Genomic DNA, 56,024 nt, shown 5'->3' with positions numbered 1-56,024 from the left:
CGTGCGACTCACCCCGGGCTCCTGCTTCTCGGTGGCCGCCGGGGCGCCGCTGCCGGTCGCCGCAGACGTGGTGGTCCCGGTGGAGTGGACCGACCAGGGCATGGCCGCGGTGGAGATCTTCCGCACCCCCAAACGGGGGTACGGGGTCCGCCGCGCCGGTACGGAGCTGCCCGCCGGCACCCTGCTCGCCCGCGCCGGCACGTACGTCTCCCCGGCCCTGGTCGCGGTGTTCGCCGCCACCGGAATCGGGCACGTGGTGGTCCGGCCCAGCCCACGGGTCGTCATCGTGGCCACCGGCGACGAACTTGTCGACGTGGGTCGGGGTAGCCAGCCGGGGCAGGTGGTGGACGCGAACTCGCACGCGCTGACCGCCGCCGCGGCCGAGGTGGGCGCACTCGCGTACCGGGTGGGGATCTGCGACGACGACCCGGAGGGGCTGCGCGGGCTGCTGGAGGACCAGACCCTGCGCGCCGACCTGATCATCACCACCGGGGGGACCGGCACCGGCCCCGGGGACATGGTGCGCCGGATCCTGTCCCGCCGCGAGGGCGGCCGGGCCGGGCCCGTCACCTTCACCGACGTGGCGCTCTATCCCGGCACCGCGCTGGGGTTCGGCACCGTCGGCGCCGAGGAGGTGCCGGTGGTCTGCCTGCCCGGCGACCCGGGCGCCGCGCTCATCGGGTTCGAGGTGCTGGCCCGTCCCGCCATCCAACTGCTCGCCGGCGCCGAGCCGGTGTTCCGCCCCAGCGTGCGGGCGCACCTGCTGGAGACCGTGTCGTCCCCGGCGGGGTTGCGCGAGTTTCGGCCGGCGCACGTCGCCGAGCGGCGCGGGGGCGGGTACACGGTGCAGCCACTCAGGGGTGGGCCGTTCACCCTCTCCGGGCTGGCCGAGGCGAACGGGCTGCTGGTGCTCGGTGAGCGGGTCACCACCGCCGCGGCGGGTTCCACCGTGGACGTCCTGCTGCTGGACCGCCGCCGGTGACGGTTCTCCGGCCGAGCCGCCGATTGGCTGCCCGGACCCCGTCCGATCGTCGGGTCAACGTTGTGGTTCCACTTGCGCACGTCACGGTCCCGCGCGGGAGACTGTACGGGTGAGTCTCTTCGGACCCCCGCGGGCACCGGGCTGGCCGGTGGAGTTGGCGGACGGCCCGGTGTTGCTGCGACCCTACCGACGCTCCGACGCGGTGCCGTGGTCGGAGATCCGGCGGGCCAACAGGGCCTGGTTGGCGCCCTGGGAATCGTCGCTGCCCGGCGGTTGGGACGAGCTGAACTCACCTGCCGCATTCCGCTGGGTGCTCCGTGACCAGCGGCGCTCGGCCCGTGAGGGTGACGGCATGCCGTTCGCGGTCTGCCTGCGCGAGGGCGACCGCGACCGGCTGGTCGGGCACATCAACGTGGGCAGCATCGTGCGACGGGCGCTCTGCTCCGGCTATGTCGGTTACTGGGTGGACGCCCGGGTCGCCGGCCAGGGCGTGATCCCGACGGCGCTCGCCCTCGCCGTGGACCACGCGTTCGGCCCCGGCGGGCTGCACCGGGTCGAGGTCAACATCCGTCCGGAGAATCGGCCGTCGCGGCGGGTGGTGGAGAAGTTGGGCTTCCGCGAGGAGTCGTACCACGTGCGCTACATGCACATCGACGGCGCGTGGCGCGACCACATCGGATACGCCATGACGAGTGAGGAGATCGCTGCCGAGGGCGGCCTGCTGGCCCGCTGGCATCGGGTGCGCGCCTCCGCCCGCTGACCGGCTGTCCCACGGACGGGATCGGCGCGGCGCGACGGCTTCCTGGTCGGTGCGCCGTAACCTCAAGTAACTGCAAGTTGCGGCGAGCGCTCTCCGGCCGGACGATCCACGCACCCAGGCGCGATCGGTGGAAGATCCTGCGGTTGGGTGGCGGTTGCTCCGAATTCGGTGACGGGAGGGGTGAGGGTGCCGACCTCGGTGCTCCTCGCCGTCCTCGCCGCCGCCGGCCTGCTCGCCCTGGCCCCGGCGTTGGTTCGCCGGTACGACGCCACCGAGCGGTTGGTGGCGGAGCGGGCGCAGTCGACGGCGCGGGTGCTCCAGCGCCGCCGGCGGCGCCGTACTGTCCCGGGGCGGCGTCCGGTCCACCCGCCGCGCTCACTTGTCGTCACGCTCACCGAGGATGCGACCACCGGGGCGCTGACCGCACCGGTCTCCGCGCCTCCGGGGGGCCGCCGCTCCGGCCGCCTGCGCGCCGTGCCACCCGCACCGAAACGGTCCCGCCGTCGTCCGCCGCCGCGCCGTCAGCACACCCCGGCCGTGTACCGGCGTCGCCGGGTGCTCGCCGCCCTGCTGCTGCTCAACGTCGTCGAGCTGATCGGCGTGCTGTTCGCCAGCCCCGGCTTCTGGATCGGCTTCGCGGTCACCTTCCTGCTCCTGGCCGTGTACGTCGTCCACCTGCGCGGTCGCGCCCTCGCCGGGCGTCGCCGCCGCCGCGCCCGGGCCAGGGAGGCCGCCTGGCTGGCCGCCCGGCAGGCCGAGGTGCGCCGGGAACAGGCCCGCCGTGCGGCGGCCCGCCGGGAAGCGCAGCGCCGCCTGGCCGCCCAGCGCGAGGGGGTACGCCGAGCCGCGATGGGCCTGGACCGACCGGGTGACCTGCCGGCGGCGGTCAACGGCGGGTCGGTCTCGTACCGCCGGTCCGGTGGGTTGCGCGGGCGTCCCTACGAGGCCGGCCGAGGCGCCTGACCACCAGCGGACGTCCCTCGTGCCGGCCTGGCGCTCGCCGGGCCGGGCCTCGCCGGGCCTGGCCTCGCCGGGCGGGGTCGCGTCGCGCCTGGCGCTCGCCGGGCCTGGCCTCGCCGGGCCTCGCCGGGTCGGGCCTGGCCTCGCCGGGTCGGGCCTGGCCTCGCCGACGGCTTGATCGACTCGGTTTCCTGGAAAGCGGGGTGTCGCGGCGTCCCGAATGCCCCGGTTTCCCGGAGCCCGAGTGGATCTCGGGGTTGGGTCGAGCGCCGCACCGGGGGCGGATTCGCGGTGGAGGCCGGCGACCTGTTAGCCTTGCTGCCGGCCCGCCCGGTGTAAGCCGGGTGGGACCGAAGCCGGTTCGCCGGTGGGGGGCTGTGGCGCAGACTGGTAGCGCACCTCGTTCGCATCGAGGGGGTCAGGGGTTCAAATCCCCTCAGCTCCACCAAGAAACAGCAGGCCAGGGCGGGTTCTCGGATGATCGAGGGCTCGCCCTTCGCTGTTTGTCGGTCACTCGTCCGCCGGACTGAGTCAGGAGCCGCTGTCGACGTGGTTGGCGGCGCAAGCGGCCCGCCAAGCGCATTTCGGCCCGGCATTGTCGGATCAACGATTCGTCGCACCCCGGTGGCACGGAGCCCTATCGCGCGACGGGCGAGGCGGCCCATCCTGATGACGTGATTGCGTGCGCAGCCAGACCCGCCGCGCGGTCGGGCCGCTCGCCTATTCGTTGCCAGGTCCTTTGGTCACCAAGGGAGTACTCACGTCATGAGTAAATCCGATCAAGTCCCGCGATGGACCCGCCGAGCGGTGCTCACCAAGACCGCTGGTCTGGGCGTGGCAGCCACCGTCCTCGCCACCATGGGCACCGGATCCCCGGCTTCCGCCTGGACGAACACCACACACGCCCCGTACCGGTTCTGCGGCGACTGCTTCGTGATGTTCTACTGGGGCTTTGCTCCCAGCGGGCGCTGTCCGGCAACGGGAAGTACGCACCGTCAGATCGGCTGGATCTTCAAAATCCCGTTCGGGGGCGGCTGGACGCCCAACGACCAGCCCGACTGGCGGTGGTGCCGCAACTGTTTCGGGCTGTTCTTCAGTGGCTTCTTCCCGAACTACGGTCGATGCATCGGCAACAACGTCGAGAACATTCAACACCGGCCGGGTTCCAGCATCCCGTTCAACTACGTACTGCCGCACGACATCGGCGAGCCGCCGGGTACCCAGGCGAACTGGGAGTTCTGCATCAACTGCTTCCAGCTCTTCTTCAACGGCTGGGCGCCCCAGCGTGGAGTGTGTTTCGCCTACGGCGGGCCGCACGTTCCGGATCCGAACGCGTTCCACTTCGCCATCCCAGTCTCCAGCTACTAGTGCTGCCTGCGGAGGTTCGCGGGGCCGGGGAAGGCGAGTAGAGGGGGCCTCAACTCGCCTTCCACGTAGGCGAATCCAGTCATGTCCGGCGCGGTACGGCTCCGTCCTGCCAGCGGTAGAGGTCGCGCAGCAGGGCGATCTCGGCGCCGTGATGGATCAGCTCCCTGTTGACGTGCAGGACAATGCCCTCCATGGGAAACCGCTCGGGACCCACAGTGGGCGGACTGTCCAGGTCGGCGTCCGAGAGCTCGCGGACCCCCGCGTTCCACAACCCATACATCTCGTCGAGCTGTTTCAGCGCCTCGTCAGCGGTCCCCGCGTAGGCGAACGTCTGGGAGTCGACGTCCTGGCCGCCGAAGTGCCATCCGACCCGATAGCCAAGGCAGGAGACGATGATGTGCGCCAGCCGCCAGGCAATCGTGGTCACCGGCGCCGGCACCGGATCCTGGGAGGCGGAGTCCAGCGTCCATTCCCCCGAACCTGCCGACATCGGTGCCGCCGACGTGCCCCGTGGGCGGATGCTCCAGCAGCCGGGCACCGGCTCCCAGAAGTACTCCTCATCGGCAAGACCGTGCAACCGCGGCCGTAGGTTCCTGTGCCAGTGCCGGTCCAGCTGGTCCGCGATTCGCTCGCTTCTTGTCACTTCCCGCACATTACCTACAGCGGGCAGCCCTTTTGTCGTGCCCGCAGCTCTGACGGTACGACGCGGGCGGCTAGCAGAACCGCTCGGTCGTCACGGGTATCAGACCGTGCTGTCGGAGGACTGCCGTCAGGTCGGACAGGGTCGGACCCACCGCGTCGTCGGCGGCGGCGCCCATCAGGACTGTCACGTCGAGAGCCCAGGCGCGTAGGTGGCCGACCTGTCGTAGCTCCCAACCGAACTGGTCGCCGCCCTTCGCCAGGTGGCCGCTCGCGGCCGACGCGCTCGTGCCGTCGACCGGCGTACCCCAGCTCGCCCGGAGGCTCGTCACCTGGGCCGCACTCAGATCCTTGGCGAACAGGATGCGGTAGACGCGCCGTTCGTGGCAGCCGGCCGGCGGCTGGGCGGGGCCGAGCCGCAGCGGCGCGGCGGTCGCGATCGGCTGGTGGTCGAGGAAGTACGTGCGCAGCACCGTGTCGTCGGGCAGGTGCCCGCCACCGAGTGCGCGGTAGTGGCTCTCGGCCTCGGCGCGAGAGGTGGGAACCACCCGCGTCAGCGTGTCCGGGTCGGTGCGGATGCCCCGACTGAGCGAGGCGGAACTCCACCAGCCGGCGGCGGGCGTCCAGCCCGCGCTGTCCAGGCCGGTGCTGACGTGGTCGTGCTGGCGGGTGAACTCCTCGACGACGAGCCCTCCGACCGCTGTGGTCGGGTCAGGGTCGTCGGGTCGGGGCAGGACCAGGTAGTAGTCCAGTGAGGACGGGGACCGGTGTGCCGTTGTGACCGCCGGGCGAGGCGCGGTGCGCGCGGGGTTGGCAGCCATTCGTGACATCTTTCGTCGTGCTTCCGTCGCGGACACCCGGCAAACCGTAGCGCCTGGCGGCCAGGCCGTGCCCGGCCGCCAGGCGTCGACGGGTCAGGACCGGGTGAGCTTCACGACCGAGGTGTCGCTCACGTTCACGTACTCGTCGTACTCGGTGTCGTAGCCGCTGGCCCGGGTGATGGCCTCGGCCAGACCCTTGGCGAACGGGGTGGTGCCGGTCGGGACTGCCGCGGCCGTCCACTGGGTCGGGCTGCCCGGGGTGCAGGTCACCTGGCTGGAGAAGTTGCCGCGGACCAGCACCTTCCGGACGACCTGGGTGACCGTGCCTTCCAGCGACACCGAGGTGGGCTGGTTGCAGGTCACCGTGCCGTGCAGGACCGCGTTGCCGTTCACCCGGTTGGCGATGCCGTCGGTCGCCACGGCAAGGTCGAGCGCCAGCCGCTCGGGCGGCGCCGGGTTGGCGATGTGCACCTCGCCGCGAGCAGCCGCCGTTCCGCCCTCGCAGTGCTGCTCGAACGTGGCGTCGAAGGTCTGCACGTAGCCGTTGGGGCCGAACACCGCGTTGATGACCGTGAAGGTGCCGGTCAGTTCGTTGCAGCCCCGCCCGTTGCCGGACAGGTCGAGGCCGGGACCGGCCCCGTTGAACGGGTATCGGGTCGCCGCCTTGTAGGTGCCCGGGGCCAGCGCCGCGGTGCCGGGCGCGTCGAAGGTGAGCGACCACCAGTCGCCGTTGTAACCGTTGATGCTCACCGACACGCGGCTGTTGTCGACCGCGCCGTTCGTCGTGAGTTCGTCGCCGTCGTCGGTGGAGTACGCGTAGGAGTCGCCACCGGTGATGTAGTCGCCGGGGTCGCCGCTGAAGGAGACCGAACCGGACTCCACGGTCTGCGCCTGTGCGGGCGCCGCCAGGGCCAACCCACCCGACACACCTACGATCGACAGGGCGGCCGCGAGTGCCGCCTTACGCCAGGATCCCTGCATCCCCGTTCCTCTCTGAGGCCAGACAGCCGCGCGGGCGGGTGCCCGATGGTTGCTGTCAGCCAATTACCGCACGGATCGACGACGGTGATCGGCCCGGGCGACAGATCGTACAAAGGGGAGCGTGCCGCACGAGCCGCCCGTACGAACCGAAGCCGGCGGGCCGGTCGAGGACGGGACGGTTAGCATCCGGGTCTCTCGACATGAGGAGCCCACATGACAGCGGCGGCCCAGACCCGGTTCGGCATCGTCGGCAGTGGTTGGCGGGGTGAGTTCTTCCTCCGACTGGCGCGGCTCCTACCGGAGCGGCTCCGGGTGACCGGGGTGGTCACGCGTACCGAATCGCGCGGTGCCGTGGTGGCGGCCGAATGGGGCGTCCCGACGTTCCGTACGACGAGCGACCTGCTCGCCCACGAGCGACCGGACTTCGTCATCGTGTCGGTGCCCTGGCCCGTGACGCCCGACGTGACCCGCGAGTTGGTCGCGGCCGGCGTACCGGTGCTCGCCGAAACGCCGCCCGCCCCCGACCTGGCGAGGTTGCGGTCGCTGTGGGCCGACGTCGGTGGCAGCGGCCTGGTGCAGGTCGCCGAGCAGTACCTGCTGATGCCCGGGCACGCGGCTCGGCTGGGGGTGGTCCGCGCCGGGGTGCTCGGCGAGCCGACCTCGGTCCAGCTCTCCTCGACGCACCTCTACCACGCCGTCTCCCTGATCCGTGGCCTGCTCGGCGTCGGCTTCGACGCCGCCGAGGTCAGCGCGCGCGCCTTCGTCGCACCGCTGGCCGACCCGCTGTCGCCGACCGGCTGGCGGGGCGACAGCACGCCTCGGCAGCTCACCACCACCCTCGCGACAATCGACTTCGGCGGGCGGATGGGCCTGTACGACTTCACCGACAACCAGTGGTGGAATCCGCTGCGCGCCCGCCGGCTTGTGGTCCGGGGGTCCCTCGGTGAGCTGGTGGACGACCGGGTCGTCCGCCTCGTCGACCCGGAGACACCTGTGGAGTCGTCCCTGGTGCGCCGCCAGACGGGGCTCGACCTCAACCTGGAAGGGCTGGATCTGAAGCACATCAGCTTCGACGGCGACGTCGTCTACCGCAATCCGTTCGTCGGCAGCGGAATGTCCGACGACGACATCGCGGTGGCGGACCTCGTCGTCCGTACCGGTGCCTGGGCGCGCGACGAGGGCCCGGCACCGTACCCGCTCGCCGACGCGTGCCAGGACCACCTGATCAGCCTCGCCATCGAGGAATCGGTACGCACCGGCGGGCCGGTCGTCGCCGCAGCTCAACCGTGGGCACCGTAGGCGCGCCCGATTCCGCTGCTGTCATCTCCCCGACAGGCCGCAACCGTGCGGCCCGGTCGACCGTGGCACAGGTAGTAATCGGCGCCCGGGATCACCCGGGCTCACACGGGGAGAAAAGATGACTCACACCGCACGACGAACGCTGGCCGGTGTCACCACCGCCGGACTGCTGGTCACCGCTCTCGGCGTCGCTGTCTCCGCGCCGGCGACCGCCGCGCCCAGGGGCGCCGCCCTCCGCACCTGCACGATCAGCACGCTGCCGTACCCGACCGACACCTACCGCGCCGAAGCGAACGTCATCGACCCGACGGGCCGCATCGTCGCCGGCTCGGCCCTGCGGATCGAGGGCACCGACAACCAGTACCTGCTGCTGTTCTGGGACGGGGATCGGCTCACCGAGGTCGAGGCGCCGAGCATGGCGGTTCCCGCCGACATCAACGCCGACGGCGTCGTGATCGGTAACGGCTGGGGCGAGAGCGGCCCCGGCCAGCCGTGGCGGTACCGCGACGGCAGGATCGAGCTGCTGCCGGTGGTGCCGTCCTCCACTGGCATCTCCGTCACCGCCATCAACAGGGCCGGCGACATCGTCGGCCTCGGCACGGACATCGACACCGGCGAGTACTTCGCGCTGCGCTGGCCGGCCACTCGGCCGGGCACGGTCGAGGTTCTCGACGCCCCGGCCAATGCCCGGCCGACCGGGATCACGGACAACGGGACCATCGTCGTCACCGCCGGTGAGTTCGGGTACTGGACCAGTTGGGTTCGCCGGCCGAACGGCCGGTTCGACGCACTCACGGTCCCCGGCGCCCAGGTGGCTGATGTCGACGCGGCGGCGGGTCACTGGGCGATCGGCCACGTCGAACTGACTGGCAGCTGGGTCAAGGTGCGGTGGAACCTCCGGGACGGCTCGTACACGACGCTCGACCAACGGCTGCCGTTGTCTGAGGACGTCAACGTCAAGGGCGTCGTGGTGGGCGGCGACCGGGTCGCGCGCGGTACCACCTCCCGGGTCCTGCCGGGAGCCAGCGACGGGGTGGGCATCGGTGCCCGGTCCATCTCCGACACGGGCACCATCGTCGGGTTCCGCAACGGGGAGCGACTCACCCCGGTGCGCTGGACGGGCTGCTGACGCCACGGGCAACTGACGCCGAGGGCGGGCACCCGTACGGGTGCCCGCCCTCAGCGCGTGCTGCCGCCCCGCGCCTGCGTCACGACCTCCAGCCGGTGGTACCGATCGCGTTGGTCCTGGCGTCGTCGTCCCCGTTGGTGCTGATGACTGCCGCTACGATGCCGCCCGCGCAGCAGAGCAGGGTGAGCACGGCCGTGGTGATCGCGATGACAACTGCGGTTCTCTTGGAGGCGTTCGTCTGTGCCGTCGCCGGTGCGACGAGCGGATAGCCCGGCAGGCCGGTCACCGGGAATCCTCGACCAGTGCCCGGGTGCCCAGCGCCGGCCGCCGGATACGCGGCACCCGAGAACGGCGGCTGCGGTGTTGCCGGGAAGGGGTGGTTCGGTGGCTCCGGGTTCGACTGCTGGCGGTGGTGCGGCCCGACGGTGGGCTGGGGGTGGGTCACCGTACTCCTTGACGCCTCGGTACTCGCGGTTCCGGGAACCCCGCCGACGCTACCGTGCGTGGCCGGCCGCCTGGTCGCCGCGCCAGGCCGGTTTCGCACCATTGGTGCCGGCGCACGCCGCTCCGGCCTGGCCAGCGCGACACTGTGGACCCGCCGGCCCACCCGTCGTACGAGGTGACCGCGCAGATCAGCGCAGGGAGAGTACGGCGGCGGTGCGGACCAACCCGTCGGCGACCACGAAACGACCGGTGATCGCTGTCGGCGGGTCGTCGACAGCGGCCTCGTCGACCCGGGCTGGCGCGATCCGGGCGGTGAACGTGCCCGCGTCCGGATCGATGTCGAGCCGGGCGTCGTGGAAATCCAACCAGCTCCCGACGACCGGATGCCAGACCTTGTAGACGGTCTCCTTGGCACTGAACAGCACGATCGGCCAGAAGATGTCCCCGGGCAGCCGGGCGCAGTCGGCCTCCTCCTCGGGCAGCAGCACGAGTCGGCGTACTCCCGGGCTGATCTCGCGGTGTTGCTCGGCGTCCATGCCGACGGACCGGATGTCGGCGGTGTGCGCCGCTGCTGCGGCGCAGTAGCCGGTGGTGTGGGTGATGGTGCCGACCACCCCCGCCGGCCAGACCGGCGCCCGGTCGGCGGCGGCCGGCACGGCTGTCGCTGGCAGGCCAAGCCCGGTCAACGCCCGCCGGGCGCAGACCCGGCCGGCGGTGAAGTCCCTCCGACGGGTCGGCACGGCCTGGTCGCTGAGGCACGCCTGCTCGGCGGCGAGCAGTTCGCCGGTCCAGTCGTCCGGCCCGGCGACGGCCACCGCGACCGTCGACGGCAACAGGTCACGCATGGCGGTGGCTTACCCGTCGGTAGGAATGGAGCATCGGGTCAACCGTCAAATTTCCGACTCCCACAACCGGAGAAGGTACCGCAAGGATGTAACACCGGAGGGCCGCATTTCGCCCTCCCTGATGGCTCCGGGGGGACCACCATCGAACCTTGGCCGGGCACCGCTGCCGGCCAGTCCCGTGGACATCTGGAAGGACGTGCGATGACCGATGGCGCCGAACGGGCGGGGGTGCGGGCCGATGATCACGCCCCGAAAACCCCCTGCTGGAGCTGCGGCTCCTGCGGTGACGAGTGGCCGTGCGAGACGAAACGCAGCCGGTTGTTGGCCGAGTACGGAAGTGACCGGGCGATGCTGAGCGTCTATCTGGGCTCCTGCCTCGCCGCCGCCACTGAGGATCTGCGTACCGCCCCGGTGATGTCGCTCCAGGACCGGTTCATCGGCTGGCTGCCACGCGGCCCTCGACGCGGCTGAACCGCTTGTGGCCCCGCCGACGGGCGGGGCCACAAGCGCAGGCGGACTCCGGTCAGCGGCGCCGGGGCCGCCGGGTCATCGCGAAGCCCACCACGCCGGCCACCGCGGCGAGCACGCCGCCGATGCCGGTCCAGACCCAACGCGAGCCGAGATCCGGCAACCAGTCCGCGAGCGGGTCGCCCTCGTCGTCGGCCTCCGGGTCCACCGGGGGTACGGCGTTGAGCACCGTGCCCGCCTTGCTGTTCGGCACCAGCGGCGCGGCCAACTCACCGTCGTCGGCCGAGGCGCCCCGATCGGCGATGGTGCCGACCAGCAGGTCCACGTCGATCGGCGCGCCCAGATCCGGCTCCGGCAGGTCGATCACGGAGAGCCGGACGACGTACGAGCCGGGCAGCGGGTCGGCCGACCAGGGCTCGGCCCACGGCCGCACCTCGCGCAGGGTGCAGCCCAGCGTGACGCTCGTCGCGGTCGCGTCCACGGTCGGGGTCTGCGCCCCCGCGGTGCACGCCTGACGCCGGCGCAGCCCGTCGAAGACGTCGACCGTCCAGGTGGATGAGCCGCTGCGCCCCTTCGGGAAGGTGACGGTGGCGCTGATCTCCTGCACCTGGCCGGCGGTCGCCGGGAACGACCAGTAGAGGTGGTCGCCGATCGAGGCGTCCACCCGCACCGGTTGGCCGGCGGAGATCGGGGTGGCGCTGAGGAACGACGTGCCGGCCCGGTTCACCGGCGTGGCTCCGGGGGAGGGGGTCGGTGCGGCGACGGCCGTGGCGGGGAGCAGCGCGGCCCCGCCGGCAGCCAGCAGCGCCGCCAGCGGACGCAACAGTGCGGTACGCATCAGTTCTCCCTCCAGGTGGCGACCCACCAGCGGGTGAGCAGGCCGGCGAGCAGTCCGGTGAGCAGCCCGGCGATGGTGAGCAGGGCGAGCAGCACCCAGCCCCGGCCGAGGTCCGGTCCGTCCGGCGCGGGTGCGGCGGCGACCACGTCGATGGTCAACTCCACCGGCATGCCCGGAGTCGCAGCGGTGCCGGGGCGTGGGGCGAACGAGTTGCTCACCACCAGGCAGACGGTGGTGGGTTCGACGACCGGTGTGGCGGTCTCCTCGGTTTTCGAGGCGTCCTCGTCGTCGGCGGTGGCCGACCAGCGCAGCCCGGCGGAGAGCACGTCGGCTCGCCCGCTGCCGGCGTCCGCGCCCCGGACCAGTTCCCGGCCGTCCGCCGCGGTGGCCCGCAGCAGTACCCCGTAGTCCCGGTTGACGGGCCGGTCCAGCGCCATGCTGACCGACGCCCGGAGCTCCTGCCCGGGGCGTACCGGCACCCGGTAGTAGCGGTGCTCGGAGAACGCCTCCCGGTCGGCGTAGACGCCGGGGGCGAGCAGTGGCGCGGAGTCGCAGGCGTTCGCGCCGCCGACGACTGTCGGCGCCCGGGTGTTGGTGTCGCCGGCCCGCTCGACGAGCTGCTTGATCCGGCCGGTCAGCTCCTCGGCGCTCTGGGCGGCGGTGTAGGTGCCACCGGTCGCGCTGGCGATGCAGAGCAGTTGCCGCCGGACCTTCTCGTCGGGGGCCAGGCCGAGGGTGTCGACGACCAGGCTGGTGCCCTGGGCGGCCAGTTCCCGGGCCACCTCGCACGGGTCCGGCGGGGCGCAGGTGTCCTCCCCGTCGGTGATCAGCACGATCCGTCGGGTGGTGGCGCCGGTGCCGAGGTCCTGTGCGGCGGAGCGCAGTGCGAGGCCGACAGGCGTGAAGCCGGTCGGTCGTAGCGTCGCCACCGCGCCCTTGGCCGCGGAGCGGTCCACCGGGCCGACCGGCACGATCTGCTGGGTGTCCTGGCAGCCGACCTTCTTGTCCTTGCCGTGGTAGGTGGCGCCGAGCACCCGGATGCCGAGTTGGGTGTCCTCCGGCAGCGCGTCCACCACCTCGTTGAAGGCCTGCTGGGCGACCGAGATCCGGCTGCGTCCGTCGATGTCGGCGGCGCGCATCGAGCCGCTGACATCGAGTACGAGCTCAACCCGGGGAGGCTCGGGCGCCGGCTCCTCGTCGGCCCGCGCCGGGAGCGGCCCGGCCAGCGCGGTGGTCGCCAACAGTCCGAGAAGGACAGCCGCCGATCGTTTGAAGTTGATCACGGCCCGCAGTGTAGTGAGATCCACTTTGGATGATCACTTGGGCTGGTGTGGATTCCGGTCCTGCCGTCGCCGGCGGAGCCGACGAGCAGCGCTGGCGGGGCCGCCTTCGCGCGCTGGGTCCACGCCGGGTCACCCTCGGTCAACTGCTCAATGGCAAGAGTCGGCTTGGCCGCCATCGGTCGGAAATCTGACTTAAGTTGACCCGTTGTGCCGGTGGTGTGCGGTGGTTAAGCTCTTCATGCGCGCCCCAATCGCCCGCTTCCCCCGTGGCAGGCGATCGGGGCGCGCGTCTATGTCAGAAGGGCCCGCACGCTTCGGCGTGCGGGCCCTTCTCCGTCGCGCTGTGCGGCGCGTCGCCTGTCGGTGCTTATATCCACCGGCCGTCGAGCCACATTCGGGACAACCAGTCCGAATACGGGATGCTCTTGCCGACGAAGATCGGGTAGAAGTACGCGAAGCAGAGCGCCACCAGCAGCACGTACGCCCCGGCGGCGATGCTGCCCACCAGTCGGCGTTCGTAACTCGGGTCACCGGGCACCAGCGGCGCCACCGTACCCACGTCACCCCCGGCCGGAGCGATGAGCGCGCCAAGCACGTACACCACGGCCAGCACCAGGAAGGGCAACGCCGGCGCGGCGTAGAACGAGAACATCGTCCGGCCGTCGAGGGCGAACCAGAACCACGGCAGCAGCCCGGCGGCCACGGTGAGCAGGATCGCGCCGGCCCGCCAGTCGCGACGGGCCACGCCCAGCCAGGCGAGCGCCACCAGGGCGGGCAGGAACGACCACCAGAGCAGCGGGGTGCCCAGCAGCAGGATCTCGGAAGCCCACCTCGTGCCGTCGCCGGCCCAGTGGAACGCCACCGGCCGGCCCAACAGCAACCACTGCCACGGCCACGACTGGTACTTGTGCGCATCGTCGAGCTGGGCGTGGAAGCCGTACGCGGCCTTGTGGTACTCGAAGAGGTTGATCAGCGGGCCGATCACCGGGCGGTCACTGAGATGGGCGGCCGGGTAGGCCGACGCGAGGCGGTAGTAGCCGTCGTCGGTGATCAGCCAACCCGACCAGGTGGCGAGATAGGTGCCGATCATCAGCACGCCGGCCAGCACCAACCAGGGCAGCTCGTCGAGCAGGGTGTCCCGCCAGGGCCGGCGGACCCCCGCCGAGCGGCGGACGCCGACCTCCCAGAGAAGGACCAGCAGCGCGAAGGCGGGCACGAAATACAGTGCGCTCCACTTCACCGCGCAGGCGCAGCCGATCAGCACCCCGGCTGCCAACCGCCACCACGGCCAGGTGCGCCAACCGGTCGGCGGCCGGCCGGCCCGGCCCGGCTGGCTCGGGTCGAGCCCGTCGTCAAGCGCCCGCGCCCAGCGGCGACGGCGGGCGTCGCGATCGAGCACCAGCGCGCCGAACGCGGCAAGGACGAAGAAGAGCAGGAAGATGTCGAGCAGCGCCGCCCGGGACAGCACCAGGTGGAAGCCGTCCAGGGCGAGCAGCAGGCCGGCGGCGCAGCCGAGCACCGTCGAGCGGAACATCCGCCGACCGATGCGGACCAGCAGCAACACCGACAGGGTGCCGACCACGGCCGCCGAGAACCGCCAGCCGAACTCCGGCGCGGTGGTCATCAGGTGCCCGGGGACCGAGACCTTCGAGTCGGCGTCCTGATAACCGAAGGCCCACTCGCCGAGGCCGATCAGCCACTTGCCCAGCGGTGGGTGCACGACGTACGACGGGACGTTGTCCTTGTAGTTCCACTCCACACCACGGGAGATCAGCCCGTAGCCGTCCTTGGCGTAGTACGTCTCGTCGAAGATCTTGCCCTTGATGCTGGACAGCCCGACGAAGCGCAGGATCGCCGCGATGGCCACGACCACCGCTGTGGCCGCCCAGGAGAACCTGTCGACCTGGCTGTCGACGGTGGCGAACCGTCGCCGGATCTGAGCGGGCACGCCGCCGTCGTCGGCGGGCGGCGCCGTCGGCTCCTGATTGTGGCTGGGCTCGCCCGTCACCTCGACCATCTTGGGAGGATCGGCGTTCGGGCTCTGCGCTGTCGACGCACTCGTCACCCGGCGATCGTAGGCTGCCAAGGTGCTCGGTGGCGCCCGTCGTCCCCGATACCGGAACTCGCTGTCGATGAAGGAGACGAATCCGTGGGTGAAATGTCCGAAGCTGGGCGCCTGATCCTGCTCGGTGCCCCGCTCGGCAACCCCGCCGACGCCTCGGCCCGATTTCGGGAGGTGCTGATCAGCGCCGACGTGGTCGCGGCCGAGGACACTCGCCGGCTCACCCGGCTGGCCCGCGATCTCGACATCACCGTCGGCGGTCGGATCGTCTCCTACTTCGAGGGCAACGAGGAGCGGCGTACTCCCGAGCTGGTCGAGGTCATCCTCGGCGGATACGTGGTGGCCCTGGTCACCGACGGGGGGATGCCGAGCGTCTCCGACCCCGGCTACCGGCTCGTCCGGGCCGCGTTGGACGTCGGGGCGCCGGTCACCGTCGCTCCCGGGCCGAGCGCCGTCACCACCGCACTGGCGGTGTCCGGGCTGCCCTGCGACCGGTTCTGCTTCGAGGGCTTCCTGCCCCGCACCCCCGGCGCCCGCCGATCCCGGCTGCGGGCCCTCGCCGCCGAGGAGCGAACGCTTGTCTTCTTCGAAGCCCCGCACCGGATCGGCGCGGCGCTCACCGACCTGGCCGACACGTTCGGCGCGGATCGGCCGGCCGCGCTCTGCCGCGAGCTCACCAAGACCTACGAGGAGGTGGTCCGCCGTCCCCTCGGCGAGTTGGCCCGGTGGGCCGCCGAGGGAGACCCGCGCGGCGAGATCACCCTGGTGGTGGCCGGAGCGCCGGTGACCGCCCCGGAACGCCCCGACGACGACACCCTGCGCGCGGCGGTCGCCGAGCGGGAGGCCGGCGGCCGGTCCCGCCGCGACGCCATCACCGACGTCGCCACCGAGTACGCGCTGCGCCGCCGGGACGTCTACACGATCGTGCACACCTGACCGAGCCTCCCGGCCGCGCCGGGGCGCACCAGGGGGTCACCAGGCGGCGACCAGGAAGCCGACGGTGATCAGCGCCGGGCCGGTGACGGCGACCGCCACGGCCCAGCGACGGTGCCGGCGGCCGGGCAGCCGGGCCGACCCGGTCCACCGCACGATGCCAGCGGTGCAGCCCAGCACCACCAGCAGGCCGGGCAGCCAGCGCAGGTGCCGGACCACTCCGGTGTCCGCGTACGCGGTGCCACCGTCCCGGCCGGTCATCCGCGCCGGTAGCGGTGTGCCGGCCACGTCCGCTCCGGCGGGCACGCCGCTGACCCGCACGCCGTGCGCGACGAACCGCCCGTCCTGCGCCGTGAAGATCCCCCGGCACCGCTGGGTGAGCCCGCCGCCGCCGCACTCGGCGATCACCACCGTGCCCGTTCGCGCGTGCCCGACCGCCAGCCAGAACGGGCCGGCGCTGACCCAGGCGAAGAAGGCCGTGACCAGGGCCAGCGCCACAAGCGCGGCGAGCCCGGGCAGTGGATCCGGCGGGGGGACGGCACGGCTCGGCGTGCGGCGCCGCGCCGGGCGTGAACCGCGCTCGCGCTCCGGTGACGGGTCCTCCCGGACCGGGGTGCCGTCCCAGTGCACCTGCTCGATCGGTGCCCAGAAGGCGCCGTCGTCGTCCGGCTGGTCACCGCCGGGCCGTTGGCCTCGCGGCCGGCCGCTCTGCTGCCGGACGGGCACCCGACTCGGCACGGCGTCCACCGGCGCCCCGGTGGTCGGCTCCACCTCGACGGCCTCCGCGCCGACCGGCGGGACCAGCGGGCCGGGGCCCGGTCGTGGGGCCGGGCTCGGTCGCGGCGCGGAACCCGGGTCGACGCCGGGCACCGGCCGGGGCTGGGGCGCGACCCCGGCGCCGCGGGGCGCGGCCGGCTCGGGGTCGCCACCGACCGCCGGGCCGGTGGGACGGTCCTCGTGGTCCCGCGCCGCTCGTCTGCCAGTCACGAGGTTCATTGCACACCGGCCGGGAGGGCGTACCGGGCAGTTGAGGCGCGTGTCGGCGACAAATCGGACCATTGGCCGGGGTGGTCGGTCCGGTCCGCCGGCCCGGCACCCCCATTGGTTCGCGGTTGCCCCGGACGGGTCACTAGGCTTGCTGCTCATGAGTCACGTTCTCGCGGCAGTGGCCTGGCCGTACGCCAACGGCCCCCGCCACATCGGCCACGTCTCCGGTTTCGGCGTTCCCTCCGACGTCTTCGCCCGGTACATGCGGATGGCCGGCCACGACGTGCTCATGGTCTCCGGCACCGACGAGCACGGCACCCCGATCCAGGTGCAGGCCGACGCCGACGGGGTGACCCCGCGCGAGCTGGCCGACCGGTACAACAGGGTGATCGTCGAGGACCTGCACGGCCTGGGTCTCTCCTACGACCTGTTCACCCGCACCACCACCCGCAACCACTACGCGGTGGTGCAGGAGCTGTTCGAGGGGATGTACCGCAACGGCTACATCGTGCCGAAGACCACGATGGGCGCGATCTCGCCGTCCACCGGGCGCACCCTGCCCGACCGCTACATCGAGGGCACCTGCCCGATCTGCGGGTACGACAGCGCGCGCGGCGACCAGTGCGACAACTGCGGCAACCAGCTCGACCCGATCGACCTGATCGACCCGAAGTCGCGGATCAACGGGGAGACCCCCAAGTTCGTCGAGACCGAACACTTCTTCCTGGACCTGCCGGCCCTGGCCGAGGTGCTGCGGCAGTGGCTGGACACCCGGGACGGGTGGCGGCCCAACGTGCTGCGCTTCTCCCGCAACCTGCTCGACGACCTCCAGCCCCGGGCGATCACCCGGGACCTGGAGTGGGGCGTGCCGATCCCACTGGACGGCTGGCGGGACCGGCCCGACAAGCGGATCTACGTCTGGTTCGACGCGGTGATCGGCTACCTGTCCGCCTCCATCGAGTGGGCCCGCCGCTCCGGCGACCCGGAGGCGTGGCGCAAGTGGTGGTCGACCGACGCGGAGGGCAAGGACGCCCGCTCCTACTACTTCATGGGCAAGGACAACATCGTCTTCCACTCGGTGATCTGGCCGGCGCTGCTCTCCGGATACTCCGGCGAGGGCTCCCGCGACGGTGAGCCGGGCCAGCTGGGCCGGCTCAACCTGCCCACCGAGGTGGTCTCCAGCGAATACCTGACCATGGAGGGGCGCAAGTTCTCCTCGTCCCGCAAGGTGGTCATCTACGTTCGCGACTTCCTGGAGCGCTACGACGCCGACGCGCTGCGCTACTTCATCGCCGCCGCCGGCCCGGAGAGCAACGACACCGACTTCACCTGGGCCGAGTTCCTCCGCCGCAACAACGACGAGCTGGTCGCCGGCTGGGGCAACCTGGTCAACCGGTGCGTGTCGATGGCGGCGAAGAACTTCGGGATGATCCCGCCGGTCGACCCGGCCGGGCTCACCGAGGCCGACGAGGCGCTGCTCGCGGTGGCCCGCACCGGTTTCACCACGGTCGGTGACCTGATCGGCCGGCACCGGCAGAAGCAGGCCATCGGCGAGGCCATGAAGGTGGTCGCCGAGGCCAACAGGTACCTCTCCGAGCAGGCGCCGTGGAAGCTCAAGGCCGAGGCGGACAAGCCCCGGATGGGCACCATCCTGCACGTCGCCCTCCAGGTGATCAGCGACGCCAACACGCTGCTCACCCCGTTCCTGCCGCACTCCGCGCAGCAGGTGCACGAGCTGCTCGGCGGCACCGGCGTGCACGCGCCGATGCCGGTCATCGAGCAGGTCGACGACCTGGACGGCGGTCCGGCGTACCCGGTGCTGACCGGTGACTACACAGTCGGCGCGCGCTGGGAGTCGGTGTCGTTGGAGGCGGGCCGGCCGCTGACCGCGCCGAAGCCGGTGTTCCGCAAGCTCGACCCGTCGATCGTCGACGAGGAGTTGGCCCGGCTGGCTGACTGAACGCCCGACGCCCCGGGCGGCAGGGCATCCTGCCGCCCGGGGGCCGTCACATCGCGTACCGGGCGTCCATCACCTGGTCGTCGGTGACCTCGGCGCCCGGCGCCCAGGCCTCGTAGACGCCCCGTTCGTGGCACTGCGCCCCGGTCGCGACCACCGCGTCCGGGTTCGGGTAGCGCAGCCGCACCCGCAACCAACCGGCCTCCTCCCGCAGCACCAGGCACGGCACGCCCCGCCACGTGGCGAATCGGACCCGGCGGGCCACCGCGCTCACCGGGTAACGGGCCGCCCGGGTCATCGCCAGCACCCGGAACCCGCCGGGCAGGTCGGCCACCGCCTCGTACTCGTTGTCGCCGTACCACCCGACAAGCTGGGTGGAGCGCGGCGCGTCGGCGTTCGGCACGTACTCCTGGTCCGGGGAGAGGCCCGGCACCGCGGCCAGCAGGTGCCGCCACTGCGGGCCCACCATGCGCAGCCAACCGCGCTGCTCGGCCTGGAAGGTGTAGAGCACCACCTCCACCCCCTCCGCCGGGTAGGCGATCAGGGCGGCGTTCGCCGGCATCGGCAGGTCGGCGAAGTCGCGGGTGATGAACTCCGGGATGAGCTGAGCGTTGCTCGGCACGAAGCCCGTGCCCAGCACCGGCGCGCCGAGCCGGTCCCGGGATCCCAGCGCGGTCAGGCCGCGGTGTGCCTCGCCCACCGGCACGTCGTAGTCGCCCGGGTCGGACGCCCGCCAGCGCAACGCGTACGCCACCTCCGGTCCGTCCCTGCCGACCTCACCATCGGTACGCAGCACCGTCGTCGTCGCCGGCGTACGCAGATGCGCCACGTCGTGCTCCCGGTAGCAGAAGCCGTGCGGCAACCAGCCCCGCACGTACCCGGCGAGCTGTTGGGCGGAGAGCATCTTCACCATCTTGGTGCCCCGCCGGACCACCACCGACGCCCGTGCCGCGGCAAGCGTCGGGTCACCCGCCGCGGCCGGCTGCTGGCTGAGCTGGTGCAGGTACGCCCAACCCCGCTCGCGGTGCGCCGGCATCATCAGCGGCGTCTCCGGCTCGTCGACGGGCTCCGTGCCGCCGTGCACCGCGGTCACCTCGGTGACGTGCACGAACCGGTGCCACGGCAGGGCGCTGCCCGGTCGGGGCGCCCACTCGAAGCCGGCCACCTCGTCGGCGCTGAACAGCTCGTACGCGGCGCCTCGGGAGATCTCCTCGGCCGGGTAGACGCCTCCGCCGAACGCCACGTGCAACCCGGTGCGTTCACCGGCCGCGCCGCTCGGGCGGGGTGAGACGCTCACGCCGCCGCCTCGCTTCGCTCGGCAGCGGCGCGAGGCGCAACGCTGCGGTGCCTCATGGTTCGCTCGCTGCGCTCGCTCACGCGGCGACGGTAGAGTTGCGCGGCGTAGTCAGGGTGAACGTCGGGTGGCGGGCAGATGGACAGGCCCGGTGTGTGATGCTGTCGCTGATGAGCGAGCCCACTGAATCCCGTCGAGAGCGTGCCGCCCGGCGGGCCGGAGAGTTTCCGCCCGCCCCCGAGCCGCTGCCCCGGCCGGTGCTGGACAGCCACACCCACCTGGACATCACGGTCAGCGAAGCAGGTGTGCCAGGCGGCGGGCCGGCCGACGACCCGGTTGCCGTGGTGGTCGCGTTGGCCGCCAAGGTCGGCGTGGACCGGCTGGTCCAGGTGGGGGTCGACGTCACCTCCTCGCGGTGGGGCGCGGACACCGCCGACCGGTATCCCGCCGTGCTGGCCACCGTGGCGCTGCACCCCAACGAGGCGCCCCGCCTGCCCGACCTGGACGAGGCGTTGCGGGAGATCGAGTCCCTCGCCGCCCGCGACCGGGTCCGGGGGATCGGCGAGACCGGCATGGACTTCTTCCGGACCGGCGACGAGGGGCGTGCCGCGCAGGAGGCCAGCTTCCGGGCGCACATCGCCATCGCCAAGCGGTACGACAAGACGCTTGTCATCCACGACCGGGACGCCCACGCCGACGTGTTGCGGATCCTCGACGACGAGGGTGCTCCGGACACGGTGGTGCTGCACTGCTTCTCCGGTGACGCCGAGTTCGCCAGCGAGTGCGTCCGCCGCGGCTACCTGCTCAGCTTCGCCGGCACCGTCACCTTCGGCAGCGCCACCGCGCTGCGTGAGGCCGCCGCGCTGACCCCGGTGGACCAGTTGCTCGTGGAGACCGACGCCCCGTACCTCACGCCGACGCCGCACCGGGGCCGGCCGAACGCCTCGTACCTGATCCCGCTCACCGTCCGCGCGCTCGCCGCGACCACCGGCAGCGATCTGGACGAGCTGTGCGCCGCCATCTCCGCCACCGGTGACCGGGCGTTCGGCCCGTGGTGAGCCCGGCCCGACGGCCGGCCCCGACGCCGCCGCTACGCTGCCAGCCATGACCGGTCTCCTCGGCCCGGCGGAGATCCGGGAACTCGCCGCCCGGTTGGGCGTCGCGCCCACCAAGAAGCTGGGCCAGAACTTCGTGCACGACCCGAACACGGTCCGCCGGATCGTCACCGCCGCCGGGCTGACCCCCGACGACGTGGCCCTGGAGGTCGGTCCGGGGCTCGGTTCGCTGACCCTGGGGCTGCTGCCGGTCGCCGGGCACGTGCACGCCGTGGAGATCGACCCGGTGCTCGCCGGGGCGCTGCCGGAGACCGTCGCCCGGCACGCCGGCGCGGACGCCGACCGGCTCACCGTGCACCGCGCGGACGCCCTGCGCATCCACGCCGCCGAGCTGGCCGACCCGCCGCCGACCGCGCTGGTCGCGAATCTGCCCTACAACGTGGCCGTGCCGGTGGTGCTGCACCTGCTCGCGGTGCTGCCCACCCTGCGGCACGGCCTGGTGATGGTGCAGAAGGAGGTCGCCGACCGGCTGGTCGCCGGCCCCGGCTCGAAGGTGTACGGCATTCCGTCGGTCAAGCTCGCCTGGTACGCCCAGGCCCGGGGCGCCGGGCGGGTGCCCCCTAACGTGTTCTGGCCGGTGCCCAACGTCGACTCCGGTCTGGTCGCCTTCACCTGCCACGAACCACCCCGGACCGACGTACCCCGGGAGCAGGTCTTCGCCGTGGTCGACGCGGCGTTCGCGCAGCGCCGCAAGACGCTGCGCGCCGCCCTGGCCGGCTGGGCCGGCGGCCCGGACCGGGCCGCCGCCGCCCTCACCGCGGCCGGTGTCGACCCCGGCGCCCGGGGGGAGTCCCTGACCGTCGAGCAGTTCGCCGCCATCGCCGCGTCGGCTCCGGCCGGTACGCGGACCGCGAAGTAGGCTGACGCCGTGCCCGCCGAGGAGGTGTACGAGTGACCGCCCAGCCGATCGAGCCCGCCGCCCACGGGATGTGGACCCCGGATCCCGTCGGGCAGCGGCTGGCCAACCACACCATCGAGGACGTGCTGGCCCTGCCCGACGATGCCCCCCGCGTCGAGCTACGTGACGGAGTCCTCGTCGTGGTTCCTTCCCCGACCTTTGGCGACCAGAACACCGGCAACCTGTTGTGGATGTGGCTGCGGCAGCACGCGCCGGCCGAGTTGACGCCGGCCACCGCCGTCGGGGTGGCGATCAACTACCGGAACTCCCTCGAACCGGACGTCGTCCTGGTGAAACGTCCGGTGGCTGCCGATCACCACTACTTCGAGGCTGAGCAGGTCGTGCTCGCCGTCGAGGTCGTCTCGCCCGGCACCCGGCGTCGGGACCGGCTGGAGAAGCCTGCCGACCACGCCGACGCCGGGATTCCGCACTACTGGCGCATCGAGCAGAATCCGGTGCACGTTTACGCGTACGACCTGGTCGACGGCCGGTACGAGCTGGTCGCCGACTCCGCCGAGGAGCTGATCGTGGCCAAGCCGTTCGACATCCGCCTGCACGTGCGGGACATCACCCCGTGACCGAGGCCTGGCGACCGGACGGCGAGGACGAGCGGCGTGGGGCCATCGGGCCGGTGAAGGTCCGGGTGCCCGCGAAGGTCAATCTGCACCTCGGGGTGGGCCCGCTGCGCCGCGACGGCTACCACGAGCTGAACACCGTCTACCACGCCATCTCGATCTACGACGAGTTGACGGCCCGCCGGGGCGACACGCTCGCCCTGACCATGGAGGGCGAGGGCACCGGCGAGCTGGCGCTTGACGACAGCAACCTGGTGATCCGTGCCGCGCACGCTCTCGCCGGGTACGCCGGGGTGCTGCCGCACGCCCGACTGCACCTGCGCAAGCAGATCCCGCTCGCCGGTGGGCTGGCCGGTGGCAGCGCCGACGCGGCTGCCGCGCTGGTGGCCTGCGACGCGCTCTGGGGCACCGGGCTGTCCCGGGACGAGCTGGCGGGGATCGCCGCCGACCTGGGCTCCGACGTGCCGTTCCTGATCTACGGCGGCACCGCGCTCGGCACCGGCCGGGGCGAGGCGATCAGCCCGGTGCTGGTCCGCCCCACCTCCTGGCACTGGGTGGTGGCCATCGCCGACGTCGGCCTGTCCACCCCGGCCGCGTACCGGGAGTTGGATCGGCTCCGCGACGCCGGTGCGGCCGGTGCCCCGTTGGGCAGCACCGACGGGCTGCTGGGCGCGCTGCGCCAGCGCGACCCCCGGGTGCTGGCCCGGGCGCTCGGCAACGACCTCCAGGACGCCGCGCTGGCCATGCGCCCCGCGCTCGCCGACACGCTCAAGGCGGGTGAGGCGGCCGGCGCGCTCACCGGCATCGTCTCCGGTTCCGGGCCGACCTGCGTGTTCCTCGCCGCCGACGCGGCCGACGCGGAGCGGATCGCCGCCGAGTTGACCGCTGCCGGCGTGTGCCGGGAGGCGCGGGTCGCGCACGGTCCGGTCGCCGGCGCCCGCGTCGGCTGACGTCGCGTCCCAGCGGGCCGCGGGCGCGCGGCGCGGGCAACGAGGGCGTCCGCGTACCCTTGGGTCAGGCGTCCAGGTGCCCGCCGGCACCCGGACGCCTTGATCATGAAGGGTGGAACGTGGCGAACATCGTCAATCTGGACCGGGTGTCCAAGGGGTACGGCGCGGCAGGGCGGCTGCTCACGGACGTCTCGCTCGGCCTGGACGACGCCGACCGGATCGGCGTGGTCGGCCTCAACGGTGCCGGCAAGTCCACCCTCCTGCGGCTTCTCACCAAGCAGGAGGACCCCGACGACGGCCGTGTGACCCACCGCCGCGACCTCCGCGTGCTCTGGCTGCCGCAGCAGCTCACGCTCGCGCCCGACGCCACCGTCCGGGATGTCGTGCTCGGCACCGCCTGGCTGAACGAGGGCATGGGCGCCGAGCACGAGTGGGCCGGCGACGCCGGGGTGCGGGGCATCCTCGACGGCCTCGGCATGCCGCACCTCGGCCTTGACCAGCCGGTCGGCCCGATGTCCGGTGGTGAACGGCGGCGGGTGGCGCTCGCCGCGCTTCTCGTTCGCGACTCCGACCTGCTCATTCTCGACGAGCCCACCAACCACCTCGACGTCGGTGGTGTCGACTGGCTGGCCCGGCACCTGGTGGGGCGCAAGGGCGCCCTGGTCGTGGTCACCCACGACCGGTGGTTCCTGGACGCGGTCTGCACCAACACCTGGGAGGTCGCCGACCAGACCGTCCGCGCCTACGAGGGTGGTTTCGCCGCCTGGACCCTCGCCCGCGCCGAGCGCGAGCGCGTCGCCGCCGCGACCGAGGCCCGCCGGCAGAACCTGCTCCGCAAGGAGATCGCCTGGCTGCGCCGTGGGCCGCCGGCCCGGACCTCCAAGCCCCAGTTCCGCATCGACGCCGCGAACGCGCTGATCGCCGACGTGCCGCCGGCACGCGACACCATGTCGCTGCAGCGCATGGCCACCTCCCGGCTCGGCAAGCAGGTGTACGACCTGGAGAACGTCGAGCTGCACGCCGGCCCCAAGGAGATCCTGCGCGACGTCACCTGGCTGGTCGGCCCGGGTGACCGGATCGCCATCCTCGGCGCCAACGGCGCCGGCAAGACCACGCTGTTGCGGATGCTCGCCGGCATCACCCGCCCCGACGGTGGTCGCCTTGGCACCGGCTCCACCGTGCGGCCCGCGTTCCTGTCGCAGGAGCTCAGCGAGCTGCCCGGGCACCTGCGGGTGCTGGAAGCCGTCGAGGAGGTCGCCCGCCGGGTGCAGCTCGGCGACCGGGAGGTCTCCGCCGCGCAGCTCGCCGAGGTGTTCGGCTTCGACGACAGGCGGCTCTGGACCCCGGTCAGTGACCTCTCCGGTGGGGAGCGCCGCCGGTTGCAGATGCTGCGGTTGCTCGCCGGCGAGCCCAACGTGCTGCTCTTCGACGAGCCCACGAACGACCTGGACACCGACACCCTCGCCGCGCTTGAGGACCTGCTCGACTCGTGGCCCGGCACGATCATCGTGGCGAGCCACGACCGCTACCTCATCGAGCGGGTCACCGACACCGCGTACGGGATGTTCGGCGACGGCCGGTTGGTGCACCTGCCGGGCGGTGTCGACGAATACCTCGCCCGGACCGCGGAGCGGGCCGGCTTCTCGCGGGCGGGCGTCTCCTCGCCCTCCGCGCCCGCTGGTCCCTCCGGAGGCGGCATGTCCGCCGCCGAGGTCCGGCAGGCCCGCAAGGAGTTGACCCGACTGGAACGGCAGCTCGGCAAGCTCGATCAGCGCGAGACCACGCTGCTCGACCAGCTCGCGGCGGACGCCACCGACTACGCCCGGGTCGCCGACCTGGACGCTCAGCTCAAGGATCTGCGCGCCGAGCGGGAGCGGATCGAGGAGACCTGGATGACGCTCGCCGAGGAGCTTCCCGAGAGCTGACCGGGCCGGACGCACCGGTCCGGGGGCCGTGTGCGGCGTCACACCGCCACGTGCGGGACAATCGTCGGCGACACCTACCCCACGGCGTTGGAGACTCAGACATGGCCCACACCCCCGTCAACCACCCCGCGCGGCCGATCTACCGGGCGATCGGCGGGCTGACCGGTCTGTACCTGGTGGTCTTCGGTGTGCTCGGCATCATCACGAGCACCGGCAACGAGATCCTCGCCCAGGATGACACCCGGGTCCTCGGCCAGGGCACGAACCTCGGCTTCTCGCTGCTCAGCGTGCTGCTCGGGCTCGTCGTGCTGGTCGGCACCGCGCTCGGCCGCAACATCGACGTGGCGATCAACCAGTGGCTGTCGTACGCCCTGATGGTGATCAGCCTGGCCAGCCTCGCCTTCATCCGGACCGACGCGAACATCCTCAACTTCAGCATCGTCACCGTCATCGTCGTGATGGCCGTCGCCCTGGTGCTGCTCATGGTCGGGATGTACGGCAAGGTCGGGTCGGAGGAGGAGGCGGAGGCTTTCCAGAAGGCTCGGCTGGTTCTCTGAGTCTTCTCTGTGGTTGCGGTTGTGGTTTTCGCCGGAGCCCGAGCTGCTCCGGGCGGTCAGGCTTGATCCCTGCGCAGCTCGGGCTCCGGCGAAAACCTGACCTGGTCCAGCCTTCCGGCGGACCCTTTCGGGCTTAGGGGTTCTTCGGACAGTTGGCGCTTGCCTGGGTGACAATCCTCCTGAAACGGTCGATTCAGGGGGTCTGGGTATGCCGCACTTTCCGGTGAACCATCCGGCACGGCCGCTCTACCGGGTCCTCTCCGGTCTGATCGGCGTCTACATCCTGATCTTCGGTGTCTGGGGCGTCGCCGAGACGATCGGCGACCCGCTCTTCGACCGAAGCAGCACCTGGGCTCTCGGGCTGCGTACCAACCTGGCCTTCTCGCTCGCCTCGGTGGTTTTCGGAATCGTCCTGATCATCGGGGCGTCCCGGCGCACCAACCTCGGCCACTACATGAACCTCACGGCCGGCGTGGTGTTCCTGGTGACAAGCATCCTGATGATGTCGGTGCTGCAGACCGGGGCGAACTTCCTCAACTTCTCGATGTCGACGGTGGTCGTGTCGATGCTGTTCGGCCTGATCCTGCTCGGCACCGGCCTGTACGACAAGGTCGGCCCACCGGAACACGCCGAGGCCGAGCTGGAGAACCGCAAACACCCGGTGGCCGACGTGCACCGCCGCTGACGAGTGCTCAGCGCCGCCGGGCGGTGATCAGCGTCGGCTTCGCCTCCAGGTGCGACAACCCGTTCCAGGCCAGGTTGACGAGGTGTGCCGCCACCGTCTCCTTGCGCGGCTTGCGCACCTCCAGCCACCAGCGGCCGGTCAGTGCCACCATGCCGACGAGCGCCTGCGAGTACAGCTCGGCAAGCTTCGGGTCGTACCCCCGGCTCTTGAACTCGGCGCCCAGGATGTGCTCGACCTGGTGCGCGACGTCGTTCATGACGCTGCTGAAGTTGGCAGTGCCGGACATCAGCGGCGACTCGCGGACCAGCACCCGGAAACCGCTGGTCTCTTCCTCGATGTAGGTCAGCAGGGCCAGCGCCGCCTGCTCCAGCAGCTCCCGCGGATGCCCGGCGGTCAACGCGTTGGTGATCCGGTCCAGTAGGGCCCGGACCTCCCGGTCCACCACCACCGCGTAGAGCCCTTCCTTGCCGCCGAAGTGCTCGTACACCACCGGTTTGGAGACCTTGGCGCGAGACGCCACCTCCTCGATGGAGGTGGCGTCGAAACCGCGTTCGGCGAAGAGCTGCCGGCCGGTCGCGATCAACTGCTCGCGTCGCTGGGCCGCCGACATGCGGACTCGGGAGGCGGGTTTGGGTTTGGGCACCGGGACCGACGGTGTCACCCGTCGGCCGCCGGCACCGTCACCGTCAGTGACCTCAGGCATGTCGCCGCCTCGCTGGCGCTCGGTGACGCCCTGCCGTGGAATGGTGCCTCCGCTGTGCCCGTTCACGTCGTCGCCTCACTGGCCGGCGGTCCGACCGCCCTGCCGCCCGTCCGACCGTACCCGGATCGGTCCCGGCCCCCGTCTGCCGAGCCGTCCGGTCCCCCGCGTGGCTCGGTCATCCGGCCATCCTGCCAGGCGGCAACCTGGCGTACCGCCCGGTTTTACCGGGGTGCGACCGGCTTCACCAGCTTGGCGGCGAGACGTTCCGGCTTTGGCCAGCGCACCTGCGTCGCCGCGCCGACCTTCTCGAACAACCAGATCACCCGGGCGGAGATGTCCACCTGGCCACGCAGCACGCCGTGCCGGGCGCTTGTGGGGTCGGCATGGTGCAGGTTGTGCCAGCTCTCGCCGAACGACAGGATCGCCAGCGGCCAGAAGTTCGACGCGCGGTCGCCCTGGCGCATCGCGAACGGACGCTCGCCGTAGACGTGGCAGACCGAGTTGATCGCCCAGGTGACGTGGTGCAGCAGGCCGATCCGGACCAGCCCGGCCCAGAAGAACGCGGTGAGCGCGCCCTGCCAGGACCAGGTCACCAGGCCGCCGATCAGCGCCGGGCCGAGCAGCGAGATGGACACCAGCACGGGGAAGAGCCGGTCGACCCGGCTGATGTCCCGGTCGGCGATGAGGTCCGGGGCGAAACGCTCCCGGTTGGACAGCTCCCGGCGGAACAGCCAGCCCACGTGCGCGTGGAACAGGCCCCGGGTCAACGCCCAGAAGCTGGTGCCGAAGCGCCAGGGGGAGTGCGGGTCACCCTCCAGGTCGGAGAAGGCGTGGTGCCGTCGGTGGTCGGCGACCCACTGGATGATCTCGCCCTGCACCGCCAGCGACCCGGCCACCGCCAGCGACACGCGCAGCCAGCGCTTGGCCTTGAACGAGCCGTGCGTGAAGTAGCGGTGGAAGCCGACGGTGATGCCGAGCCCGGAGACGACGTACCAGACCAGGCCGATGACCACGTCGGTCCAGCCCAGCCAGCCGCCCCAGGCCACCGGCACGGCGACCAGCAGGGCGACGAAGGGGATCACCACGAAGGCCCAGAGGGCGGCCAGGATGCCGGGGGCCTGGCTGCCGTCGGTGAGTGGTTTGGGACCGCTGGCGGGCGGGTTGGGATCGAGCAGGGTGGTGGACATGAGACCTCGCAGGGGGACGGGAACGATCACGAAGCTACGCCTACGTCACCGTAACTTACGGCCCCGTAGATCGCACGGGGAAGTTTCGAAGAGTTCTCGGGTAGCCGGCCAGATCCGCAGGTCAGGCACGGTGAAGACGCCTGGTGAGGTGGCCCGGGGGGGCGGGGTCGGGGCGGTCGGCTCGGCTCCTCTCCGGGCTGATCGACTCGGGTTCGCCGAACACGCCGTATCCCCGCGTTCGGATGCCCCGACCGCAACGAAGCGGAATTGATCAGGCTCGCGCTCGTGCTCCGCCGCTCCCGCTGGAAAGGGATGAGCGATGGCGTCCGACGGCCGGGGCGCTAAGGTGTAGCGGCGGGATCATCCATCGCCCGCGCGACGTCCTCGCGTCGCTGATCGGCCGTGGTGTAATTGGCAACACCCGGGTCTTTGGTACCCGTATTTCAGGTTCGAACCCTGGCGGCCGAGCTGCCCACCTACGTCCGTTTTAGGGTCGGGTGGGGGTAAGAGGGAAAGGTGCCGGGCCTCGCGGTTAGCATGGCCGCGGAAGTGTCCGCCGTCCCGACGGGAGCCAGTCGTGCCCCAGCCCCACCTTCGTACCGTCGTCGTACTCGCCGCCGGTGAGGGCAAGCGGATGAAGTCGACACTGCCCAAGGTGCTGCACCCCCTGCTCGGTCGGACCCTGCTCGGTCACGTGCTGAGCGCCGCCGCGCCGTTGGCCGCGGACCGGACCGTCGTCGTCGTCGGACACGGCGCCGACCAGGTTCGGGGGCACCTGACCGAGGTCGCCCCGGACGCCACACCCGTGCTCCAGGCCGAACAGCTCGGCACCGGCCACGCCGTGCGGATCGCGCTGGACGCCGTCCCGGACGGTGCCGGCACGGTCGTGGTGATCAACGGAGACGTGCCGCTGCTGCGTCCCGAGACGGTCGGCGCGCTGGTGACCGCACACGAGGAGGCGGCCGCGGCGGCCACCGTGCTGGCCGCCGAGGTGCCCGACCCGACCGGGCTCGGGCGGATCGTGCGGGACGCCGACGGCCGCCTGGAGCAGATCGTCGAGGAGCGCGACGCCGACGCGACGCAGCGCGCGATCCGTGAGATCAACGCCGGCATCTACGCGTTCGACGCGGTGCGGCTGCGCGAGGCGCTGAGCAAGCTCTCCACCGACAACGACCAGGGCGAGGAGTACCTGACCGACGTCTTCGGCCTGCTCCGCTCCGCCGGTGAGCCGGTAGCGGTGCACGTGGCCGTCGACCACGTCGAGACGTTGGGCTGCAACGACCGGGTGGAGCTGGCGACACTGCGCCGGCTGCTGCGCGACCGGGTCAACGAGGCGTGGATGCGTACCGGGGTGAGCCTGCTCGACCCGGTGACCACCTGGATCGACGTGACGGTGGCACTCGACCGCGACGCGGTCGTCGACCAGAACACCCAGTTGCGCGGCGCGACAGTGGTCGGCGCGGGAGCGTCGGTCGGCCCGGACGTCACGCTTGTCGACACCATCGTCGGCCCCGGCGCGTCGGTGGTCCGCAGCCACGCGGTCGGCGCGGAGGTCGGCGCGGGCGCCAGCGTCGGGCCGTACGCGTACCTGCGGCCCGCCGCGCGGCTCGCCGACAAGGCGAAGGTCGGCACGTTCGTCGAGGTGAAGAACTCCGAGATCGGCGCCGGCTCGAAGGTGCCGCACCTGACGTACGTGGGTGACGCGACGATCGGCGAGCAGACGAACATCGGCGCGGCGTCGGTCTTCGTCAACTACGACGGCGTCAACAAGCACCGCACGGTGATCGGCAGCCACGCCCGGACGGGCGCGGACAATATGTTCGTGGCACCGGTCGAGGTGGGCGACGGCGCGTACACGGCGGCCGGCTCGGTGATCGTGGACGACGTGCCGGCGGGCGCGATGGGTGTCGCCCGGGCGCGTCAGCGCAACATCGAGGGCTGGGTGGTGAAGCGGCGGGCCGGTACGCCGGCGGCCGAGGCCGCTCAGCGTGCCGGCGACGCGAAGGGTGCGTCGAAGGTGGCCGGGGCCGCAAGCGACAGTGAGGCAATGCACGGGGTGGCCGAGACGGTGGGCGGCACATCCGGCGCGGGAGATACTGCAACCGAATAGTCCCCGACCCACCACCACCGGGTCGGGTACCGCCGACATAACGGGAGCAGACGGGCCCATGGGCAGCATCGTCGCCGAAAACCGCAAAAGCCTGATGCTCTTTTCCGGACGTGGCTTTCCGGAGTTGGCCAAGGAGATCGGCGAGGTGCTCGGCGTCGCGCCGACCCCGGCCGACGCGTACGAGTTCGCCAACGGCGAGATCTTCGTACGGTTCAAGGACTCGGTGCGTGGATCGGACGCCTTCGTGGTGCAGTCCGTCACGCACGGGGTGAACACCTGGGTCATGGAGACCCTGATCATGGTGGACGCGCTGAAGCGGGGGTCGGCCAAGCGGATCACCGTGGTGCTGCCGTTCTACCCGTACGCGCGCCAGGACAAGAAGCACCGCGGCCGCGAGCCGATCTCGGCCCGGCTGGTGGCGGACCTGCTGAAGACCGCAGGCGCGAACCGCATCCTCACCGTCGACCTGCACACCGCGCAGATCCAGGGCTTCTTCGACGGCCCGGTGGACCACCTCTTCGCCATGGACATCCTGGCCGAGTACGTGGAACACAAGTACGCCGGCCGGCCGATGACAGTGGTGGCACCGGATTCGGGCCGGGTGCGGGTGGCCGAGCGGTGGACCGACCGGCTGGGCGGTTGTCCGCTCGCGTTCATCCACAAGACCCGTGACCCGATGAAGCCGAACCAGGTCGTCGCGAACCGGGTGGTCGGCGAGGTGGAGGGCCGGGTCTGTCTGATCGTCGACGACATGATCGACACCGGTGGCACGATCGCCAAGGCCGCGGACATCCTCAAGGAGTCGGGGGCGGCGGAGATCGTGGTCGCGTCCACCCACGCGCTGCTGTCGGACCCGGCGACGGAGCGCCTGAAGAACAGCTCGATCAGCGAGATCGTGGTGACCAACACCCTGCCGCTGCCGCCGGAGAAGCAGTTGGACAAGCTGACCGTGCTGTCGATCGCGCCGCTGCTGGCGCGGGCGATCCGGGAGGTCTTCGACGACGGCTCGGTGACCACCCTCTTCGGTGGCCTGAGCTGAGCGCGGTCTGAGCTGAGCGAGGCGTGAGCCCCGTTTCCGCCAGTCGACACGCCGGTGGGTCACCGGGCTGACAAACTGGGGGAAACGGGGCTGGCACGCTGGCGGGAACGCCGTCGGCGCGCCGGCTTGGAGCCGTGACCGGGGACTGCCGGAAACCCTGGAAACAGCTCGGGTAGACTGGTGCGGTTGCCACGGCGAGGGTGCCCGGCGGGCCGCTGAAAAGCGCCGCACGGAGGCACCGTCATCGACGCGGTGCTCCGGGCAGTCGTTCATGACGCATGAGCCCCAGCGAGCCCCTCGCCCCAGCACCGCCAGACGACAAGCCGCCGCAGCGAAAAGCATCAGGAGTTTCCCCGTGTCCGAGGTAAAGATCAGCGCCGAGCCCCGCACCGAGTTCGGCAAGGGTGGTGCCCGCCGTACCCGCCGGGCCGGCAAGGTGCCCGCCGTGCTTTACGGTCACGGCGAGAAGCCCAAGCACATCGCGCTGCCGTCGCGGGAGTTCGCCGCGGCGATCCGCAAGGGCGGTGCCAACCAGCTCTTCGCGATCGACATCACCGACGGCACCCAGGTGCTGGCGCTGCCGAAGGCGATCCAGCGGGACCCGATCCGGGACACCTTCGAGCACGTCGACCTCATCCTGGTTCGCCGGGGCGAGAAGGTCACCGTCGACGTTCCGGTGCAGCTCACCGGCGAGGCCGCTCGGGACACCCTGATCGTGCACGACCACGACACTCTCTCGGTGACCGCGGACGCCACCAAGGTTCCGGACCACCTCGACGCGTCGATCGAGGGCCTGGAGGCGGGCACCCTGGTGACCGCCGGCGACGTCGAGCTGCCGTCCGGCGTCGAGCTGGCCGTCGACTCGGAGCTGACCGTCGCGTCGATCACCGCCGCCCCGACGGCCGAGCAGCTCGAGGCGACGCTGCCCGAGGTCGAGGTGGCCACCGACGAGGCTGAGGCCGAGGTCGGCGAGACCACCGAGGGCTCCGAGGGCGCGGACACCGCCGAGGGCGGAGAGACCACCGAGGCGCGCACCGAGGCCTGATCGGTTCGTACTCTGCGACAGGCGCTCCCGGACGTTCGGGGGCGCCTGTCGGCGTATCAGGATTCGGTGGGACGAGCGTCGGGAGGGACGGGTCGTGACGGACGAGGCGGCGGGGCCGTGGCTGGTGGTCGGCCTGGGCAACCCGGGTCGGGAGTACGCCGGGAACCGGCACAACGTCGGGTTCATGGTGGCCGACCTGCTGGCCGGGCGGTTGAGCGCACGGTTCGGCAGGCACAAGCGGGCGGTTGCCGAGGTGGCCGAGGCACGGCTGGGATTCGGTGGGCCGAAGCTGGTGCTGGCGAAGCCACTGACGTACATGAACCTTTCCGGCGGACCGGTGGCCTCCCTGGCCCAGTTCTACAAGGTGCCGACGACGCAGGTGATCGCGGTGCATGACGAGCTGGACATCGACTTCGGCCAGGTGCGGATCAAGTTCGGCGGTGGCGAGGGCGGGCACAACGGCCTGCGCTCGATGTCGAAGTCGTTGGGTACGAAGGACTACGCCCGGGTCCGGTTCGGCGTCGGCCGACCGCCGGGGCGGCAGGATCCGGCGGATTACGTGTTGTCGGATTTCGGCACGGCAGAGCGCAAGGAGTTGGATTTCCTTGTCGACCGGGCTGCCGACGTGGTGGAGTCGGTGATCGTCAAGGGCGTGGAACCGACGCAGAACCTCTACCACGGGGGCTGAGCCGGGCGAGGCGTACCGGATCGGAAACGGTCGGCCGGTAGTCTGCGCCTTTCGGCGTGCCGCGACCGGCGACGCTGGTCGCGGCGAATCGGTCCGTGCGGGCACGGGTCGCGGCGAGGCGACAGGAGCGGGCAGATGACCAGTCCTCCGATGATCGACGGCGCGTTCGCCCGATGGTTGGCGTCCCGGGCCGGGCAGGCGCTGCTCGACCTACGCGCCGAGATGGGCTTCGCGGACACTGGCGCGCTGAAGTCAGCCGGGGACAAGGTGTCGCACGACCTGATCCGCACGGAGTTGGCGAGGTGGCGGCCGGGCGACGCGGTGCTCTCCGAGGAGGACGAGGGGTCGCGGCTGGCCTGGGCGGCGGAGGTGAACGCCGGGGCGGTGTCGCGGTTGACCTCGGACCGGGTGTGGATCATAGACCCGTTGGACGGCACCCGGGAGTTCTCCGAGGAGGGCCGCTCGGACTGGGCGGTGCACGTGGCGCTCTGGGCGCGCAGCGCGCCGAGCCCACACGGGCTGGTCGCCGGGGCGGTGGGGTTGCCGGCGCAGCACCGGGTGCTGGGCACGGACTATCCGCCGGCGTACCCGCCGATGACTGTGGAGGCCGCGACGGCAGGCGAGCGGAAGATCCGGCTGGCGGCCAGCCGGAGTCGGCCGCCCGTCTTCCTGACCGACCTGGCCGAGGACGTCGGGGCGCATCTGGTGCCGATGGGCTCGGCCGGCGCGAAGATCGCCGCCGTGGTCACCGGCGAGGTGGACGCGTACATCCACGCCGGTGGGCAGTACGAGTGGGACTCGGCGGCCCCGGTGGCTGTGGCGACGGCCACCGGACTGCACGCTTCCCGGATCGATGGTTCTGCGCTGAAATACAACGAGGCGGATCCGCGCCTGCCGGACCTTCTGGTCTGTCGCAAGGATCTCGCCAGCCGGTTGCTTGCAGCGTTGCACAGACATTCCGGGTAGCCTGAGCGCACTTTCTTGACATGTCCGACCGGAAAGGTCTGGAAATCGGATGAGCGAGCGAATCGAGCCGGTGTCATGACCACCCCCGCCGCCTACCGGGTCTCCCACCTGGATGCCCTGGAGGCGGAGAGCATCTTCGTGATGCGCGAGGTGGTCGCCGAGATGGAACGGCCGGTGCTGCTCTTCTCCGGCGGCAAGGATTCGATCGTCATGCTGCGGTTGGCGCAGAAGGCGTTCGCCCCGGCCAGCATCCCCTTCCCCGTCATGCACGTCGACACCGGGCACAACTTCCCCGAGGTCCTGGAATACCGCGACCAGCGGGTCGCCGAGCTGGGGTTGCAGCTCGTGGTGGCGAGCGTGCCGGAGGCCCTGGCCAGCGGCATGGTCCGGGAGTCCGGCGACGGGATGCGCAACCGGATCCAGACGCCGGTGCTGCTGGACGCGGTGGAGAAACACCGCTTCGACGCGCTGTTCGGCGGCGCCCGCCGCGACGAGGAGAAGGCCCGGGCCAAGGAACGGGTGTTCAGCTTCCGCGACGAGTTCGGCCAGTGGGACCCGAAGAACCAGCGGCCGGAGCTGTGGTCGCTGTACAACGGCCGCCACCACCCCGGCGAGTCGATCCGGGTCTTCCCGCTGTCCAACTGGACCGAGCTGGACGTCTGGCACTACATCGCCCGGGAGCGCATCCCGCTGCCCTCGATCTACTACGCGCACGAGCGCGAGGTGATCGAACGGGACGGCATGGTCTACGCGGTGAACGAGTTCTTCCGCCCCCGGGCGGGTGAGGAGCGGTTCAAGGCGCAGGTGCGCTATCGCACCGTCGGCGACGCCTCCTGCACCGCCGCGGTCCGATCCGACGCGGACACGGTGGAGAAGGTCATCGAGGAGGTGGCGGCCACCCGGATCACCGAGCGCGGCGCCACCCGTGGTGACGACCGGGTCAGCGAGGCCGCCATGGAGGACCGCAAGCGGGAGGGCTACTTCTGATGAGCACCGAGATCATGGCCCCGGCCGCCGAGGCGCGCGCGATGGACCTGCTGCGGTTCGCCACCGCCGGCAGCGTGGACGACGGCAAGTCGACGCTCATCGGTCGGCTGCTCTACGACACCAAGTCGCTCTTCACCGACCAGTTGGCCGCCGTGGAGGCGGTAAGCGCGGCCCGCGGTGACGAATACACGAACCTGGCGTTGCTCACCGACGGTCTGCGGGCCGAGCGGGAGCAGGGCATCACCATCGACGTGGCGTACCGGTACTTCGCCACCCCGCGCCGCAAGTTCATCATCGCCGACACCCCCGGGCACATCCAGTACACCCGCAACATGGTCACCGGGGCGTCCACCGCCGACCTGGCGTTGATCCTGGTGGACGCCCGCAAGGGCCTGGTCGAGCAGTCCCGCCGGCACGCGTTCCTGTGCTCGCTGCTGCGGGTGCCGCACCTGGTCCTCTGTGTCAACAAGATGGACCTGGTGGACTGGTCGCAGGAGGTCTACGAGCGGATCGCCGACGAGTTCACCGCGTTCGCCGCGAAGCTCGACGCACCGGACCTGACAGTGGTGCCGGTCTCCGCGTTGCGCGGCGACAACATCGTCACCCGGTCGGACAACATGCCCTGGTACGAGGGCCCGTCGCTGCTGCACCACCTGGAGCGGGTGCACATCGCGAGCGACCGCAACCTGGTCGACGTCCGGTTCCCGGTGCAGTACGTGATCCGGCCGCAGTCGACCACCGTCACCGACTACCGCGGCTACGCCGGCCAGGTGGCCTCGGGTGTGCTCAAGCCGGGCGACGAGGTGATGGTGCTGCCGTCCGGCTTCACCAGCCGGATCTCCGCCGTGGAGACCGCCGACGGGCCGGTGTCGGAGGCGTTCCCGCCGATGTCGGTGACGGTACGGCTGGCCGACGAGATCGACATCTCCCGGGGTGACCTGATCTGCCGGCCGAACAACGCGCCCGCGGTGGCCCAGGACATCGAGGCGATGGTCTGCTGGATGGACGAGACTGCCCCGCTGCGGGTCGGCGGCCGGTACGCGATCAAGCACACCACCCGGTCGGCACGGGCGATCGTGCGGGGGTTGCACTACCGGTTGGACATCAACTCGCTGCACCGCGACGAGTCGGCCGACGAGCTGCGGCTCAACGAGATCGGGAGGGTGCGGCTGCGGACGACGGTGCCGCTGCTCGCCGACGAGTACCGCCGCAACCGCACCACCGGAGGCTTCGTCATCATCGACGAAACCACAAACCGCACAGTGGGCGCCGCCATGATCGTCGAAGCCAGCTAACCAAAGCCCCGACCCGACCCGACCCACTCCGGCCCGGCCTCTCGCCCGGCCTCTCGTCCGGTGATCAAGAGGTTTGCGTCAGTTGGAGCCCCAATATTGACGCAAACCTCTTGATCAACCCGGCGGGGGTGGGGGTGGGGTGGGGTCAGGGGAGGCGGGTGGCTCCTGGGGCGGGGAGGACTGTCAGGGTGTTGGGGGTGGTGAAACCTCGCTCGGCGTATGCGGCCTCGACGGCGGCGGCCGTCTCGTCGGCGCGGTCGGCTTCGATCAGGGCCAGGACGCAACCGCCGAAGCCGCCACCGGTCATCCGGGCACCCAACGCGCCGGCCGCCAACGCCGCCTCGACCGCGGTGTCGACCTCCGGCACGGTGATCTCGAAGTCGTCGCGCATGGAGACGTGCGACGCGGTGAGCAGCGGGCCGATGTCGCGGACCCGGGCCGCGCGCAGCAGCGCCACCACGTCCAGTACGCGTTGGTCCTCGGTGACCACGTGCCGCACCCGTCGCCGGGTCTCCTCGTCGTCGAGCTGGGCCAGCGCGGTGTCGAGCTGGTCGACGCCCACGTCCCGCAGCGCGGCGACGCCGAGGGCGCTGGCCCCGGCCTCGCAGGAGCGGCGGCGGGCGGCGTACTCACCGTCAGCGTGCCGGTGCGGCGCCCGACTGTCGATGACAAGCACCGCCAGACCAGCGGCGTCCAGGTCGAACGGGATCTGCTCGACCGACTCGTCGCGGCAGTCCAGGAAGAGGGCGTGCCCGGCACGGCAGCGGATCGCCGCGGACTGGTCCATGATCCCGGTCGGCGCGCCCACGTAGACGTTCTCCGCCCGCTGCGCCAGCCGGGGCTGTAGTTCCGCGGGCAGCTCCAGCCCACCCAGGTCGAGCAGGGCAGCCAGCACTGCCGACTCCAACGCGGCCGAGGAGGAGAGCCCCGAGCCCAGCGGCACGTCGGAGGCGATCGCCAGCCGCGCGCCCGGAACCGGGTGGCCGGCCTCGCGCAGCGCCCAGACCACCCCGGCGACGTACGCGCCCCAGCCGGTCACCCGACCCGCCTCGGCGACGTCGTCCGCCCCGAAGGTGATCGTCTCGTCGGAGAGCTCGGACCAGACCGTCCACTGCTCCGCGTCCTGCCGGTCGGCGGCGACGACGGTACGCAACGGCAGCGCGAAGGGCAGCACGAACCCCTCGTTGTAGTCGGTGTGCTCGCCGATCAGGTTGACCCGGCCGGGAGCCGCCCAGCGGCCGGCGGCCTGGCCGCCGTACTGCGTGGTGAAGCCGGCGGCGGCCCGGTCGGCCACGGCACGCGCGGGGTCGGTCACGGCTGCTGCTCCAGGATGTGCGTGCGGTAGAAGGCCCAGGCATCGCCGACCATGTCGTGCAGGGTCGGCTTCTGCGGCACCCAGCCCAGCTCGTCCCGGGCCAACGCGGAGGAGGCCACCAGCTCGGCCGGGTCACCCTCGCGGCGCGGGGCCACCTCGACGGGCAGGTGGTGCCCGGTGACCTCGCGGACCACGTCGACGACCTGGCGGTTGGTGAAGCCGTTGCCGTTGCCCAGGTTGTAGATCCGGTGTTGGCCGCCGGTGGCCGCGTCCAGCGCCAGCAGGTGCGCGCGGGCAAGGTCGGCGACGTGGATGTAGTCGCGGACGCAGGTGCCGTCCACTGTGGGGTAGTCGTCGCCGAAGAGCTGGAGCTTCTCCCGCCGGCCGGCGGCGACCTCGAGCGCGATCGGGATGAGGTGCGTCTCCGGGTCGTGCCGTTCGCCGAGCGCGACGTCGCCGTCGAGGTGGGCGCCCGCCACGTTGAAGTAGCGCAGCGACACGGCGGCCAGCCCGTGCGCGATCGTCTCGGAGGTGAGCGCCATGTCGGCGGCGAGCTTGGTGGCGCCGTACGTGTTGGTGGGCGCCTTGACCGCGGTCTCCGGAATCGGCAACCCGGTGGGGTTGCCGTAGACGGCGGCGGTGGAGGAGAAGACCATCCGGGGCACCCCGGCGGCCCGGACCGCGTCGATCAGGGCGAGTGTGCCGACAGTGTTGTTCTGCCAGTACAGCTCCGGCTTGACCATCGACTCGCCGGCGGCGATCAGGGCCGCGAAGTGCAGCACCCCGTCGAAGCCGGCGTCGGCGGTGAGGACGCGGGCGGCGTCGTGGATGGACGCCTCGACGTGGGTCGCGTCCGGGGCGAGCGCCTCGCGGTGCCCGGTGCGCAGATCGTCCAGGACGACCACCTGGTGACCCGCGTCGAGCAGCATCCGGGTCACTACGCTGCCGATGAAGCCGGCACCCCCGGTGACGAGCAGTTTCACGTCGTTTGCCTCCTGCCTGGCCCGCCCGGGACGTGGCCTTCGCTGATCACCCTAGGGTGACGGCCGGTGCCCTGACCGACGGCACCGCCATCCTCATTCCATCATAAACTCTCATGATTAAACAGACCCGAACATGTGGGGTCGGCTCCGCCCGATCCGCCGGTGCGGTGAGCCAACGGTGTCTACCATCTCTGTCATGCGGGAAGCGGCCCGTACCGGGCTCCGGCGACACGCGCGGGTGCGACCCCGCCGCGACCCCGGGCCGCTCGCCCGAGCCGTCGCCCGCGTGCTGGTCCGCACCGCCGACGGCGCCTCCCGACTCGTCACCGACCTGCTCGGAGCCGGGCCGGCGGCCGGCCGGGAGCGCATCACCGAGGCCGAGTTGCGGGACCTGGTCGCGGCGAACACGGTGCTCGACCCGGACGAACGGCGGATCATCGACGAGGTCCTGGTGGCCGGCGCCAGCCTGATCCGCGAGGTGATGATGCCGCGCACCGAGGTCGTCTTCCTCCCGGCGCGGCTCACCATCACCGAGGCCGCCCGGCTGGTCCGCGCCGAGACGCACACCCGCTACCCGGTCACCGACGGCACCCACGACGACGTGGTCGGCTTCGTGCACCTGCGGGACGTGCTGCTGCGTCCGGACGCCGACCCCTGTGCCACAGTCGGCGAACTGGCCCGGGAGGTGAAGCGACTCCCCGGCAGCAAACGGGTGCTGCCCGCGCTCACCGAGATGCGTCGGGAAGGCCAGCACCTGGCGGTGGTGGTCGACGAGTACGGCGGCACCGCCGGCATCGTCACGCTTGAGGACCTGATCGAGGAGCTGATCGGCGAGATCCGCGACGAGTACGACACCACCCCGGACCCGGTGCACGCCGGCCTGCCGGCCGTGGTGGACGGCCGCCTCAACCTCGCTGACTTCGCCGAACGGACCGGGGTGGCGCTACCCGCCGGCCCGTACGAGACGGTCGGCGGGTTCGTGATGGCCGCGCTGGGTCGGCTTCCGGTTACCGGCGACGAGGTGCCGGTGCCAGGTGAACCGGCCGACGTCGGCGGGTCGGATCCGGCCGACCCGCCCGGTGGCTGGCTGCTGCGGGTCCTCGCGCTGGACGGCCGTCGGGTGGCCCGGCTCGCGGTCTCCGCCGACCGGGTGCCAGAGCAGCGCCGCGAGCACGGCGGCGGGGCGGCGCGGGAGACGGTGGCCGGGCAGCACCGAGGGTTGCCGGCCGGGCCGACGCGCCGGGTTGGTCCGGGCGCGCCACCCGAGGTCAGCGCCCCGACACCGGCGGGCCGCAGCCGACCCGCCGGCCCGTCATGACGAACCCGGTTGCTTGCTGACAGAATTATCGCCATGTCCGACGTTCCCGCCCGTCCCCGCGTCTTCTCCGGCATCCAGCCGACGGCCGACTCGTTCCACCTCGGCAACTATCTTGGCGCGGTGCGGCACTGGGTGGCGTTGCAGGAAACCCACGACGCGTTCTACTGCGTGGTGGACCTGCACGCCATCACCGCGGGGCACGATCCGGCGCTGTTGAAGCAGCGGACGCGGGTGGCGGCCGCCCAGCTCTTCGCGGTCGGGCTCGACCCGGAGCGCAGCACCCTGTTCGTCCAGTCGCAGGTGCCCGAGCACCCGCAGTTGGCCTGGGTGCTCGGCTGCATCACCGGCTTCGGCGAGGCCAGCCGGATGACCCAGTTCAAGGACAAGTCGCAGAAGCAGGGCAACGAGCGGGCCAGCGTCGGGCTGTTCACCTACCCCGTCCTGCAGGCCGCCGACATCCTGCTCTACCAGGCCAACGCGGTGCCGGTCGGCGAGGACCAGCGCCAGCACCTGGAGCTGTCCCGGGATCTGGCCCAGCGGTTCAACTCGCTGTTCGGCCCGACGTTCACGGTGCCCGCGCCGCACATCGTCAAGGACACCGCGAAGATCACCGACCTGCAGGACCCGACGGCGAAGATGTCCAAGTCGTCGTCCTCGCCGGCCGGCATCATCGACCTGTTGGACGATCCGGCCCGATCCGCGAAGAAGATCCGGTCGGCGGTGACGGACACCGGTCGGGAGATCGTCTTCGATGCCGAGACGAAGCCGGGTGTGTCCAATCTGCTGACCATCCACTCGGCGCTCAGCGGGCGCGGCATCGACGAGTTGGTGGCCGCGTTCGCGGGCCGTGGCTACGGCGACCTGAAGAAGGAGTTGGCCGAGGTGGTGGCGGAGTTCGTCCGTCCGGTCCAGGAGCGCACCCGCGCCTACCTCGACGACCCGGCGCAGTTGGACAAGCTGCTCGCCGCCGGCGCGGAGAAGGCCCGCGCGGTGGCAGCGGAGACCCTGCGGTCCACGTACGAGCGGGTCGGGTTCTTCCCGCCCGTGCGCGGCGAGTAGCTCCGCGGGACAGGTGAACGGGTCGGTGGCCGGAGGGGCGGCGCGAAGCGTGGATCGCAGTGGCGGGGTGCCGCCGACCGGCGACACCATCCAGATCGGCATCGCGGTGGACATTCCCGAGCCCTGGGGTGCCCAGCTCACCCGGCGGCGCGTCGAGGCCGGCGATCCGCTCGCGGTGCCCGCGCACGTGACGTTGCTCGGGCCCACCGAGATCCGGACGGCGAGCCTGCCCGCCGTCGAGCGGCACCTGGCCGCCGTCGCCGCCGCGCACCTGCCGTTCGCGCTGCACCTGCGGGGCACCGGCACGTTCCGTCCGGTCACCCAGGTGGTGTTCGTCGCGGTGGCCGCCGGCATCAGCGAGTGTGAGTTGCTGGCCGCCGCCATCACCGCGACACCGGACCTGCACCGCAAGGCCCGCTTCCCGTACCATCCGCACGTCACCGTGGCGCAGGACGTCGCACCGGAGGCACTGGACAAGGTGTACGAGGACCTGGCCGACTTCTCCGCGATGTTCGAGGTCGACGCGTTCACCCTCTTCTCGCACAGCGGGGAAGCTCGGTGGCAGCCGCGTCGGGACTTCCACCTCGGCGACTGAACCGTCGGCGACGCGCCGGTAGGTGAGCATCGGAAGCCGTTGCCACTACGGCGGTGGGAGATCGGCGAGGATGACCGCGTGAACGTGATCGGCTGGATCGAAGCGGGCATCGACCGCTGGGTGAGCGCCGCGCGCCACCGGTCGGGGCTCTTCGATCATGTGTGGCGCGCCGGCGCCCTGTACGCCGAGGTGCTGGCCGGGCGGCTGGCCGCCGCGATCGCCTACTACGGCTTCTTCGCCGTGTTCGCCCTCGCCCTTGTCGCGTTCTCCGTCTTCGGCGCGATCCTGGAGGACAACGACGAGGTGAGCGCGGCGGCAGCCGACTTCCTCAAGGAGAACCTGCCCTTCCTGGACGCCCAGCAGATCGCCAACTCCAGCGGCACGGTCGGCGTGGTCGGCCTGGTCATCCTGGTCTTCACCGGGATCGGGTGGGTGGAGGCCATCCGATCCTCACAGCGGCTGATGTACCACCTCAACCAGCAGCCCGGCAATCTGGTGATCCGGCGGCTTGTCGACCTGGGCGTGATGATCGGTGTCTTCGTGCTGCTCGGTGTCTCAGTCGCGGCGGTGGACGCGTTGGAGTCGTTGCTGCGTTTCCTGCTGCGCAGCACCGGCTCGGTCGGTCTCACCACGATCAGCGCGGTGCTCAGCGTGCTCGTCAACGCGGTCCTCGCCACCGCGTTGCTCCTCGCGGTGCCCCGGCTGCGGATGAGCCGGTCCCGGCTCCGCCCGGTGGTGCTGCTGGTGGCGGTCGGTATCACCCTGTTGAACACGGTGGGGCGGTACTACGTGGTGCGTACCGAGCGCAATCCGGCGTACACCGTGGTCGCCGGTGCCGTCGGTCTGCTGCTCTACCTCTATCTGCTCAACCAACTGGTGCTGTTCGGCGCCGCGCTCCTCGCCACCAGCAGGAACGGGCGGGTGGTGGACCTGGCGGAGGCCGCCCCGGCGGGCAGGGTCGACGAGGACACCGATCCCGGTACGCCAGGCGGTGCGAGCTGAGGACGGAAGGTGTGCAGATGCTGATCTCGGTCGACCCGGACTCGTCGGTGCCCCCGTACGAGCAGGTCCGTGGGCAACTCGCCGAACTGATCGGCGACGGTCGACTGCCGGTCGGGTGTCGACTGCCCACCGTCCGGCAGCTCGCCGCCGACCTCAGGTTGGCCGCGAACACGGTGGCCCGGGCGTACCGGGAGTTGGAGGCGGCGGGGCTGCTGGAGACCCGGGGGCGCAACGGCACGTTCGTCGCCCCCGGCCGGGACGACGCCGTCGACCGGTTGCAGCGGGCGGCGGCCGGCTACGCGGCCGAGGCGGCCCGGCTCGGCGTGCCGCCGGCCACCGCGCTCGCCCTGGTCCGCGCCGCGCTCGACGCCGTCCGCCCCGGCTGACCGTCGCCGGCCGCCCACCGGACGGGCGGAAACTGAGCCGAAAGCCGTCGGTGCTCGCGTTCGCGGACCATGATGAGCCGGTGGGCGCACTCATGACACTTGACCTGCCGGCCGACTCGCCGCTGCTCGGGCTGCCCTGGATCATCACCTTCGGTCCGCTCGGTGACCTGGACGAGTGGGAGCCGGTGGTCTGCGGGCCGTACGAGCGGCCGCACGCGTTGGCGCTGGCCGAGGCGGTGGTGGCAGAGGAGCAACTGATGGCGGTGGTGGAGCCGTTGCTGCCGGCGCTGTCCGCCGACGAGATCCGCAGTGAGATCGCCGCCGCACAGGTCGCCGCCGAGGACGAGGCGAGGCAGGTCGAGGGGGCCGATCTGTACGGCGACTTCGACGACGTGATCGACGAGGAGTTGGACGCCGCCGCCGACGAGGCGGGCCACGGTGAGCCCGCCGAGCCGCCGGACGAGGCCGAGGTGCGCGCCGGTTTCACCCGGATCGCGGCGCTGCTCACCGCCAAGTGACGGCGGAACGGCGTCAGCGGGTCGGCGGGCCGTCCAGCACGCAGAACTCGTTGCCCTCCGGGTCGGCGAGCACCGTGAACCCTTCGGTCCCGGTCTGTCCGACGTCGACGTGCCGCGCACCGAGGCTCAGTAGCCGCCGTACCTCGGCCTTTGGGTCCGCGTCCGCGACCAGGTCGAGGTGCAGCCGGTTCTTGCCCCGCTTGGCGGTGCCCGAGCCCTGCAACCACACGGTGGGCGCGGCGGCCGACGACTGCCCCGGCGGCCAGAGCTTGGCGCTGCCGTCGTCGCCCTGTTCGACCTCGTAGCCGAGCGCCGCGGACCAGAACGCGACCATCAGGTCCAGGTCCTCGACGTCGAGTGTGCACTGCGCGATCCGTACCCCCATGGGTTCACCTCCGTAGTGACGGTGCCCGATGCGGTACCCGCGGCGGCGGCCGGCCACACCCCGGAAACAAACGGACACCGGCGCCACGCGGAGCGGACTCCGCGCGGCACCGGTGACACCTCACCCCCCACCACAAGGGGCCGGTAGCCCAGCCGCCCGTCGGCGCGGGGCACAACGAACGACCAGGTCGAGAACGTGTTACCCGCTCAGCGCCGTTGTAACCAGACAGCCGCGTCGACGGGCAGCAGGTGGCCGGCGTCCGGCCCGGTGAGCAGGTCGCTGGCGACGAGCGGCTGGCCGTACCCGTCGATCCGGACCGGTGCGCCGCTGAGGTTGACCACGCAGGTCAGCGCGGTGTCGCCGGCGCTGCGCGCGAAGGCCAGCACGCCCGGCTCACTCTCCAGCCAGGTGATCCCGTTCGCCTCGTCGGCAAGCGCCGGGTGCTGGTGGCGGATCCGCAGCGCGGCCCGGTACAGCTCCAGCGTCGAGCCGGACACACCGGTCTGCGCGGTGACGGACAGGGCCCGCCAGGTTGCCGGAGCGGGCAGCCAGCTCCGCTCGCTGCCGGCCGGCCCGAAGCCGTACGGGGCCAGCTCGCCGCCCCACGGGATGGGCACCCGGCAGCCGTCGCGGCTCTCGCCGGTGCGCAGGAACGCCGGGTCCTGGCGTAGCTCGTCCGGAAGGTCGAGGACCTCCGGCAGGCCCAACTCCTCACCCTGGTAGAGGTAGGCGCAGCCGGGCAGGGCGAGCATCAGCAGGCTGGCGGCGCGGGCCCGGCGCAGCCCTTCGGCACCGTCGCCGTAGCGGGTGACGTGCCGCTGCTTGTCGTGGTTGGACAGCACCCAGGTGGTCGGGGCCCCGACGACGCTCGCCTCGGCAAGTGCCGTGTCGATCACCTTGCGGAACGAGTCGGCCGACCAGGTGGCGTCGAGGAAGTCGAAGCTGAACGCCTGGTGCAACTCGTCCGGGCCGATGTAGCGGGCCAGGCGCTGGGGTGTCTCGGCCCACGCCTCGGCGACCGCCATCCGACCCCCGGGGTAGCTGTCCAGGATGGGCCGCCAGGCGCGGTAGATCTCGTGCACCTCGTCCTGGTCGAAGTAGGGGAGCCGACCCCTGCCGAGCAGTTCGACCTGACGTTGGCCGGTGGTCGTCGTGCTGAAGCCGACGTCCGGCAGCCCCTCGGCCTTGATCATGCCGTGGGCCACGTCGATGCGGAATCCGTCCACGCCCCGGTCCAGCCAGAACCGCAGCACGTCCTCGAATTCGGCGCGGACCTCCGGGTGCCGCCAGTTCAGGTCCGGTTGGGCGGGGTCGAACAGGTGCAGGTACCACTGGCCGTCCGCGACCCGGGTCCAGGCGGGGCCGCCGAAGATGCTCTCCCAGTCGTTCGGGGGCAGCTCGCCGTGCGCGCCCCGGCCCTCGGCGAGGGTGCCGAACATCGGGTCGACGTCCCGGTAGTCGGCGACGTCGTACCCGCCGTCGATCATGGGAGAGGTGTAGAAGGGAGTCAGCCAGAGCGCGTCCACCCCGAGGTCGCGCAGGTACGGCAGGCGTTGCCGGATGCCCTGGAGATCGCCGGTGCCGTCGCCGTCGCTGTCGGCGAAGCTGCGGACGTACACCTGGTAGACGACCGCGGAGCGCCACCAGTGGTCATCATCGGTGTGGGGCGGGGTGGCGGTGCTGATCATCGGAGCAATATGCCGCCCGGGAGCTGCAAGAGTCAAGCAGATCTTGCGTAAGGCAGCCGTGCGGCGCTCGGTACGACAGCGGTGGAGCCGCGCACCACCAGCTCCGGACGGAACAGGTACTCCGAGTGCGGAGCGCCGTACCCGTTGATCTCGTCCACCAGGGCCCGGACGGCGGCCACCGCCATCGCGGCGACCGGCTGCCGCATGGTGGTCAGCGGCGGGTCGGTGAAGGCCATCAGCGGCGAGTCGTCGTAGCCGACCACTGAGACGTCGTCGGGCACGCGCAGACCGCGTTGGCGGGCCGCCCGGATCGCGCCGAGCGCCATCAGGTCGGAACCGCAGACCACGCCTGTGACACCGCGGTCGAGCAGCCGGCCGGCCGCCGCCTCGCCACCCTCCACACCGAACAGCGACAGCTCGGCAAGTGGGCCGAGGTTGGCCTCCGCGACACCGGCGAGTCGGGTCATCGCCGATCGCCAGCCGGACACCTTGCGCTGCACCGGGACGAACCGGTCGGGGCCGGTGACCAGGCCGATCCGTCGGTGCCCGAGCGCGACCAGGTGGGCGACGGCCAGCTCGGCGGCCTCCCGGTCGTCACAGGAGACGAAGGGGGCGCCGATGTCCGGCACGTGCCCATTGATCATCACGACCGGCAGCGGCCGGGCGAGCAGCGCCCGGTAGCGGTCGTGGTTGGCGGCGGTGTCGGCGTGCAGACCGGAGACGAAGACGATTCCGGAGACCTGCCTGTCCAGCAGCATCTCCACGTACTCGTCCTCGGTCACGCCGCCGGCGGTCTGGGTGCAGAGCACCGGGGTGAACCCGCTCTGCGCCAGGGTCGACTCGATGACCTGGGCGAAGGCGGGGAAGATCGGGTTGTCCAGCTCCGGCACCACCAGGCCGACCAGCCCGGCGCTGCGCTTGCGCAGCCGGGCGGGGCGCTCGTAGCCGAGCACATCAAGTGCGGTGAGGACGGCCTGCCGGGTCTCCGCTGCCACTCCGGGGCGGTCGTTGAGCACCCGCGACACCGTGGCCTCGCTGACTTCGGCCTGCTGGGCGATGTCGGACAGTCGAGCGCGCATGGCGGCACTTTAGCCCACCGGCAAGTTCTTGCGGAGCGCCCTGCAAGCCATTGCAAGGACGGCAATACCTTGCCGATCGTCGTGGACGCGCCGACGGGCCGGACCCCCTACTACAAACTGTCGTTGATGGGGGAGGATGGGCGACGTGGAAGCGCTGCGACTCATTCTCCTCTATGTCCATCTGATCGGCTTCGCCCTGCTGCTCGGCGGCTCGATCGCCCAATACATCAGTGGCCGGCTCCGGATCAACCCGGCCATGCTCTGGGGGGCGGTGATCCAGTTGCTGACCGGGCTCGGCCTCTCCGCTCCGCTGCGCGACGGCGACGAGCCGGCACCCGCCAAACTTGTGACGAAGTTGGTCATCGCGTTGCTGATCTTCGTCATGGTCTTCTTCTCCCGGAAGCGGGACGTGGTGAACCGCGGTCATTTCCTCGCGATAGTCGGTCTGACCCTGGTCAACGCGGCGGTCGCGGTCTTTTGGCGGTAACGTCCGAGGGGGGCCGCCGCCCCGGGAAAACGGACGTTGCGGACGCCTGGACACGCCGTTACCAGCACCAGGAGTGACGTGCCCCACGCAAGGGTTACACCCGGGTAACAGGCGCTCAACAGTCGTGCACGATTGTCGGCCGGTGGGTGGGCGCGGGCGTACGCTCCCGTCCGTAACGTGGGACAGCCGGCGGCACACCGCAGGTCGGCTGATGGGCTGCCACCGCACTAGGCGCGGTGTGCAATGGGAAGGAGACGTCTTGCGCTCGGTGCGTGGGATGCGGATCGCCTCGATCGTCGCGGTGAGTGGGCTCGCGCTCACCGCCGCCGCTTGTGGCGAGGCCCCCAAGGATGACAACAACGCCGGCAGTGGCGCCAAGAAGTTCAGCGCCTGCATGGTGACCGACGTCGGCGGCATCGACGACAAGTCGTTCAACGCCTCGGCCTGGCAGGGTCTGAAGGACGCCAAGGCCGCCAACGACAACATCGACATCAAGTTCGTCGCGTCGAAGGCCGAGGCCGACTACGAGCCGAACCTGACGCAGTACGTCAACCAGAAGTGCGACTTCATCCTGGCGGTCGGTGGCCTGATGGCCAACGCCACCAAGAAGATCGCGGCGGCGAACCCGAAGCAGGAGTTCGGCATCGTCGACGCCAACCCCGGGCTGGACAACATCTACCCGATGCAGTTCGACACCGCCCAGGCCGCGTTCCAGGCCGGCTACCTGGCCGCCGGAATGACCAAGACCGGCAAGGTGGCCACCTACGGCGCCCTGCCGATCCCGCCGGTCACCATCTTCATGGACGGCTTCGTCGACGGCGTGGCGTACTTCAACACCACCAAGAAGAAGAACGTCCAGGCGCTGGGTTGGAACAAGGAGACCCAGAAGGGCTCCTTCACCAACGACTTCGCCAAGCAGGACGAGGGCAAGAAGGTCTCCGACGCGCTGGTCGCCCAGGGCGCGGACATCATCATGCCGGTCGCCGGCGGCTCCGGCCTCGGCACCACCGCCGCGGCCAAGGCCTCGGGCGGCAAGTACAGCACCATCTGGGTGGACGTCGACGGCTGCCAGAGCACCCCGGACTGCGCGGCGATCATCACCACCGTGGTCAAGAACATCCCGGGGGCCGTCAAGGAGGCCGTGGTCAAGGCCGCTGCCGGCGACAAGCTGCCGGCCAAGCCGGGCTTCGTCGGCACCCTGGCCAACAACGGTGTCTCGCTCGCCCCGTACCACGACTTCGACAGCAAGGTTCCGGCCGAGCTGAAGGCGGAGATCGACAAGATCAAGGCGGACATCGCCGCCGGCACCATCACCGTCACCTCGAAGGCCCAGCCGACCAAGTGACAACCGGCCGGCCCCTCCGGTGAGATCCTCGGAGAGGTCGGCGGGGGACAGGTACGACCGACCGGCCGCTCCGGCCCCGCGGGTGACCGTGGGGCCGGAGCGGCCGATCGCGCACCACGTCAACCGGGCCGCTCCGGTCGGGTTGACGGCAGCTAGGCTGCACCATCGCTCGCACTCCAGGAGGTTGCGCTGAGACTCGAACTGCGCGGCATCACCAAGCGGTTCGGTGATCTGGTCGCCAACGACCACATCGACCTGACGGTGGAGCCTGGAGAGATCCACGCCCTGCTCGGCGAGAACGGCGCGGGCAAGTCGACCCTGATGAACGTGCTCTACGGGCTCTACCAGCCCGACGAGGGCGAGATCCTGGTCGACGGCAAGCCGTTGAAGCTGAAGGGCCCGTCCGACGCCATCGGCGCCGGAATCGGCATGGTGCACCAGCACTTCATGCTGGTGCCGGTCTTCACCGTCGCCGAGAACATCATGCTCGGCGCCGAGCAGACCCGGGGCGGCATCGCCGGCTTCCTGGACCGCCGCCGCGCCCGCCGCGAGGTCGCCGAGGTGTCCGAGCGCTACAACCTGCGGGTCGACCCGGACGCGGTGATCGAGGACCTGCCGGTCGGCATCCAGCAGCGCGTCGAGATCGTCAAGGCGCTCACCCGCGACGTCGACCTGCTCATCCTGGACGAGCCGACCGCCGTGCTCACCCCGCAGGAGACCGAGGAACTGTTGACGGTCATGCGGTCGCTCAAGGCGGCCGGCAAGTCGATCGTCTTCATCACCCACAAGCTCGGCGAGGTCAAGGCCATCGCCGACCGGATCACGGTGATCCGACGCGGAAAGACCGTGGGCACCGCCTCGCCGGAGGCCAGCCGGGACGAGTTGGCGGCCCTGATGGTCGGGCGCAACGTCCGGCTGACCGTGGACAAGTCCCCGGCCACGCCGGGCGACCCGGTGCTGGAGGTGGCCGGGCTCGTCGTCGACGACGACCGGCAGATCCGCGCGGTCGACGGCGTGGACCTGACCGTGCGCGCCGGCGAGGTGCTCGGCGTGGCGGGCGTACAGGGCAACGGTCAGACCGAGCTGATCGAGGCGATCATGGGCTTGCGGCCGGTGCTCGCCGGCACGGTCAGCCTGGTCGGCGACCGGATCGACGGCTGGAAGCCCAAGAAGGTGCTCCGCGCGGGCGTCGGCTACGTGCCCGAGGACCGCAGCGTGGACGGCCTGGTCAAGGAGTTCAGCGTCGCCGAGAACCTGGTGCTGGACATCTACGACCGGCCGCCGTTCGGTGCCGGGCTCGCGCTCAAGCCGGATGCCATCGCGGCCTCGGCGAAGGAGCGGATCGAGCAGTTCGACGTCCGCACGTCATCTGCCGACGCGGCGGTGGGCACCCTCTCCGGCGGCAACCAGCAGAAAGTGATCGTGGCCCGGGAGTTGTCCCGGCCACTGAAGCTCTTCATCGCCGCCCAGCCGACCCGTGGCGTCGACGTCGGGTCGATCGAGTTCATCCACAGCCAGATCATCCGCGAGCGGGACATCGGCACCGCCGTCATGGTGGTGTCAAGCGAACTCGACGAGGTGATCGGGCTGGCCGACCGGATCGCGGTGATGTACCGCGGTCGGATCATCGGCGTCGTCGGCCCGGACACCCCGCGTGAGGAGATCGGCCTGTTGATGGCCGGCATCAGCCCAGACGAGGCCCACGACGCCGTCGCGACAACCGCCGCCGACGAGCCCGGTGCGGCCGACGGAGGCCCGACGAGCGACGCCGGCCCCGCGAACGAGGACAAGGCATGAGCGAGCGAATCACGCAGCCCGGCTCGCCGGACAAGGAGCCGACGAGCGAGGCGCAGGCCGCGCAGGACGCGCTCGACAACACCGAACGGGCCGAGTCGGCGACCGAGCCGGACCGTTCGACTGTGACGTCAGCGCCGGACCAGCGGCCCGAGCCCAGCCTGGGCCGGTTGTTCGTGGACAACCTCTGGGCGGCCAACACCTTCACGGTGACCCTGCTGTCGTTGGTGCTGGCGATCGTGGTCGGTGCGGTGCTGATGATCATTTCCGATCCGACGGTGCTCTCCACCTACTCGTACATCACCTCCCGACCGTCCGACGCGATCAACTCCAGTTGGACGCTGGTCAGCGAGGCGTACGCGAACCTGTTCAAGGGCTCGGTCTTCGACCCCGAGGCGTTCTCCGGTTGGCTGAACGGCACCGGTAGCTGGCAGGCGGTGCTCGCGCCGATCTCCGAGACGCTCACCTACACGGCGCCGCTTGTCTTCACGGGCCTGTCGGTGGCGCTGGCCTTCCGTGGCGGGCTGTTCAACATCGGCGCCCAGGGTCAGGCCACCGTCGGCGTGATCCTGGCGGCGCTTGCCGGTTTCCTGCTGCCCCTGCCGCCCGGCCTGCACCTGCTGGTGGCCGTGCTGGCCGGTGCTCTGGGCGGGGCGATCTGGGGATTCGTCCCCGGCATCCTCAAGGCCCGCGCCGGCGCGCACGAGGTGATCACCACGATCATGCTCAACTACGTCGCCACGTACCTGCTCACGTGGTTGATCGTGCAGGACGGCGTGCAGGACCCGACCCGTACCGACGCGATCAGCAAGGCCGTGGACACCTCCGCCCAACTGCCCCGGCTGCTCGGTGACAACCTGCGGGTGCACGCCGGCATCCTGCTCGCAGTGCTGGCCACCTGGGCGGTCGCCTGGCTGCTGAACCGCTCGACGCTCGGCTTCGAGCTGCGGGCGGTCGGCGCCAACCCGGACGCCGCCCGCACCGCCGGCATCAGCGTCACGCGGACGTACATCCTGATCATGGTCTTCGCCGGCATCCTGGCGGGCCTCGGCGGCTCGAACATGGTGCTGGGCTCGACCGCCAACGCGTTGACCCCGCTTGTGGTCGCGCAGATCGGCTTCGACGGCATCCTGGTGGCGCTGCTGGGCCGGGTGAAGCCCTGGGGGGTGCTGCTGGCCGCGCTGCTGTTCGGGGCGTTGCAGGCCGGCGGCAACCGGATGCAGTCGTACTCCGGGATCTCGCTGGAGCTGGTGACAGTGCTCCAGGCGCTGATCGTCATCTTCATCGCCGCGCCGGCCCTGGTGAAGGCGATCTTCCAGCTCCGGGCCGCGCGTGCCGCCCGGTTGCAGACGAGCCTGGCGAAGGGCTGGTAACTCATGTCCACCATGGCTGTCCCCGACATCGCTGTCGCTCCGGTCGACGAGGGCTTCTGGACCCGTAGCCGCAAGGTCGGCCTCACGCTGCTGGGGCTCGGCCTGCTGGCCGCTGTGCTCTTCGGCGCGCTCGCCACCAACCAGCAGGCCCGGTTCACGCTCAGCGACGACGCGGCCGGTGCCGCATTGGAGATCAACGGCACGATCGGGGCGATCCTGTTCGGGATCATCGCGATCGCCGCCGGCGCGGCGCTGCTCGCCGGGGTGCCGAAGCGGTGGTTCCTCCCCGTGCTCGGCGTCGGGCTCGTCGGCTTCGTGCTCTCGTTCCTCTGCTGGCAGATCTCCGCCGCGCCGGCCGGCCAGAACTTCATGCCGCTTGTCAACATCATCCGGGGCACGTTCATCCTGGCCCTGCCGCTGATCTTCGGCGCGCTCGCCGGGGTCCTCTGCGAACGGTCCGGCGTGGTCAACGTGGCCATCGAGGGCCAGTTGCTGATGGGCGCCTTCAGCGGCGCGCTGTTCGGCAGCATCTCCGGCAGCGTCTGGGTGGGTCTGGTCGCCGCCGCTCTCGGCGGCGCGTTCATCTCACTGCTGCTGGCCGTCTTCGCCATCCGCTACCTGGTCGACCAGGTCGTCATGGGCATCGTGCTCAACCTGCTGGCGGTCGGCGTCACCGGCTTCCTCTACGAGCGGCTGATGCAGACCGACGCGCCGAAATACAACAGCGCACCCCGCTTCAGCAACTGGGAGATCCCCCTGCTGAAGGACATCCCGGTGCTCGGGCCGGCGCTGTTCCGCGGCAACATCTTCCTCTACCTCGGCCTGCTGCTGGTCCTCGTGATCCACATCGGGTTGTTCCGCACCCGGTGGGGGCTGCGGACCCGCTCGGTCGGCGAGCACCCCATCGCCGCCGACACGCTCGGCGTCAAGGTGCTGCGGGTGCGCTACCGCAACGTGCTGCTGGCCGGGGTCGTCGCCGGCATCGGCGGCGCGTCCTACACGCTGGCGCTCTACTCGTTCACCAAGAACATGATCGGCGGCAAGGGCTTCATCGCGCTGGCCGCACTGATCTTCGGCCGGTGGAACCCGACCGGCGCGCTGCTCGCCGCGCTCTTCTTCGGGTTCGCCGACCAGCTCGCCACCTACCTGGGCGCGATCAGCAGCTCGATCCCCAGTCAGTTCCTGGCCATGCTGCCCTACCTGGCGACCATCCTGGCGGTCGCCGGGCTGGTCGGTCGGGTCCGCGCGCCGGCCGCCGACGGCAAGCCGTACATCAAGGGCTGACACCCCAGCCGTGCCCGGCGGGCTTTCCCCGCCGGGCACGAGCACAGCGGCCGCCCGCCCAACCCACCCGGACACTCTCCGGGTACGCCCTGGTGGCCCTCGGCGTCAGGCCGCCGCTGTCGCTCCGATCCGCTCGGAGAACTCGACGAGGCGGTTGGAGAACCCCCACTCGTTGTCGTACCAGCCGAACACCTTGACCTGGTCGCCGACGACCTCGGTCAGCGGCGCGTCGAAGATCGACGAGTAGGGGTTGCCGACGATGTCCGCCGAGACCAATGGTGCCTCGGAGTACTGCAGGTAGCGCCGCAGACGCGGGGAGGCGGCGGCCTCGCGGAACGCGGCGTTGACGTCCTCGACGTCGGCGCTCTGGCGGAGGACCACGGTGAGGTCGGTGATCGAGCCCGTCGCCACCGGGACGCGTAGCGCGGCGCCGGTGAGACGCCCGTCGAGTTCCGGGATGACCTTACCGATCGCCTTTGCCGCGCCCGACGACGTCGGGATGGTCGAGACGGCTGCCGCGCGGGCCCGGCGCAGGTCGGAGTGTGGCGCGTCGTGGAGCCGCTGGTCGCCCGTGTAGGCGTGGATCGTCGTCATCAGTCCCGACTCGATGCCGAACGAGTCGTTGAGCACCTTCGCCAGCGGGGCCAGCGAGTTGGTGGTGCAGGAGCCGTTGGAGAAGACGTCGTGGCTGTCCGGGTCGAGCCTGTCGTCGTTCACTCCGAGAACGAACGTGGGGACGTCCCCCTTGGCCGGCGCCGAGATGACGACCTTCCTCGCGCCGCCCTTGAGGTGGGCTGCCGCCGCGCCGCCGTCCGTGAAGTGGCCGGTGGACTCGATCACGACGTCGGCGCCGACGTCGCCCCAGGGGATGGTGGCCGGGTCGGACTGCGCGAAGACCCTCATGCGCGTGCTCTGAACGGTGATCGCGTCGCCGTCGACGGCGACGCCGTCCAGATGGCCGGAGACCGAGTCCCACTCGAGCAGGGTGGCCAGCGTGCGGGCATCGGTGAGGTCGTTGACCGCGACCACCTCGACGTCGGCGTTGTTCGCCAGGGCCGCGCGCAGGTAGGTGCGCCCGATCCGCCCGAACCCGTTGATGCCGATGCGTACCGTCATGGCTTCACTTCCTCCTCTTGTCTTCCTGGGTGGGGCCGGTTGGCGCCGCGGCCCGGAGCAGGCCGAGAGCGCCGGCGCGGGCATCGTCGAACGGGCCCGGGTCCTGCTGGGCGATCGCGAGCACGTAGCCGCCCTGGAGGACGGCCATCAGGGTGTTGGCGAGCTGCTCCGGATCGAGGTCGTCCCGCAGTTCGCCTGCGGCGATGGCCTCGCGTAGCACCTTGACCCAGCTGACGCGGACCTGGGCGAACGCGCGCGCCACCGGGGCGAGCAGCACTGGGTCCTCGCGGACCTGCGGGTCCTGGGTCATCCGGCCGACCTTGCAGCCCTTGAGGGCGTCGCGGGGACGCATCAGGTATGCCTCGATCCGGGCCATCGGGTCGCCCGGATCGTCGAGTTCGGACGCGGCCGGCAGCAGGTCGGCGACGTTGCGGTCAAGGGCGGCGAGCGCGAGATCCCGCTTGGTCGGGAAGTGGTGGTACATGCTGCCCTGGCCCACGCCGGACCGTTCGCGAACGTCACGCGGGCTGGTGTCGGCGTAGCCGCGCTCCCACATGAGCTCGCTCATGGTCTCGACCAGTAGTTGTCGGGATTCCATGGCACCACTGTACATACCAGTAGGTACAGACTGCTCCACGACTCGGCCCTGCCCGCTCCTGACCAGGGCTGCTTCGGCAGAATGACGGCATGACCGACATTGACTGGGCGCGGTTGCGCGCCGCCGCCACCGACGCGATGCGGCACGCGTACGCGCCGTACTCGACGTTCCCGGTCGGCGCGGCCGCGCTTGTCGACGACGGCCGGGTGGTCGTCGGCTGCAACGTGGAGAACGCCGCGTACGGGGTGACCCTCTGCGCCGAGTGCGGGGTGGTCTCCAGCCTGCACGCCACCGGCGGTGGTCGCCTCGTCGCGCTGTCCTGCGTCGACGCCACAGGTGAGCCGCTGATGCCGTGTGGTCGCTGCCGGCAACTGCTCTGGGAGCACGGCGGGCCGGAGTGCCTGATCGAGAGCAAGACCCGCCCGCTGCGGATGGCCGAGCTGCTGCCGCACGCCTTCGGTGTGGAGGATCTGGAAGCCGTCACCGGGGAGACGCCGCTGCCGGTGGTGCCGGAGCGGCTGGCCGCCTGGCGCGGGCGCGGCACCGTCTTCGTGCACCCCGACATGTCCGCCGGGCAGCAGGTCTGGACCGCGTACTGGGAGCGGTCGGCCGGCGACGACGCGGGCGCCGAGACCGGGGTGCTGGAAGAGGCCCCGAGCTGGGACGACCCGGCCGAGGCGATCACCTGGGGTCTGGCCCGGACACCGCGTGTGGTGGTGGTCGACGCGACCGGCACCATCTTCTGGGCCGGCGAGGGTGAGCCGCCGGCTGAGATCCCAGTGCGCTGGGCTGCTGGTTGAGCTGTGGGGATTGGGCCGACCGTGCCCGGCTCCGGGCGCACAGCCGGAACCGGTCGGCCAGCACGGGCTCCAGCGCGTCCCTGCTACGGACGTCCAGCCAACGGCTGTCCGGTCGACGGGCTGC

The 56,024-nt window shown here is 71.3% G+C and carries 54 protein-coding genes and 2 tRNA genes (1 of these 56 running past the window's edge); 37 read left to right on the top strand and 19 right to left on the bottom strand.

The window, feature by feature from the left end; all coding sequences use genetic code 11:
- From glp to AB0F61_RS10570, 5 genes are all read left to right on the top strand, one after another.
- Window positions 1–982: the 3' portion of a gephyrin-like molybdotransferase Glp gene (gene glp, locus AB0F61_RS10590; protein ID WP_357806717.1), read on the top strand. Its footprint begins 332 nt before the window's first position; only the last 982 of its 1,314 coding nucleotides appear in the window; the start codon falls outside the window, past its left edge; its stop codon occupies window positions 980–982.
- A 109-nt stretch (window positions 983–1,091) separates the two neighbouring features.
- Window positions 1,092–1,742 (top strand): GNAT family protein, encoded by a 651-nt coding sequence (locus tag AB0F61_RS10585; protein WP_357806714.1) that lies wholly within the window; start codon window positions 1,092–1,094, stop codon window positions 1,740–1,742.
- 180 nt (window positions 1,743–1,922) lie between these two features.
- Window positions 1,923–2,705 carry a hypothetical protein gene (locus AB0F61_RS10580; RefSeq protein WP_357806711.1) on the top strand — a complete coding sequence of 261 codons (783 nt, stop codon included), beginning with the start codon at window positions 1,923–1,925 and terminating at the stop codon, window positions 2,703–2,705.
- 368 nt (window positions 2,706–3,073) lie between these two features.
- Window positions 3,074–3,150: transfer RNA gene (locus AB0F61_RS10575), tRNA-Ala, on the top strand.
- 317 nt (window positions 3,151–3,467) lie between these two features.
- Window positions 3,468–4,070: a hypothetical protein gene (locus AB0F61_RS10570; protein WP_357806708.1), complete on the top strand. Its 603-nt coding sequence runs from the start codon at window positions 3,468–3,470 to the stop codon at window positions 4,068–4,070.
- 79 nt (window positions 4,071–4,149) lie between these two features.
- On the opposite strand, the gene AB0F61_RS10565 is transcribed toward AB0F61_RS10570, so the two are convergent.
- The 3 genes from AB0F61_RS10565 to AB0F61_RS10555 all read right to left on the bottom strand — a co-directional run bounded on the left by AB0F61_RS10565 (window position 4,150) and on the right by AB0F61_RS10555 (window position 6,511).
- On the bottom strand, window positions 4,150–4,713 hold the full coding sequence (locus AB0F61_RS10565; RefSeq protein WP_357806705.1) for a DinB family protein: 564 nt from the start codon (window positions 4,711–4,713) through the stop codon (window positions 4,150–4,152).
- Between the two features lie 70 nt (window positions 4,714–4,783).
- On the bottom strand, window positions 4,784–5,530 hold the full coding sequence (locus AB0F61_RS10560; protein ID WP_357806702.1) for a hypothetical protein: 747 nt from the start codon (window positions 5,528–5,530) through the stop codon (window positions 4,784–4,786).
- Window positions 5,531–5,623: 93 nt separating this feature from the next.
- A complete protein-coding gene (locus tag AB0F61_RS10555; RefSeq protein ID WP_357806700.1) occupies window positions 5,624–6,511 on the bottom strand; it encodes a hypothetical protein in 888 nt (295 codons plus the stop codon).
- A gap of 213 nt (window positions 6,512–6,724) precedes the next feature.
- On the opposite strand from AB0F61_RS10555, the gene AB0F61_RS10550 reads away from it, so the two are divergent.
- Window positions 6,725–7,810 (top strand): Gfo/Idh/MocA family oxidoreductase, encoded by a 1,086-nt coding sequence (locus tag AB0F61_RS10550; protein WP_357806698.1) that lies wholly within the window; start codon window positions 6,725–6,727, stop codon window positions 7,808–7,810.
- Between the two features lie 118 nt (window positions 7,811–7,928).
- Window positions 7,929–8,939 carry a hypothetical protein gene (locus tag AB0F61_RS10545; RefSeq protein WP_357806695.1) on the top strand — a complete coding sequence of 337 codons (1,011 nt, stop codon included), beginning with the start codon at window positions 7,929–7,931 and terminating at the stop codon, window positions 8,937–8,939.
- 79 nt (window positions 8,940–9,018) lie between these two features.
- On the opposite strand, the gene AB0F61_RS10540 is transcribed toward AB0F61_RS10545, so the two are convergent.
- Both AB0F61_RS10540 and AB0F61_RS10535 read right to left on the bottom strand, forming a co-directional pair.
- Window positions 9,019–9,225 (bottom strand): hypothetical protein, encoded by a 207-nt coding sequence (locus AB0F61_RS10540; protein ID WP_357806693.1) that lies wholly within the window; start codon window positions 9,223–9,225, stop codon window positions 9,019–9,021.
- Window positions 9,226–9,571: 346 nt separating this feature from the next.
- Entirely contained in the window at window positions 9,572–10,228 is a 657-nt protein-coding gene (locus AB0F61_RS10535) for a 4'-phosphopantetheinyl transferase superfamily protein (protein WP_357806690.1), read from the bottom strand.
- Window positions 10,229–10,429: 201 nt separating this feature from the next.
- On the opposite strand from AB0F61_RS10535, the gene AB0F61_RS10530 reads away from it, so the two are divergent.
- Window positions 10,430–10,699: a hypothetical protein gene (locus tag AB0F61_RS10530; protein WP_357806687.1), complete on the top strand. Its 270-nt coding sequence runs from the start codon at window positions 10,430–10,432 to the stop codon at window positions 10,697–10,699.
- Window positions 10,700–10,751: 52 nt separating this feature from the next.
- Here the strand turns inward: AB0F61_RS10530 and AB0F61_RS10525 are convergent, their stop codons facing one another.
- The 3 genes from AB0F61_RS10525 to AB0F61_RS10515 form a co-directional block, all read right to left on the bottom strand.
- On the bottom strand, window positions 10,752–11,534 hold the full coding sequence (locus AB0F61_RS10525; protein ID WP_357806685.1) for a peptidase: 783 nt from the start codon (window positions 11,532–11,534) through the stop codon (window positions 10,752–10,754).
- On the bottom strand, window positions 11,534–12,817 hold the full coding sequence (locus AB0F61_RS10520) for a VWA domain-containing protein (RefSeq protein ID WP_357806682.1): 1,284 nt from the start codon (window positions 12,815–12,817) through the stop codon (window positions 11,534–11,536). Before AB0F61_RS10520 ends, AB0F61_RS10525 begins: the two co-directional genes overlap by 1 nt.
- 367 nt (window positions 12,818–13,184) lie before the next feature.
- Window positions 13,185–14,765, bottom strand: coding sequence for a phospholipid carrier-dependent glycosyltransferase (locus tag AB0F61_RS10515; protein ID WP_357807126.1), 1,581 nt, complete (start codon window positions 14,763–14,765; stop codon window positions 13,185–13,187).
- Between the two features lie 201 nt (window positions 14,766–14,966).
- On the opposite strand from AB0F61_RS10515, the gene rsmI reads away from it, so the two are divergent.
- Window positions 14,967–15,815 (top strand): 16S rRNA (cytidine(1402)-2'-O)-methyltransferase, encoded by an 849-nt coding sequence (gene rsmI, locus AB0F61_RS10510; RefSeq protein WP_357806679.1) that lies wholly within the window; start codon window positions 14,967–14,969, stop codon window positions 15,813–15,815.
- A gap of 36 nt (window positions 15,816–15,851) precedes the next feature.
- On the opposite strand, the gene AB0F61_RS10505 is transcribed toward rsmI, so the two are convergent.
- On the bottom strand, window positions 15,852–16,808 hold the full coding sequence (locus tag AB0F61_RS10505; protein WP_357806677.1) for a hypothetical protein: 957 nt from the start codon (window positions 16,806–16,808) through the stop codon (window positions 15,852–15,854).
- A 148-nt stretch (window positions 16,809–16,956) separates the two neighbouring features.
- Here AB0F61_RS10505 and metG point away from each other — a divergent pair, with 148 nt between their 5' ends.
- Window positions 16,957–18,759 (top strand): methionine--tRNA ligase, encoded by a 1,803-nt coding sequence (metG, locus tag AB0F61_RS10500; protein WP_357806674.1) that lies wholly within the window; start codon window positions 16,957–16,959, stop codon window positions 18,757–18,759.
- Window positions 18,760–18,805: 46 nt separating this feature from the next.
- On the opposite strand, the gene AB0F61_RS10495 is transcribed toward metG, so the two are convergent.
- Window positions 18,806–20,053 (bottom strand): hypothetical protein, encoded by a 1,248-nt coding sequence (locus AB0F61_RS10495; protein WP_357806671.1) that lies wholly within the window; start codon window positions 20,051–20,053, stop codon window positions 18,806–18,808.
- A gap of 155 nt (window positions 20,054–20,208) precedes the next feature.
- Here AB0F61_RS10495 and AB0F61_RS10490 point away from each other — a divergent pair, with 155 nt between their 5' ends.
- From AB0F61_RS10490 to AB0F61_RS10460, 7 genes are all read left to right on the top strand, one after another.
- A complete protein-coding gene (locus AB0F61_RS10490; RefSeq protein WP_357806668.1) occupies window positions 20,209–21,108 on the top strand; it encodes a TatD family hydrolase in 900 nt (299 codons plus the stop codon).
- Between the two features lie 46 nt (window positions 21,109–21,154).
- Complete coding sequence (rsmA, locus tag AB0F61_RS10485; protein ID WP_357806665.1) at window positions 21,155–22,024, top strand: 16S rRNA (adenine(1518)-N(6)/adenine(1519)-N(6))-dimethyltransferase RsmA; 870 nt, start codon at window positions 21,155–21,157, stop codon at window positions 22,022–22,024.
- A 32-nt stretch (window positions 22,025–22,056) separates the two neighbouring features.
- Window positions 22,057–22,641 (top strand): Uma2 family endonuclease, encoded by a 585-nt coding sequence (locus AB0F61_RS10480; protein ID WP_357806663.1) that lies wholly within the window; start codon window positions 22,057–22,059, stop codon window positions 22,639–22,641.
- Window positions 22,638–23,588 carry a 4-(cytidine 5'-diphospho)-2-C-methyl-D-erythritol kinase gene (locus AB0F61_RS10475; protein WP_357806660.1) on the top strand — a complete coding sequence of 317 codons (951 nt, stop codon included), beginning with the start codon at window positions 22,638–22,640 and terminating at the stop codon, window positions 23,586–23,588. The genes AB0F61_RS10480 and AB0F61_RS10475 overlap by 4 nt, the downstream gene beginning before the upstream one ends.
- A gap of 119 nt (window positions 23,589–23,707) precedes the next feature.
- Window positions 23,708–25,513: an ABC-F family ATP-binding cassette domain-containing protein gene (locus AB0F61_RS10470; RefSeq protein WP_357806658.1), complete on the top strand. Its 1,806-nt coding sequence runs from the start codon at window positions 23,708–23,710 to the stop codon at window positions 25,511–25,513.
- Window positions 25,514–25,614: 101 nt separating this feature from the next.
- Window positions 25,615–26,070 (top strand): DUF4383 domain-containing protein, encoded by a 456-nt coding sequence (locus AB0F61_RS10465; RefSeq protein ID WP_357806657.1) that lies wholly within the window; start codon window positions 25,615–25,617, stop codon window positions 26,068–26,070.
- Window positions 26,071–26,278: 208 nt separating this feature from the next.
- Complete coding sequence (locus AB0F61_RS10460) at window positions 26,279–26,755, top strand: DUF4383 domain-containing protein (protein WP_357806654.1); 477 nt, start codon at window positions 26,279–26,281, stop codon at window positions 26,753–26,755.
- A 7-nt stretch (window positions 26,756–26,762) separates the two neighbouring features.
- On the opposite strand, the gene AB0F61_RS10455 is transcribed toward AB0F61_RS10460, so the two are convergent.
- Together AB0F61_RS10455 and AB0F61_RS10450 are read right to left on the bottom strand one after the other, a co-directional pair.
- Complete coding sequence (locus tag AB0F61_RS10455) at window positions 26,763–27,458, bottom strand: TetR/AcrR family transcriptional regulator (RefSeq protein WP_357806650.1); 696 nt, start codon at window positions 27,456–27,458, stop codon at window positions 26,763–26,765.
- 221 nt (window positions 27,459–27,679) lie between these two features.
- Window positions 27,680–28,645: an acyl-CoA desaturase gene (locus AB0F61_RS10450; protein ID WP_357806647.1), complete on the bottom strand. Its 966-nt coding sequence runs from the start codon at window positions 28,643–28,645 to the stop codon at window positions 27,680–27,682.
- A gap of 396 nt (window positions 28,646–29,041) precedes the next feature.
- Between AB0F61_RS10450 and AB0F61_RS10445 the strand changes: the two genes are divergently transcribed.
- From AB0F61_RS10445 to AB0F61_RS10410, 8 genes are all read left to right on the top strand, one after another.
- Window positions 29,042–29,113: transfer RNA gene (locus AB0F61_RS10445), tRNA-Gln, on the top strand.
- Between the two features lie 109 nt (window positions 29,114–29,222).
- On the top strand, window positions 29,223–30,755 hold the full coding sequence (glmU, locus tag AB0F61_RS10440) for a bifunctional UDP-N-acetylglucosamine diphosphorylase/glucosamine-1-phosphate N-acetyltransferase GlmU (RefSeq protein WP_357806644.1): 1,533 nt from the start codon (window positions 29,223–29,225) through the stop codon (window positions 30,753–30,755).
- Between the two features lie 58 nt (window positions 30,756–30,813).
- Window positions 30,814–31,794 (top strand): ribose-phosphate diphosphokinase, encoded by a 981-nt coding sequence (locus tag AB0F61_RS10435; RefSeq protein WP_030329105.1) that lies wholly within the window; start codon window positions 30,814–30,816, stop codon window positions 31,792–31,794.
- Between the two features lie 355 nt (window positions 31,795–32,149).
- A complete protein-coding gene (locus tag AB0F61_RS10430; protein WP_357806640.1) occupies window positions 32,150–32,839 on the top strand; it encodes a 50S ribosomal protein L25/general stress protein Ctc in 690 nt (229 codons plus the stop codon).
- Between the two features lie 94 nt (window positions 32,840–32,933).
- Window positions 32,934–33,527 (top strand): aminoacyl-tRNA hydrolase, encoded by a 594-nt coding sequence (gene pth / locus AB0F61_RS10425; protein WP_357241377.1) that lies wholly within the window; start codon window positions 32,934–32,936, stop codon window positions 33,525–33,527.
- 135 nt (window positions 33,528–33,662) lie between these two features.
- Window positions 33,663–34,493: an inositol monophosphatase family protein gene (locus tag AB0F61_RS10420; RefSeq protein WP_357806636.1), complete on the top strand. Its 831-nt coding sequence runs from the start codon at window positions 33,663–33,665 to the stop codon at window positions 34,491–34,493.
- A gap of 75 nt (window positions 34,494–34,568) precedes the next feature.
- Window positions 34,569–35,480, top strand: a complete 912-nt coding sequence (cysD, locus tag AB0F61_RS10415) for a sulfate adenylyltransferase subunit CysD (protein ID WP_357075637.1) — start codon at window positions 34,569–34,571, stop codon at window positions 35,478–35,480.
- Entirely contained in the window at window positions 35,480–36,775 is a 1,296-nt protein-coding gene (locus tag AB0F61_RS10410; protein ID WP_357806632.1) for a GTP-binding protein, read from the top strand. The genes cysD and AB0F61_RS10410 overlap by 1 nt, the downstream gene beginning before the upstream one ends.
- Before the next feature lie 145 nt (window positions 36,776–36,920).
- Here AB0F61_RS10410 and galK read toward each other — a convergent pair whose 3' ends face one another.
- Both galK and galE read right to left on the bottom strand, forming a co-directional pair.
- The gene (galK, locus tag AB0F61_RS10405) at window positions 36,921–38,090 is read right to left on the bottom strand and encodes a galactokinase (protein WP_357806630.1); all 1,170 of its coding nucleotides are present in this window, start codon (window positions 38,088–38,090) and stop codon (window positions 36,921–36,923) included.
- Window positions 38,087–39,019, bottom strand: coding sequence for a UDP-glucose 4-epimerase GalE (gene galE / locus AB0F61_RS10400; RefSeq protein ID WP_357807124.1), 933 nt, complete (start codon window positions 39,017–39,019; stop codon window positions 38,087–38,089). The genes galK and galE overlap by 4 nt, the downstream gene beginning before the upstream one ends.
- A gap of 250 nt (window positions 39,020–39,269) precedes the next feature.
- Between galE and AB0F61_RS10395 the strand changes: the two genes are divergently transcribed.
- The 6 genes from AB0F61_RS10395 to AB0F61_RS10370 all read left to right on the top strand — a co-directional run bounded on the left by AB0F61_RS10395 (window position 39,270) and on the right by AB0F61_RS10370 (window position 43,951).
- Window positions 39,270–40,391: a hemolysin family protein gene (locus AB0F61_RS10395; RefSeq protein ID WP_357806627.1), complete on the top strand. Its 1,122-nt coding sequence runs from the start codon at window positions 39,270–39,272 to the stop codon at window positions 40,389–40,391.
- A 33-nt stretch (window positions 40,392–40,424) separates the two neighbouring features.
- Window positions 40,425–41,450: a tryptophan--tRNA ligase gene (gene trpS / locus AB0F61_RS10390; RefSeq protein ID WP_357806625.1), complete on the top strand. Its 1,026-nt coding sequence runs from the start codon at window positions 40,425–40,427 to the stop codon at window positions 41,448–41,450.
- A gap of 25 nt (window positions 41,451–41,475) precedes the next feature.
- The gene (locus AB0F61_RS10385; RefSeq protein WP_357806622.1) at window positions 41,476–42,045 is read left to right on the top strand and encodes a 2'-5' RNA ligase family protein; all 570 of its coding nucleotides are present in this window, start codon (window positions 41,476–41,478) and stop codon (window positions 42,043–42,045) included.
- Window positions 42,046–42,123: 78 nt separating this feature from the next.
- Complete coding sequence (locus AB0F61_RS10380; protein ID WP_357806619.1) at window positions 42,124–43,047, top strand: YhjD/YihY/BrkB family envelope integrity protein; 924 nt, start codon at window positions 42,124–42,126, stop codon at window positions 43,045–43,047.
- A 17-nt stretch (window positions 43,048–43,064) separates the two neighbouring features.
- A complete protein-coding gene (locus AB0F61_RS10375) occupies window positions 43,065–43,433 on the top strand; it encodes a GntR family transcriptional regulator (protein ID WP_355031928.1) in 369 nt (122 codons plus the stop codon).
- Window positions 43,434–43,513: 80 nt separating this feature from the next.
- Complete coding sequence (locus AB0F61_RS10370) at window positions 43,514–43,951, top strand: hypothetical protein (RefSeq protein WP_357806615.1); 438 nt, start codon at window positions 43,514–43,516, stop codon at window positions 43,949–43,951.
- A gap of 13 nt (window positions 43,952–43,964) precedes the next feature.
- On the opposite strand, the gene AB0F61_RS10365 is transcribed toward AB0F61_RS10370, so the two are convergent.
- The 3 genes from AB0F61_RS10365 to AB0F61_RS10355 form a co-directional block, all read right to left on the bottom strand.
- Window positions 43,965–44,336, bottom strand: a complete 372-nt coding sequence (locus AB0F61_RS10365) for a VOC family protein (protein WP_357806612.1) — start codon at window positions 44,334–44,336, stop codon at window positions 43,965–43,967.
- A gap of 206 nt (window positions 44,337–44,542) precedes the next feature.
- Window positions 44,543–46,024 (bottom strand): glycoside hydrolase family 13 protein, encoded by a 1,482-nt coding sequence (locus tag AB0F61_RS10360; protein WP_357806609.1) that lies wholly within the window; start codon window positions 46,022–46,024, stop codon window positions 44,543–44,545.
- Window positions 46,025–46,056: 32 nt separating this feature from the next.
- Window positions 46,057–47,103, bottom strand: a complete 1,047-nt coding sequence (locus tag AB0F61_RS10355) for a LacI family DNA-binding transcriptional regulator (protein ID WP_357806606.1) — start codon at window positions 47,101–47,103, stop codon at window positions 46,057–46,059.
- Window positions 47,104–47,248: 145 nt separating this feature from the next.
- On the opposite strand from AB0F61_RS10355, the gene AB0F61_RS10350 reads away from it, so the two are divergent.
- The 5 genes from AB0F61_RS10350 (at window position 47,249) to AB0F61_RS10330 (ending at window position 53,386) form a co-directional block, all read left to right on the top strand.
- Entirely contained in the window at window positions 47,249–47,590 is a 342-nt protein-coding gene (locus tag AB0F61_RS10350; protein ID WP_355031947.1) for a hypothetical protein, read from the top strand.
- Between the two features lie 277 nt (window positions 47,591–47,867).
- Window positions 47,868–48,935: a BMP family ABC transporter substrate-binding protein gene (locus tag AB0F61_RS10345; RefSeq protein ID WP_357807121.1), complete on the top strand. Its 1,068-nt coding sequence runs from the start codon at window positions 47,868–47,870 to the stop codon at window positions 48,933–48,935.
- 189 nt (window positions 48,936–49,124) lie between these two features.
- Complete coding sequence (locus AB0F61_RS10340; RefSeq protein ID WP_357807119.1) at window positions 49,125–50,732, top strand: ABC transporter ATP-binding protein; 1,608 nt, start codon at window positions 49,125–49,127, stop codon at window positions 50,730–50,732.
- On the top strand, window positions 50,729–52,102 hold the full coding sequence (locus AB0F61_RS10335) for an ABC transporter permease (RefSeq protein ID WP_357806602.1): 1,374 nt from the start codon (window positions 50,729–50,731) through the stop codon (window positions 52,100–52,102). Before AB0F61_RS10340 ends, AB0F61_RS10335 begins: the two co-directional genes overlap by 4 nt.
- Window positions 52,103–52,105: 3 nt before the next feature.
- Entirely contained in the window at window positions 52,106–53,386 is a 1,281-nt protein-coding gene (locus AB0F61_RS10330; protein ID WP_357806599.1) for an ABC transporter permease, read from the top strand.
- A gap of 105 nt (window positions 53,387–53,491) precedes the next feature.
- On the opposite strand, the gene gap is transcribed toward AB0F61_RS10330, so the two are convergent.
- Together gap and AB0F61_RS10320 are read right to left on the bottom strand one after the other, a co-directional pair.
- Complete coding sequence (gene gap, locus AB0F61_RS10325) at window positions 53,492–54,502, bottom strand: type I glyceraldehyde-3-phosphate dehydrogenase (RefSeq protein WP_357806595.1); 1,011 nt, start codon at window positions 54,500–54,502, stop codon at window positions 53,492–53,494.
- A gap of 4 nt (window positions 54,503–54,506) precedes the next feature.
- Window positions 54,507–55,100: a TetR/AcrR family transcriptional regulator gene (locus AB0F61_RS10320; protein WP_357806591.1), complete on the bottom strand. Its 594-nt coding sequence runs from the start codon at window positions 55,098–55,100 to the stop codon at window positions 54,507–54,509.
- Window positions 55,101–55,189: 89 nt separating this feature from the next.
- Here AB0F61_RS10320 and AB0F61_RS10315 point away from each other — a divergent pair, with 89 nt between their 5' ends.
- Window positions 55,190–55,900 (top strand): cytidine deaminase, encoded by a 711-nt coding sequence (locus AB0F61_RS10315; RefSeq protein WP_357806588.1) that lies wholly within the window; start codon window positions 55,190–55,192, stop codon window positions 55,898–55,900.
- Window positions 55,901–56,024 lie beyond the last annotated feature (124 nt).

It is taken from the genome of Micromonospora sp. NPDC023888 (genome assembly GCF_040639415.1).
Taxonomy (GTDB): Bacteria; Actinomycetota; Actinomycetes; order Mycobacteriales; family Micromonosporaceae; genus Micromonospora.
This window is presented reverse-complemented; position numbering and strand designations above follow the sequence as displayed.

What these genes read in the sequence shown, in the direction of transcription:
- AB0F61_RS10570 (WP_357806708.1), top strand. Translation starts at nt 3,468, where the DNA reads ATGAGTAAATCCGATCAAGTCCCGCGATGGACCCGCCGAGCGGTGCTC.
- AB0F61_RS10560 (WP_357806702.1), bottom strand. Translation starts at nt 5,530, where the DNA reads ATGGCTGCCAACCCCGCGCGCACCGCGCCTCGCCCGGCGGTCACAACG.
- AB0F61_RS10555 (WP_357806700.1), bottom strand. Translation starts at nt 6,511, where the DNA reads ATGCAGGGATCCTGGCGTAAGGCGGCACTCGCGGCCGCCCTGTCGATC.
- AB0F61_RS10550 (WP_357806698.1), top strand. Translation starts at nt 6,725, where the DNA reads ATGACAGCGGCGGCCCAGACCCGGTTCGGCATCGTCGGCAGTGGTTGG.
- AB0F61_RS10545 (WP_357806695.1), top strand. Translation starts at nt 7,929, where the DNA reads ATGACTCACACCGCACGACGAACGCTGGCCGGTGTCACCACCGCCGGA.
- AB0F61_RS10535 (WP_357806690.1), bottom strand. Translation starts at nt 10,228, where the DNA reads ATGCGTGACCTGTTGCCGTCGACGGTCGCGGTGGCCGTCGCCGGGCCG.
- AB0F61_RS10530 (WP_357806687.1), top strand. Translation starts at nt 10,430, where the DNA reads ATGACCGATGGCGCCGAACGGGCGGGGGTGCGGGCCGATGATCACGCC.
- AB0F61_RS10525 (WP_357806685.1), bottom strand. Translation starts at nt 11,534, where the DNA reads ATGCGTACCGCACTGTTGCGTCCGCTGGCGGCGCTGCTGGCTGCCGGC.
- AB0F61_RS10505 (WP_357806677.1), bottom strand. Translation starts at nt 16,808, where the DNA reads ATGAACCTCGTGACTGGCAGACGAGCGGCGCGGGACCACGAGGACCGT.
- metG (WP_357806674.1), top strand. Translation starts at nt 16,957, where the DNA reads ATGAGTCACGTTCTCGCGGCAGTGGCCTGGCCGTACGCCAACGGCCCC.
- AB0F61_RS10490 (WP_357806668.1), top strand. Translation starts at nt 20,209, where the DNA reads ATGCTGTCGCTGATGAGCGAGCCCACTGAATCCCGTCGAGAGCGTGCC.
- rsmA (WP_357806665.1), top strand. Translation starts at nt 21,155, where the DNA reads ATGACCGGTCTCCTCGGCCCGGCGGAGATCCGGGAACTCGCCGCCCGG.
- AB0F61_RS10465 (WP_357806657.1), top strand. Translation starts at nt 25,615, where the DNA reads ATGGCCCACACCCCCGTCAACCACCCCGCGCGGCCGATCTACCGGGCG.
- AB0F61_RS10460 (WP_357806654.1), top strand. Translation starts at nt 26,279, where the DNA reads ATGCCGCACTTTCCGGTGAACCATCCGGCACGGCCGCTCTACCGGGTC.
- AB0F61_RS10455 (WP_357806650.1), bottom strand. Translation starts at nt 27,458, where the DNA reads ATGCCTGAGGTCACTGACGGTGACGGTGCCGGCGGCCGACGGGTGACA.
- AB0F61_RS10450 (WP_357806647.1), bottom strand. Translation starts at nt 28,645, where the DNA reads ATGTCCACCACCCTGCTCGATCCCAACCCGCCCGCCAGCGGTCCCAAA.
- AB0F61_RS10435 (WP_030329105.1), top strand. Translation starts at nt 30,814, where the DNA reads ATGGGCAGCATCGTCGCCGAAAACCGCAAAAGCCTGATGCTCTTTTCC.
- AB0F61_RS10420 (WP_357806636.1), top strand. Translation starts at nt 33,663, where the DNA reads ATGACCAGTCCTCCGATGATCGACGGCGCGTTCGCCCGATGGTTGGCG.
- cysD (WP_357075637.1), top strand. Translation starts at nt 34,569, where the DNA reads ATGACCACCCCCGCCGCCTACCGGGTCTCCCACCTGGATGCCCTGGAG.
- AB0F61_RS10410 (WP_357806632.1), top strand. Translation starts at nt 35,480, where the DNA reads ATGAGCACCGAGATCATGGCCCCGGCCGCCGAGGCGCGCGCGATGGAC.
- galE (WP_357807124.1), bottom strand. Translation starts at nt 39,019, where the DNA reads ATGCTGCTCGACGCGGGTCACCAGGTGGTCGTCCTGGACGATCTGCGC.
- AB0F61_RS10395 (WP_357806627.1), top strand. Translation starts at nt 39,270, where the DNA reads ATGCGGGAAGCGGCCCGTACCGGGCTCCGGCGACACGCGCGGGTGCGA.
- trpS (WP_357806625.1), top strand. Translation starts at nt 40,425, where the DNA reads ATGTCCGACGTTCCCGCCCGTCCCCGCGTCTTCTCCGGCATCCAGCCG.
- AB0F61_RS10375 (WP_355031928.1), top strand. Translation starts at nt 43,065, where the DNA reads ATGCTGATCTCGGTCGACCCGGACTCGTCGGTGCCCCCGTACGAGCAG.
- AB0F61_RS10365 (WP_357806612.1), bottom strand. Translation starts at nt 44,336, where the DNA reads ATGGGGGTACGGATCGCGCAGTGCACACTCGACGTCGAGGACCTGGAC.
- AB0F61_RS10360 (WP_357806609.1), bottom strand. Translation starts at nt 46,024, where the DNA reads ATGATCAGCACCGCCACCCCGCCCCACACCGATGATGACCACTGGTGG.
- AB0F61_RS10355 (WP_357806606.1), bottom strand. Translation starts at nt 47,103, where the DNA reads ATGCGCGCTCGACTGTCCGACATCGCCCAGCAGGCCGAAGTCAGCGAG.
- AB0F61_RS10345 (WP_357807121.1), top strand. Translation starts at nt 47,868, where the DNA reads ATGCGGATCGCCTCGATCGTCGCGGTGAGTGGGCTCGCGCTCACCGCC.
- AB0F61_RS10335 (WP_357806602.1), top strand. Translation starts at nt 50,729, where the DNA reads ATGAGCGAGCGAATCACGCAGCCCGGCTCGCCGGACAAGGAGCCGACG.
- AB0F61_RS10330 (WP_357806599.1), top strand. Translation starts at nt 52,106, where the DNA reads ATGTCCACCATGGCTGTCCCCGACATCGCTGTCGCTCCGGTCGACGAG.
- gap (WP_357806595.1), bottom strand. Translation starts at nt 54,502, where the DNA reads ATGACGGTACGCATCGGCATCAACGGGTTCGGGCGGATCGGGCGCACC.
- AB0F61_RS10320 (WP_357806591.1), bottom strand. Translation starts at nt 55,100, where the DNA reads ATGGAATCCCGACAACTACTGGTCGAGACCATGAGCGAGCTCATGTGG.
- AB0F61_RS10315 (WP_357806588.1), top strand. Translation starts at nt 55,190, where the DNA reads ATGACCGACATTGACTGGGCGCGGTTGCGCGCCGCCGCCACCGACGCG.